Source organism: Sporolactobacillus caesalpiniae, assembly GCF_040513385.1.
GTDB lineage: Bacteria > Bacillota > Bacilli > Bacillales > Sporolactobacillaceae > Sporolactobacillus.
Map to the genome: position 1 here is coordinate 1 of NZ_JBEVCB010000009.1, position 56,480 is coordinate 56,480.

The window sequence follows — 56,480 nt, forward strand, 5'->3', positions numbered from 1 at the left end:
TGCAACTTAGGCTTCGCCTTCGCCAGAGGCTTGGCGAAGCCAAGTTTTCTAATTTTGTTAAAAAATGAAGCTGATCGATTTCTACTAGACAGTCTCATCCGTCATTCTCGATTCATAGGATTGCGGCACATACACGCAATAGGGTTCAGATGCCAGATAATCCCCCGTAACCGCATAGGCACGCGCCCGTGAACCTCCGCACATCAATCGAAATTCGCAGATGCCGCATTTTCCTTTATAACCGTCCGGGTTGCGCAAGGCCTGTAATAATGGAGATGTTCGATAGATCTGTGCGAGCGACTCTTCTTTGACATTGCCGCACACAATGGGAAGGAAGCCCGATGGCTCCACATTGCCGGTGTGACTGACAAAAATAAAACCATTGCCATCATTTGTTCCACGCGGCGCCCGCGCCAAATCATCGTGAAAGTTTCCGATCGGCTCCAGCCCATCATTGATTCTTTTCACATTTCCTTGATACATCACGCGGCGATAGAACTGTCCTTCTGTTGTTGTAATCCTATAAGGAACACGCTCCTGAAGCTGAAAAGCCCAGCGCATAACCGAATCGTGCTGCTCCGGACTAATCGGTCTGAGCCAATCGCCGCGTCCGGTCGGAACAAGAAAAAACAAGGTCCAAACAACCGCACCCAGCTTCGCCATTAGTGCCGCAATTTCCGGAAGCTTGTTCACATTGTACTGAGTAACAGTTGTGTTTATTTGAAAGGGCATGTTCAGCTCATTGAGCGTGTCAATCGCCTTAATCGTTCGGTCAAATGTGCCGCGGAATCCTCGGAAATAGTCATGTGTCGCTGCGTCCGGCCCATCCAGAGACAGTGCCCAGCGCACAATCCCCGCCTCTTTCGTACGACATATCGCTTTGCGCGTGAGACGCGGCGTTGCCGATGGCGTAATCGAGACGCGCATTCCTTTTTGAGACGCATAACCGATCAGCTCATAGATGTCCGCTCTCATCAACGGATCACCACCCGTAAACACCAGCAGCGGGTTGTCCATCTCGTAGATTTCATTGATCAGCCTTTTTCCTTCTTCAGTCGTCAGCTCACCCGGATACGGATGCAATTGCGCCTCTGCTCGGCAATGCAGGCAGTGAAGTGGGCACATGCGTGTCACTTCCCAGATAACGATGAACGGATTTTGGTTATAATCGCGCATTTCAGCCACAATAAAGCGCCTTCTTTTAATCATTTGTTACCATTCTACTCTACTGTGACCGTCTCACCAGTGAGGTTTATCATACCTTTGGGGATTGGTCACGATGCTGGATTGGTCTATTCACCCAGCTTAAGAATACGTAGTTTTTCTAGATTTCCATCCAGGCAAAATGAGGCTATTTCAATTTACTTTCTATAATAATTATGCTACATTCATTGCTAAACACGAAAAGCGATGACGAGAAAAGTAAGCCATGATTGTTCTGTTTAGAGAGGTCCGGTTGGTGAAAAGGATCACGAGCAGCATGCTGAAACAAGCCTCTGAGCTGCGCATGGGATTCAACTAGATGATTGTGCGACAGTGCTCCTGTTATCGAGCGCAGGTAATTGATACCTGACAAGGCAAGCAGGGAGACCCGTTTGCGAACTGGGGTGGCACCACGAAGCTGATCTCGTCCCCAAGACTTGATTTGTCTTGGAGGTGAGTTTTTTATGATGAAACGATGTTTCCTGCCCTCGATTAACCACATGATCAATCAAAAGGTTAAACGGAGGTAGTCGTTATGAAAATCAGCAAAAGGTTGACACTATGGAAAAATTCACTGCTCCTATTACTGGGCATCGGCATTTCTAATATCGGAGACTGGATCTACCTGATAGCCCTCAACTTAATTGTTCTTGATATGACCCACTCACCGCTGGCTGTCACTGTCCTGTATATACTGAAGCCGGCAGCAACTTTGTTGACTAATTTCTGGTCGGGAAGCCTCATTGATCGGCTGAATAAACGTAAGCTGATGATTGTGCTCGATTTGGCGCGCGCAGCATTGATTGTCCTTTTGCCCAGCATACCGTCACTTTTCTTTATCTTCCTCATTGTTTTTTTGACTAACATGGCAAGTTCAATGTTTAGCCCGGCTGCAATGACCTACATTACAAAAATTACACCACCGGATCAAAGAAAACAATTTAATTCGCTAAGAGGTTTAGTTGAATCCGGAGGCTTTTTAGTCGGACCGGCTATTGCTGGATTATTGTTCCTGATTGGCTCCCCCATGTTCGCGATTTATATGAATGGGCTATCCTTTGTTCTGTCCGCACTGGTTATCCTGTCCCTGCCCGACGTAGAAAAGCATACCCGCTTTGCCATCGCAGAGAAAATGTCTCTTCAGGTCATTAAAATGGATTGGCAGATTGTCATTCAATTCAGCCTGAAAAATTCACTAGTCATGACCGTCGCTTTTTTATTCAGCTGCATGATGGTCATGGCGGCATCTGTTGATTCACTTGAGGCAGCCTTTGCAAAAAGCGTTTTAGGCCTGTCCAATACACGGTATGGTTTTCTTGTCAGTATCGCCGGAGCCGGTATCGCTTTCGGCGCATTTGTCACGTCACTTTTCGCCCGAAAACTTTCGATCGCGTTTTTCATTCAAATAGGCGCGCTATTCTTTTCACTAGGTTACATCCTTTATGCTGTTTCTCACTCATTCTCTGTTGCTGCAGCAGGCTTCTTTGTTCTTTCCTTTTTCATGGCCCTCGCCAATGCCGGGTTCTTAACCTTCTACCAACAGAGCATACCAACACAAATCATGGGACGGGTCGGCAGCTTATATGACCTAATTGAAGCCGTACTCATCATTGTGACAACGATCATTTTTGGGCTGGCGACGGAATATTTTTCAATAAGAGCGGTCGTACTAACCGGAACAATCATCTTGTTAGTCGTCGCTCTGCTACTTTCCTTGTCCACTCATTTTTGGGCGAAAAGGAAAATCCTTTGATCAGAAAGCGTTATATATTCACCTAGAAAATAATGTCTGACAAGGTAGCTCTTTAGAGTAAACTAGAAGTTTATGATATAATTACGATCGACACAAAGAGCGTTTTATACGAAATCAAAAAGCCCTCCGCAGACCAGTTCGGGGGGCTTTTGGCGTTTCCTTACAACATGGTATGAAACCACGAGTCTTCAGTTAAAGAGCAACAGTATTTATTTATTTTTAGTAAATGCCAAATTTAACGCCAGCAGTCCTAAAACAGTTGCCATAAAGTATTTTTGAATCTTTTTCCATACCGGTCTCTCCCTTAACAGTTGGAAAACTTGACCCGCAAATAACACAATTAATAAGTTCACAGAAAAACTGATGATAATCTGTGTGGCCCCGAGTACCCCTATTTGCATGGCTAGCGGACCATTTTGAGGATGCTCAAATTGCGGTAGCAGTGATATGTAAAGAACCGCTATCTTTGGATTTAATAAATTCGTCATTAGTCCGTTCAAGTAGATTTTTTTCAGAGAATGATGAGAAACATTATGCGGTTCAAATACCGACTGACCGCCTGGTTTTACGGCGTTCCATGCCATCCACAGCAAGTAGAGGATTCCTGCTATTTTAATAGCTGAGTAAAGCAGAGGAACCGTTTTAAAGATGAAATCAAGTCCCAAGATTGTCGCAATCACATAGACAATAAACCCTGTGACGACACCCAATAAAGAAATGAAACCAGCTTTCTTGCCCTGAGTCAGAGAACAGGATACGAGATACATCATATTTGGCCCAGGTGCACAGACAATTCCCAAAGCTACCAGTGAAAAGCTGATTAAAGTAATCGAGTCAACCACAGTCTCATTCTCCTTTTAAACTATTTTCTGTCAAGCTTACCACCTGAATGACAGAAAATAAAGTTATCTATTCAATCGGACTTGAAAAGTCGAATAATCAACATTTTGCCTTAGGATGAGACCTATGGTAAGCAAGAGGTAGAGTAGCTGGGATTTTTTACCATCAATGTACTCGTATCTGTTCACTTTTCCTTGCCATACTTTAAACGTTCATGTATCCTTAGCAAGAACACACATTCTATTTTTTAGGAGGAATATTATGCTGCAAAATCCGGCATTGATTATTATTGATGTACAAAATGGAATGTTTGAAAGTGAAAACCCCGTATACAATGGAGATCATCTAATCAGTAATTTGAAAACACTCATTCATAAAGCACGTGTTGCTGATGTACCTATCTTTTATATCCAGCACAACACCCCTGTCGGAAAACCCTTGGAATATAAAACGAAAGGATGGGAACTACATCCCGGGCTTTCACCAATGGATACGGACACGTTCGTCCAAAAAAAAACCCCTGACGCCTTCTTTAATACGTGTTTAGAAGAAAAACTAAAAGCGAAAGAGATTGATCACCTGATTCTTACAGGGATACAAACCGAAGTATGCGTTGATACAACATGCAGAAGAGCATTCAGCATGGGTTATACGGTTACCTTGGTAAAAGATACGCATAGTACGTGGAACAGCGAATTGCTGACCGCGCAACAAATCATTAATCATCATAATCAAGTTTTACGTTGGTTCGCGGATACAAAAAATGCTAATGAAATAGAGTTTCAAAAAAAGTAGTCAAGCGAGGGGAAATCAGATGCATACTAAAGAAAAGCTGCTTGCCGGCAAGGTAGCCGTCATTACCGGGGCAGGCCGGGGAATTGGCCGAGCGATTGCATTGGCCTACGCAAAAAACGGGGCTTCCGTCGTTTGCGCTGCACGAACACAAAAAGACATTGATGAAGTGGTTAATGAAATACGGACGGGTGACGGCACTGCATTAGCCATCCAAACTGATGTTACTGATTTGAATGCCGTTACGCACCTTTTCCATAAAACAGGTGAACGCTTTGGCAGCGTAGATATTCTCGTCATCAATGCGGGTGTCAACAAGGACAGAAATTTAGTTGAGGAAAGCCATCCGCAAAATTGGTTTGAAACGGTTAATGTAAACCTCATGGGTGCGTACAATTGTGCTTATTCAGCAATTCCCTATATGAAACAGCGCGGAGGGAAAATCATAACAATTGGCTCCGGTGTCGGGCATAAAGGGCGACAGGGCAGCTCTGCATATGCTTGCTCTAAAGCAGGATTATGGATGCTGACCCGCGTTCTCGCTCAGGAATTAGGCACGTATAAAATCAGTGTTAATGAACTGATTCCCGGCCCGGTCAACACGTCAATGGATAATAACGCTAAGGATAGTGTCTTTCAAATAGATGGAGAGTGGATAAAAGAGCCTGAAGATGTGACCCCCTTAGCTCTATTTTTAGCATCACAGCCGGAGATCGGTCCAACCGCGCAAAGCTTCAGTCTAATGAGGAGAGACAATTAACCATTAGGGCAACAGCTCACCATTAGAAATAACCGATACAGTAATCTGCCGATAATGTCCTCTCTTTTTTATGCGCCTCTGATCAGTAATCAGTAACTTGTTATTCAAAATTTCCTTTTTATTGTTTTGGCTTAATTGACGACACTTTACCTTTTTTCGCAAGTTGTCATCCCTATTTAGCAACGTCATTCAGCATATAAAAAAAATTTCTCTGCAGAGGTGCAGAGAAGATGGTGACTCTAATTTTTCACAGAGGGATCTTTATTCATACTATACAACTACGTTTAATTATATATCAAGTGTTTTGTATTTTTTTCTATACGACAATAAGAGACGGCTTCATTTTTGCTGAACCTGAATCAACCTCTCTCCATTAAACTCAAGAATTCAGACATGCAAATGTATAAATCTTCACCTTAATTCTCTTTTCCTGTCGATTCTATGAGATAATAATTTTTCATATTGGAAATTGCCTACAACATTTGCTTCACTCCACTTTCTTGGTGCTGCTGCTCAATGTTGTCGCTTTTAAAAAATCGTGCAAAGGATGGTTGCGATGAAACGTCGTGTGTTCTTTCTGACAGCTTTAGCTCTTATTTTCATTACCTTTTTAATCTACTTATTTACAGCCGTTCAGCATCAGGAAACCTCTGTACCCCGCTTCACAAAGCATCATTACAGCGGCGAACGCTTGCTGCTGTACCCTCAAGTTCAAGGGATCAATAAAAAAGCTGCCGCAAGAATTAATGAGACGCTGGAAAAAGCCGGCCAAAATTCCTACAAAAATGCACTAAATCTAAAAAGAACCGGAACCTTTACTAAGGATTCCCGTTATTCCTACAACTCCGCTTACAATGTCATTAATAATAAGAACGGCAAGTTGAGCATTTTATATCGTGACTACATGTATACCGGCGGCTCAAACGGCAGCCTCTACGTGACCCTATACAATTTCGATTTGTCTACCGGGCAGCAGTATGAGATTAAGGACATTCTCAAAACCTCTGCCCAGTATGAAAAAGTGAAAAAATATGCCTTTAACTATCTGAGTACGCACGAGCCTTATGCCCAGTCCGTATCGAAATTAAGTGATTTTACGGTGAACAAAGATACGCAAATCTCGTTGTACGATCATGGCATTTATCTCGTCTTTCAAGACGGTGAAATCAAATCCTACCCTGATGGTTATCTTTTCATAAAGATTCCTGAATCCGTTTATAGATGAATTTTTTATCCTTGCAGAACCATTTTCACCAAATTCAATCGGTGATTTAGTCAGTTATCGTTAAAAATAAAGATATATCTATGTTTAGTGTTAAATGAACAAAGGCGAATTTATATTTACGGAAACACCTTAACTTACAAATAATAATATGAGAGTGGGAAAATAACTGTAAACTTGTCAGGGGTTGATTTTTCTGTTATTAGAAATTGGATTTATCGCAATGCACGCCCCCTGGATTTAGCTAGATGGGAATATCATTTTGAAGGTGGCTCTCAAGAAAATGTTCTAAATGCTTTATCCGTGTATCAAAATCAAGACGGTGGATTTGGTCATGCGTTAGAGGCTGATTCATGGAATCCTAATTCAACACCAATGCAAACATCAACAGCCATGGAAATTCTTAGAGAGATTCATTTTGATGGCAAAAATCACCCACTAATTCATGGAATACTAATGTATCTAGAAAGCGGGGTTGATTTTAGGAGTGGTAAATGGGAAAATACGGTTTCATCGAATAACGACTATCCTCAAGCCCCGTGGTGGCATACCGACTCAGATAGTGCAAGCCGCAGGGAATACAATCCAACAGCTATTATAATAGGATTCATTTTAGAACATGCTGACAAGAACAGTGAAATTTATTTAAAAGGATTAGCCATTGCTCAGGAACTTTCAAAAGCATTTTTGGAAAATTCACATCTAGAAATGCACCCGCTTTTATGCGTGAACCATATGCTCATGTCCATTGATAAAGCAAATTTACATGACGAGTTTGAATATGGTCGTTTAAGTGAACGATTACGTCAGCAGGTAAACGATCTGATAAAAAAAGGCTTAGCTAGTTGGAACGACTATGGGTGCAAACCATCTGCGTTTATTCAATCGCCCGACAGTCCATTTTATAAGGAAAACAAAGAATTTCTTATTAAAGAGCTTGACTATATCTTAGAAACAAGAAATGCGGAAGGCGTTTGGAATATAACATGGAGCTGGAATAACTTTATTAAAGAATTTGCAATTAGTGAAAATTGGTGGAAAGCTAACATAGTTATTAAGAACATACAACTGCTTCAGTCTTTTGGTAGATTTGAAAGTTAATTATTCATTGATCGCTATAAAATCCTTCACAGCAAATAAATGAGCATACAAAAAAAACCACCTCTCACAGCTTTTATGTTCACTGTGGGAAGTGGTCTTGCTTTTAAGCTTCCAACTGGACTTGAACCAGCGACCCCTTCCTTACCATGGAAGTGCTCTACCGAACTGAGCTATGGAAGCATGGCTCCACAGGTAGGATTCGAACCTACGACCGATCGGTTAACAGCCGATTGCTCTACCACTGAGCTACTGTGGAATACATAAGTAAAGCTATGTATATTATAATGTACTCTCCATTACCATGGAAGGGTTCACATAATAAAATATAATAAGAAACAGGTTGCCATCATCGATGACTTCCTGCCTCTTTCAATTGCCTGGCAGTGACCTACTCTCACAGGGGGACAGCCCCCAATTACCATCGGCACAAAAGAGCTTAACGACCGTGTTCGGGATGGGAACGGGTGTGACCTCTTCGCTATAACCGCCAGACGAACCGGCTCACATGAGCCTTCAAAACCGGTAACGAACGTATACGCATTGTCAAGTCATCCAAAGTTCTGGGTTAAGCCCTCGACCGATTAGTATCTGTCCGCTTCACACGTCACCGTGCTTCCACTCCAGACCTATCAACCTCATCATCTCTAAGGGGTCTTACTGATTTAAAATCATGGGAAATCTCATCTTGAAGGGGGCTTCATGCTTAGATGCTTTCAGCACTTATCCCGTCCACACATAGCTACCCAGCGTATGCTCCTGGCGGAACAACTGGTACACCAGCGGTGTGTCCATCCCGGTCCTCTCGTACTAAGGACAGCTCTTCTCAAATTTCCTACGCCCGCGACGGATAGGGACCGAACTGTCTCACGACGTTCTGAACCCAGCTCGCGTACCGCTTTAATGGGCGAACAGCCCAACCCTTGGGACCTACTTCAGCCCCAGGATGCGATGAGCCGACATCGAGGTGCCAAACCTCCCCGTCGATGTGAACTCTTGGGGGAGATAAGCCTGTTATCCCCAGGGTAGCTTTTATCCGTTGAGCGATGGCCCTTCCATGCGGTGCCACCGGATCACTAAGCCCGACTTTCGTCCCTGCTCGACTTGTAGGTCTCGCAGTCAAGCTCCCTTGTGCCTTTACACTCTGCGAATGATTTCCAACCATTCTGAGGGAACCTTTGGGCGCCTCCGTTACCTTTTAGGAGGCGACCGCCCCAGTCAAACTGCCCACCTGACACTGTCTCCGAACCGGATCACGGTTCAGGGTTAGAATGTCGATATCGTCAGGGCAGTATCCCACCGATGCCTCCACCGAACCTAGCGGTCCGGTTTCAAAGGCTCCTGCCTATCCTGTACAAACGATACCCACATCCAATATCAAGCTGCAGTAAAGCTCCATGGGGTCTTTCCGTCCTGTCGCGGGTAACCTGCATCTTCACAGGTACTATAATTTCACCGGGTCTCTCGTTGAGACAGTATCCAAATCGTTACACCTTTCGTGCGGGTCGGAACTTACCCGACAAGGAATTTCGCTACCTTAGGACCGTTATAGTTACGGCCGCCGTTTACTGGGGCTTCAATTCAAAGCTTCTCCCGAAGGATAACCTCTCCTTTTAACCTTCCAGCACCGGGCAGGTGTCAGCCCCTATACATCACCTTACGGTTTAGCAGAAACCTGTGTTTTTGGTAAACAGTCGCTTGGATCTTTTCACTGCGGCTCATCGGACCCGTAGGTCCGACGAGCACCCCTTCTCCCGAAGTTACGGGGTGATTTTGCCGAGTTCCTTAACGAGAGTTCTCCCGAGCGTCTTAGAATTCTCTTCTTGCCCACCTGTGTCGGTTTTGGTACGGGCACCGTTTCACTCGCTAGAGGCTTTTCTTGGCAGTGTAGGATCAGGCGCTTCGGTACTTAAGTTCCCTCCTCATCACCGTTTGGCCGATAGCAGCGGGATTTGCCTCGCTGCAAGCCTCGCGGCTTGAACGCACACTTCCATCCGTGCGCTCGCCTTACCTTCCTGCGTCCCCCCATCACTCAAACGTGAAACGCTGGTACAGGACTATCAACCTGTTATCCATCGCCTACGCCTTTCGGCCTCGGCTTAGGCCCCGACTAACCCTGAGCGGACGAACCTTCCTCAGGAACCCTTAGGCTTTCGACGGAGAAGATTCTCACTTCTCTTTTCGTTACTCATACCGGCATTCTCACTTCCAAACGCTCCAACATGCCTCACGGCACATCTTCAATGCCCTTGGAACGCTCCCCTACCATGACCTTACGGTCATCCGCGACTTCGGTGCTGTGCTTAGCCCCGTTACATTTTCGGCGCGACGCCACTCGACCAGTGAGCTATTACGCACTCTTTAAATGGTGGCTGCTTCTGAGCCAACATCCTGGTTGTCTGGGCAACGTCACATCCTTTCCCACTTAGCACAAACTTAGGGACCTTAGTCGGCGGTCTGGGCTGTTTCCCTTTCGACGACGGATCTTATCACTCGCCGTCTGACTCCCGGACGTAAGGGCTTGGCATTCGGAGTTTGACTGAACTCGGTAATCCTGTGGGGACCCCTTATTCAATCAGTGCTCTACCTCCAAGTCTCACTCATCCGAGGCTAGCCCTAAAGCTATTTCGGGGAGAACCAGCTATCTCCGTGTTCGATTGGCATTTCACCCCTACCCACACCTCATCCCCGCATTTTTCAACATGCGTGGGTTCGGGCCTCCATTCAGTGTTACCTGAACTTCACCCTGGACATGGGTAGATCACACGGTTTCGGGTCGACAACCCTAAACTCATTCGCCCTATTCAGACTCGCTTTCGCTGCGGCTCCGCCTCTTCAGCTTAACCTTGCTTAGAATCGTCACTCGCCGGTCCATTCTACAAAAGGTACGCTGTCACCCCCGAAGGGGGCTCCAACTACTTGTAAGCACACGGTTTCAGGATCTGTTTCACTCCCCTTCCGGGGTGCTTTTCACCTTTCCCTCACGGTACTGGTTCACTATCGGTCACTGGGGAGTATTTAGCCTTGGGAGACGGTCCTCCCGGATTCCGACGGGGTTTCTCGTGTCCCGCCGTACTCAGGATCCACTCCGGAGTGCACGTTCCGTCGGCTACAGGGCGTTTGCCTTCTTTGGCCGACCCTTCCAGGTCGTTCGCCTGAAACGTGCATTTCTGACTCCATGTGGAGTGTCCTACAACCCCAAAGTGCAAGCACTTTGGTTTGGGCTGTTTCCCTTTCGCTCGCCACTACTCAGGAAATCGCATTTGCTTTCTCTTCCTCCGGGTACTGAGATGTTTCAGTTCCCCGGGTCTGCCTTACTCTGCCTATGGATTCAGCAGAGCATCCTATCCGTTCAGGATAGGGGGTTCCCCCATTCGGAAATCTCCGGATCAATGCTTACTTACAGCTCCCCGGAGCTTATCGGAGTTCGTTCCGTCCTTCATCGGCTCCCAGTGCCAAGGCATCCACCGTGCGCTCTTTAAAACTTAACCACACTGAACGCTGACGCGTTCGCTTACTATCGATTTACAAGCCATGAATTCATCATGATCTATAAACCGCTTGGATGTTTCTTGACTTTGCTTACTTTCGTTATCCAGTTTTCAAGGTTCATGGCTGCCTTTCGGCATACCGGTGAAGGAATGTGTCCTTCAAAACCAAACAAAAGCTCAAGCGTTTCGCTATCGATCGTTTCCTTAGAAAGGAGGTGATCCAGCCGCACCTTCCGATACGGCTACCTTGTTACGACTTCACCCCAATCATCTGTCCCACCTTCGGCGGCTGAGTCCATAAAGGTTCTCGCACCGACTTCGGGTGTTACAAACTCTCGTGGTGTGACGGGCGGTGTGTACAAGGCCCGGGAACGGATTCACCGCGGCATGCTGATCCGCGATTACTAGCAATTCCGGCTTCATGCAGGCGAGTTGCAGCCTGCAATCCGAACTGGGGGTGGCTTTATGGGATTCGCTTGACCTCGCGGTTTCGCTGCCCTTTGTACCACCCATTGTAGCACGTGTGTAGCCCAGATCATAAGGGGCATGATGATTTGACGTCATCCCCACCTTCCTCCGGTTTGTCACCGGCAGTCACCTTAGAGTGCCCAACTGAATGCTGGCAACTAAGATCAAGGGTTGCGCTCGTTGCGGGACTTAACCCAACATCTCACGACACGAGCTGACGACAACCATGCACCACCTGTCACTCTGTCCCCCGAAGGGGAACGGCCTATCTCTAGGCTTGTCAGAGGATGTCAAGACCTGGTAAGGTTCTTCGCGTTGCTTCGAATTAAACCACATGCTCCACTGCTTGTGCGGGCCCCCGTCAATTCCTTTGAGTTTCAACCTTGCGGTCGTACTCCCCAGGCGGAATGCTTAATGTGTTAACTTCAGCACTAAGGGTTGGACCCCCTAACACCTAGCATTCATCGTTTACGGCGTGGACTACCAGGGTATCTAATCCTGTTTGCTCCCCACGCTTTCGCGCCTCAGCGTCAGTTACAGACCAGAGAGCCGCCTTCGCCACTGGTATTCCTCCACATATCTACGCATTTCACCGCTACACGTGGAATTCTACTCTCCTCTTCTGCACTCAAGCTTCCCAGTTTCCAATGACCATTTGCGGTTGAGCCGCAAGATTTCACATCAGACTTAAGAAGCCGCCTGCGCGCGCTTTACGCCCAATAATTCCGGACAACGCTTGCCACCTACGTATTACCGCGGCTGCTGGCACGTAGTTAGCCGTGGCTTTCTGGCCGGATACCGTCACAGTACAAGCATTTCCTCTCATACTCATTCTTCTCCGGCAACAGAGCTTTACGATCCGAAAACCTTCTTCGCTCACGCGGCGTTGCTCCATCAGACTTTCGTCCATTGTGGAAGATTCCCTACTGCTGCCTCCCGTAGGAGTTTGGGCCGTGTCTCAGTCCCAATGTGGCCGATCACCCTCTCAGGTCGGCTATGCATCGCGGTCTTGGTGGGCCGTTACCCCGCCAACTAACTAATGCACCGCGGGCCCATCTGTCAGTGATGGCCGAAACCATCTTTCAACCCTGCACCATGTGGTGCAGGGGATCATTCGGTATTAGCTGCGGTTTCCCACAGTTATCCCAATCTGACAGGCAGGTTACCCACGTGTTACTCACCCATCCGCCGCTCACATCCGGGAGCAAGCTCCCTTCAATGCGCTCGACTTGCATGTATTAGGCACGCCGCCAGCGTTCGTCCTGAGCCAGGATCAAACTCTCCAAAAAGTGTCTTGCTTTATAACACAGTTTTGTTTCAGTTCCAAAGGAGCGGATCTTCCGCTAAAGTCACGCACGTCCTGTGCATAACGCGGAAGTCACCACATCCTGTGGAAGCTCGTTCATAAGATCCATAGCAATTTGAATTTATCAGGGGTTAAACCCTTTTTAAATCACGCTTGGCTTTTGTTTAGTTTTCAAGGAACATTCTCGGTCATCTCTATCAGACGACTTAAATTATTATACCTTCTCGTTCTTTCATTGTCAACATCTTTTTTTGATTTTAATTTCGATCATCAGATCAATCAAAATCAATTTTCGGAAAGACAACAAAATTTATTTTACCAGGTATCAAGAAAATGTCAACAGTTTTTTTGATTTTTCTTTTCTCCTTTACGCCCGCCGCATATTCACTAGTGCTTGCCCATACAATGGTACAAACATTCAAATGAGGTGGTCCGCTCATGCTTTGGATTATCAATGGAAAAAAGTTAAAAAACATCATGCTGATTGTTATCGCCGCCTTCTTTGCAGCGCTGATTTTATTTGTTCAAAGACAAGAGACTGATGTGTTCACGCCGATCCAATCCTCCGGAGCGCTTTCCAAAGTCACAACAAACCAAAAGCAACTAGCGCTGACTTTCGATATTAATTGGGGCGACCAGCAGATTCCGCTAATTTTAAAAACGCTTAATGAAGAACACGTCAAGGCGACTTTTTTTGTTTCCGGCGAATGGGCTGAGCGCCATCCGAATATTGTCCGCAGCATGCAAAAATCAGGGCATGAAGTCGAATCCCACGGGATGCGTCATGAAGACTACACACAATTAACCGCGCAACGTGTGCGTTCAGATATCCTATTTGGACGCGAAGCAATTTATAAGACAACGGGTGAGCGACCAGACATGATTCGACCGCCCTTCGGTAAAGTAACTAAAGATACGCTGAATATTGCAAAAGGATTGAATCAACAGGTGGTCCTTTGGAGTGTCAACCCTCAAGATGAGACAAACCCTGGATACAAGGTTATCGTTCAACGCGTTTTGCAACATACCGGTAAGGGGGATATCATCAAGCTCCATGCATCCGACTCGGCTAAAGGGACCGATCGTGCGTTGCCTCTTATTATTAGAGAACTTGAAAATAGGGGGTTTCATTTTGTCACGCTGAAAAGTTTGATCTCCGACACACAATCAAAGAGCAAATTAATGGACTAATCATCCGCACTCTCCGATTTTTCCTGTTCTTTTTTTAGTGTATCGACAATCGTGTCGGCAAGTTTCTTCTTAAATAGAGGTGTTGCCATTAGTTCGGCAATGCTTTTGTCAATTTGCGCACGGAATGGCTTGGTTTTCATGAGGTTCAAGTATTGCTGCTGCATTTCAGGCGTTTTGAGAATATCCATCATCATGCCTTGATACCCAGGATCTTTCATCATCGTTCTCAGCAATTTTTCGTTCTCGCTTTCCATTGTTTTCGCAAGCTGTTCAGAAAAATCGGGATTGCTGAGCAGCTGTCGCCATAGTTTTTGCCCCTGCTCCGTCGTGAGCGTCTGAACAATAGTTTTGCGGACAATAGGTTCATCAAGTATAATGGCCTGCCTCATATCGCTGTCCTTCAAGAGATCTCGAATAACCTCTTTGCCATCATCGGTTTTCAGAAGATCAATGACCATCTTTTTATTTTCCTGATATGACGGCTGCTTCTGCTGACCGCCGCAACCCGCCACACCGATAATTATCGCCGTACACATGATTAATGATAGTAGCCTAGACATAACACCATCCTCCCGCACTTAATATGTGTGGCTCGTACATTTTTATGCAGATGGTTGGGCTAATTTATAGCATGAGAGATGGTGATCGATCCGATTTGATCAGAGTAATTTAGGTGTAGCGTTTAGACGAACTGCGCGATAAGAAAATTCATACATAAACTCGGTTCGGGCTCTTATTTATGCATTGAAATTGGGCGTTCGTGCATTGGACCTTGGTTTTCGTGCATTGATCCCTACTTTTCGTGCATTGAATTTCAGTTTTCGTGCATGAACTCGGCTTGGGCTCTTATTTATGCCTTGGGCCTTGAGTTTCGTGCGTTGAACCTTGGTTTTCGTGCATTGAATCCTACTTTTCGTTTATTGAATTTCACTTTTCGTGCATAGACTCGGCTTGGGCTCTTATTTATGCGTTGATCTCTGGTTTTCGTGCATTGAACTTCAATCTTCATGCATTGAACTTCAATCTTCATGCATAGACTCGACTCGGGCTCTCATTTATGCATTGAAATTGGGCGTTCGTGCATTGGGCCTTGGTTTTCGTGTATTGACTCCTACTTTTTAGTGCGTTGAACTTCGAAAAACTCGTAACCAAAAAATCCCGAATCTCGGACGTCGACATCCAAAATTCGGGGTGAAATCAATTTCTTAAGTTAACTTGTTAATCACTTTATGCGCAATCTCATCGTAGACCGGGGCAATCGGATCATCTTCAAAATAGACACCCGGAGCGAGCACACCTTGTTTAGGTACCGGTTGCGTGAGCGGCACTCTGCCTAAGAGTTCAGTCTTCAGCAAGTCGCTGAGCTTGTCGCCGCCACCTTTGCCGAAGACGTACTCGATTTCACCGGTTTTCTTGCTTTGGTAGTAGGCCATGTTCTCAACAATGCCGAGAATCTCATGATCCGTATGTGTCGCCATTGCGCCTGCGCGCGCTGCCACGAATGCGGCGGTTGGATGCGGCGTGGTCACAATGATCTCTTTCGAATGTGGGAGCTTGCTGTGAATGTCCATCGCCACGTCCCCGGTTCCCGGCGGCAAATCAAGCACTAAATAGTCCAAGTCGCCCCAATACACATCGTTAAAGAAGTTGTTCAGCATCTTGCCAAGCATCGGTCCGCGCCAAATAACCGGCGAATTATTTTCAACAAAGAAGCCCATTGAAATCACCTTGATGCCGAACCGTTCGACGGGAATAATCCGGTTGTCTTTAATCGCCGGGCGATTCTCAATCCCCATCATATCCGGCACGCTGAATCCGTAGATGTCGGCATCCAATAGACCGACTTTTTTTCCCTGCCTTGCCAGCGCCAATGCGAGATTGACGGATACCGTCGACTTACCGACGCCGCCCTTACCGCTCGCAACGGCGATAAACTCCGTCTTGACTCCAGGTGACAGCAGTGTTGGAAGAGTGGCTGGGAACCCGCCCAATTGACGAATTTCTTCATCACTGAGTACCGTAAAGCGTACAACCACTGCTGCGGCCCCTTGCTCCTTGAGCTTAGACGAGATCTCGACTTGAATCTGCATTTGCTTGACCTGATCTTGCTTCGAAAGCGCGACTTCCAGACGGATGCGTCCGTCTTCAATTACTACATCTTTCAACGCCTTCGTTTCCACCAGACTTTTATGTAAAAAGGGGTCCTGAACGGTTTTTAGCACGTCCAAAACCTGCTGTTGATCCATCATTTCTCTCACCAGTCCTTCCCAATTGACGCATCTTCAGTATACCAACCCGGCAATTAAAAACCCAGTAATTGAACATGCATCTTTAATCAGAAGGTACCTTTTCGTTTGTAAAATAGCGCATCACGCCTTGGCCTATGGAAGCTGCTGCCTGCTTCTGATAATCGCGTTGAATAAGCAAGGCGCGTTCCTGATCATTCGATAGAAAACCTACCTCCACAAGTGCTGACGGCGACTCTGCCTTTTTCAAAAGATATACATGACTAATCGGCTTTGCATAACGCGTTGTGTTCCCAAGATTGCGTTTCAAGGAATCCTGAATGAATAGAGCGAGCTTGCGGTTTTCACTCGACTTCGGATGATAAAAAGTCTGCGCGCCGTGCAGGCTCGGCATCGGTATCGCGTTGAGATGCACGCTGATAAAAGCGTCCGGATGCGTTTTGTTGATCAGGTCAGCGCGGCGGACAAGATCCTGTCTTTTATGTCGGCCTTCATAATTATCATCGGCTAAATCTGTGTCCCGCTCACGCGTCATGACTACAATCGCTCCCATTTCCTGTAGATAATTACGCACATCCTTCGCAATTTTGAGCGTAATATCTTTTTCCTCGGTACTTCCGCCTACGGCTCCTCCATCAGGTCCGCCGTGTCCGGCATCAACAACAATTACGCGCCCCGCCAGCGGCGTATGCCAATTCTGGCTCGCATGCCAGCTGACAAGCCATTTGACACTGGTGAGTGCAACAAACCCGATCACCACAATCAAGCATCCCCAAAACAGCCATCTCCGTCTCAATCCGATCCCCCCAGCTCACAAGCCTGTCTCTATCTCATATATATGGACAAAGCCTGCAATTATGCGGGATTAATGAAGCTTGAGCCGCCACCTTTTCAGTGATGCTTCAAAGCCTTCCGACCACCAATAATACAAATATTTTCGGCATGCATCTTGCAATTCGTCGCGCGACTCCTGATCAATGTTCCAGAAGAGCCAGAAATCATAAAGATCATCGTAAAGGCTGTAAAATTCGATTTTGCTGCGCTTAAACGCTTCAATTTTTTCTTCTCCATAAAAACCGAATTTGCCCATTGAGGAGCCAAGTAAAAAGCTCTCAAGCGCGTACTCGGCACACATTTCTTTTCCCGTCGCCCCCGCTGCCGGCACAAGTGCTAAATAACGATCAAAATAATTGTTTACCGCCTCTTCAATCTTTGTAAATGATAAATCCTGAAGCGCCCGGCGCTCCGAATCCAATTGCTTGTGACGATGCTTCTCTTTAAAATCCATGACAACACCCATTGTCGCTCCCCCTTTCCTTCTTTATCATCCGGCAAGAGGTGCGCGATCAACCCTAACAGCTTTTTCCATGCCCGTTCTAATCACAAGGAAAGTGGTGGCAGGATGAACTACTGAAAAGGATTTGCACCATTGGCATTGACGAAGCGCTCAGAAAAAATGATACTTAAAGAAAGTAAAAAATTGCATAGAAAACAATCCGGAGGTGATTGTCTTTGTCTGATCGAACCCATTCATTTTTTGTGGAGGTTGAGGGCATGCTTCGGGGCGGCTATCTTACCAAAGCCGAAGCCTCGCGACTCCGCACTGCTTATACAAAGTACATCGCAAACGTGAACGCGATGCCTCAAGACCAACATACATCACAAGCCATCCCGCCAAAAACGATCACCGAAAAAACAAATCAATTGAAAATTCACCAAAAAAATGCAGTATCGGTTCAAAAGCCTCTCAAACGAAAGCTCACAAAAGAACAGCTTCGTGAAAAGAATCTGACACTCGTGTTAATTCTAGGCGTTTCGTTTCTGCTTCTAGGCGGATTCATTCTGGCGACAACCAATTGGGGTGCAATGAACGCGTTCATAAAAATGCTCGCCATTCTATCCGTTTCTATTGTCTTTTCACTGATGAGCTATGTGGCACGAAAGCTTCAGATTCGCCAAACTGCCTTCGCCTTCACCACTCTATCGGCGCTGTTTCTTCCTATTATCATTGTCTGCGCCTCTTATTATCAACTGCTTGGCAGTTACTTCGCTCTTCATGGCTATGGTGCCACGCTGCTGGGCTGCCTCTCTTCGCTGCTTTTTGTCCTGCTTTATCGTTGGATTGCTCGGCGCTATTCATCCCGCCTATTTGATGGGCTGTCCCTTTTGTTCGGCTATACCGCTCTATGTTTCGGAGCTTACTTTCTCACCCATCAAACAACCGCTTGGCAAGTCACAATCAATCTGTTCAGTCTCGTTTGGCTCGCCGCACCTCACTTTTGGACCCGCGCGCGCCGCTCTCGTTTGTTTAGCTGTACGTTAAAATACGAACGCATTTTCACGCAAGCACTGGTTGCCGTAAACGCTTTGCTGGCTTTACTTTTCTGGCAGCCGGTGATTACGTATAGCATCGTTTCCGTGCTCATCTCATGCGCTTTTCTTTGGTGCGTATATAAAGGCATGTCCAAAGGCTATCATGCCGTTTATCTCTTCTTTTGCGCGCAGGCTTTTTACCAAGTAACGCTTTATGCCCATGATTATTCATTGAGCATTGTATCATGGACCGTTCTGCTCGCATTTTATATCGCCATTTCGGAATACGGCATCCAGCGTTTCGCGGATCCCGTTTGGGCACGTGTCTACCGGCGTTTGAGCGCAGGCTCTGCCTTCACGTTCAGCATTGGAATTCCGCTCTATACGTATTCAGAAGTCATTGCAACACCTAATAGAGCCGCTTATCTATGGTCATTACCCGCACTCGTTGGCATTATCGGTATGTTGGTCATGCTCACCAAACGTCATCAAGAAAAGTGGTTCCCATACGTCACCTTCTTCGCAGTCTACGCTCTTGTTTTTGATGTTTGTATCCTTTTACAGAGCTCGCTTGCGACCGAGCTGCGCTCTCTAATGCTCCTTAGCTTCCTTCTTTTCATCAGTCTTTTTCTTTATAAACATGCCGCTCGGTTGATGAAACGGTATCAGACAGCGTTGCCAATAGTCACCGGATGTGTTTTATTTATCAGCCTTGGCGCTGGATATTTAATCTTTGATAAGTGGGAGTGGCTTATCTGGGCGGCAGCCGCATGGATGCTTTTGCTGGTGGCAAGTCTAGTGCACTCCGGAACGGTTGCGACATTCACCGGACACGCAAACGCTACCTGGCTCGGCATTGTATTGATCGTACTCTTTCCCAACACTTGGCCGGAAAGCGTGCAGTTGGCGGCAGCCAGCGCGGTTCTTCTTGGTTATCATTTAATCGCACGCGCATACGCGCCGGCAGTTCGGAGGACAGTTCTTTACACAAGCGGCGGTTACTACGTGATTGGTCTTCTCTTCATAGTTAATGAACGAGCGCTTGCTCCTACCCTGCCCGATTTAGCCGTGCTTATCTTCGGGGCTTTGCTTTCCGCCGTGTTTCTCAAGCGTGGTCCAAGCAAATTGTGGGCGTTGCCGCATGGCTTGCTTACCGGAGCGGCATTACTGTATCCTACTTGGCTGCTCGCAAGTCATGGTGCCGCATTGACATGGGGTGTGCTCTATCTAGAAGCGGTTGCTTTTGGAGTTGCTGCCGCAAGCTTCCTGCTTATGAAGAAAAAGGATCCGATCCCCGGTACGATTTACTATTGGGTGACGCACCTATTCATGCTTATGAGTGTGGCGCTCATATGGAACAGTTTTTTCGATATGCCGGTGCTCCCCTTGTATCCGTGCTTCCCGCCGCATCCTACATGTATTACAGTTACAAGACGCGAGACAAAACCGCGCGACTGGTTTCCTTTTGTGCTTCTGCCCTACTTGTTCTCGGTCTGCTCGAGAACATCCGCCGCTCTTTTTTTAGTTCGGGAATCAGCTTCTGGCAATGCGTCTCCGTAACTGCTGTGCTCCTGTTCCTTTTTTATCTGAAGGCCAACATCGCTTGGAGGAAAACAGCCTTCTATCCGACACTTATTTTTCTCGGACTTGCTGCGCCAACCGCCTTTCTCGATCCCTTTTATTGGATGATCATTCCGCTTGCCGGATTCGCATGGTTCACTTGGACTGCAGTTAAACTGCTGCATCAATATATGTTCAGCACAATCGTTTTTGCGTTAATTTTTCTCTGGGGACTGCGCATTCAGGAAGTGTTGCATATGACCGAGACATCAGTATACGCTTTCGCATTGACCGCACTTGCCGCAATCCTTTGCTGGCTATTCAGTAAGGAACCGTGGCGAAAAGTGCTGCATCCGGCCGTATTCATTCTCCTGTCGCTCACCGCGTTGACCGCTGTCTCTGCCGCATGGGATCCGTTAGGGATCTTTGTTACGCTGATCGGAATCGGCGCTTCCTTAGTTCTGCTCGTCTTCTTCTATGTGTATCAGTATAGGGATTTGACCTTCCTGCCCATGCTGTTCCTGTCTGTGCTTCTTTGGATCAATCTTGGCGAAGCTCCATTCATGATTAAAACAGCCAGCCTTTTGACTTCATCTCTAGCCTTACTCGCCCTTTCCTTAAACGTGCGCACGCCGTTATTTGAGCGTGATAAAAAAAGGCGTTCATTCTCATTTAATTACGAACTCATCACTGCTTTTATCTATGTGTTCGCTTTTTATGGATACATGAACGCGCACGCCATCTATTTTGGCAAGCTCGGTGCCGCGTGCTTGGTCGCTGTTTATTGCGACCTTGCCGCGTATCGAAGTTTTCACTCTCTAGAGAGAAAACTGTGGATGAACAGCACGCTCGTCACATTCCTCTGGCCAATCGCTCTGGCGCTGCAGGAAAGTCCATTGCTTCCATTTATCAATCACGTTTTGTTCTCTGCGGCGTTGCTCACGGTTATCTCCATATCCTGCCGTAAACTCTGGACCATTAACCGAAACACTAGGATGCTCGAATGGATTGCCGTAGATCTCATCTACCTGCGTCTGATGCTGCTCGCGTTAATGATTGGCGAGACCGGGACATTGCTCACGTTCGCAATCGTGGCATTGATCGGCACCATCGCCGGATTCCTTTTAAAGTATAAATCGTACTTCTTCTCGAGTATCGCCGCTTTGATCATCAGCCTGCTCTACAATCGCCGGCATATGTGGATTGAGTTGCCATGGTGGTTCTATCTAGTAATCGGCGGATTCACCTTGATCGCGATTGCCAGCATCGCCGAATGGACGCGTCAAGATAAGCTGCGCCGTGCAAAGCTTAGCCTTCCACCGCGAAAATCCCTCGTGCAAAAAATCAAACACTATCTCAGTTTATGGCGATAGATTAGAGCTCCCGAATGGAATCCATCGGGAGCTTTTTTCACATCTTAAACCGCTTGTCCAATCATTTCCTGCAGCTTGCGCACATGCTCGCGATCCTGATCGAGCACCCGCCTGACAATCTGCTCACTTTCTGCTGAAAGATCCCCGCGTACTGTCTTCTCTGTCATCCCAATACCAAGTTGTTCCCCTTCAATCGCTTTCTGAATAATTTGCTCATCCTCATCTGGAATCCTTAATTTGACGATATAACTTTGAATGGCGCCGATGATGCCCTCACTTTCAATCGGTGTCCCGCCAATAGTCTGAATTCGTTCGATGATGCGCAGCGCCTGTTCCCTGATTTCGTGCTGAATCGTTTGGAATTTTTGTTTCAGTTCAATCCCCTTAGCTTTTTCAATAAAGTGATCATAGGCATGGACACCCATATACAAACCCTTCAGCAGCTCATTCAACGTGCTCAATTCTTCATTTTGCATCACTTCACACCCCTTCACTCCTAGTATTTCCTATAAAATGAATTCATTATGCTGCCTGGTTCATTGCAAATTGAAAATAGTGATGAGTTATCTATGGAAAAATTTTTCACAAATTGAATAGAACATACATTCATAAATAAAGTATAATAAGAATAAACGTTCGCAAATAATTTAATAAAGGAATGATGCTCATGCTCTCTGATTTCGAGCGGAAACTGCGGCAAATCATGACGAATGATCGAATTGCCGGTCGCAAGCTTGATTTAGATCTTTTAGCACAGCGCACCGGACATGGCAAGCAGGAAATTAAAAACACGATCGAGAAACTGAACGGTATACCCTATTCACAAGGTGGTCTAGGCAGATGAACAAATTAACAGAAGGATCGAATATGCGCTGGGAATCAAGCAGAATGATGTTGCCGGAGCATGTGGCAGCGATTAGAGAAGGATATAAGAATTTAAATAAGATTGACCGGCCCATTCTCGCTGAAGACAAACTCGAGGCGATCAACCTCATATTGAATGAAGCAACGCGGAACCATAGGGTCGTTGATCTATCCTATTATAAAGACGGATTTATTAAGCAAAAGATCTGCTACATCAGCCGGATTGATTTAGTATATAGAAGGCTGACGGTAAGCGACATGTATGGACTTAAATGGCATTATGATTTTGAAGATGTTATGGACGTGAGATAGGTCCTTTTATTAAAATTCCACAAAAAAATTGTTACTTTTATACGATACGCTATATGGGGAAGGGGCACATGAAATGGAAACACTCAAAACTATGCATTTGACTATCTGTAAACACGAACCAAATCTGTAACTAAATTAAGTGATGCACCAGTTAACAAAGACACTCAATTCGTGTAAATAGCCATTAAAACGTAACATTGGCAAGACTTTCTAACGCTCAAAAAAAATCAAAATCTCTTAGGGTAGGTTAAAAAGCTCTATTCCACTACAAGTTGACGACAAATAGAAACAGCCAAAAACCGTATAATCTTATGGGTTCACGGCTGTTTTTTACTCCATTCAGCTGCAAAAGCTGATGTTAAAACCGCTCAAAAAATTCTTGGTCATCGACGAATGGAAACAACAATGAACATCTACACGCATGTAGCCGAAAAAGTGAAAATTGAGGAAGCCGGAAAGTACGAGGACTACATGAAAAATGCAAAATCAAAATAAATATCGTCAAAATATCGTCACAAATCGATTTTGAGCATCAAAAAAGGCTCCCAACTGATGAGGTTGAGAGCCTTTGAACGCCCGAAAATCAGCGTTTTGAGAACTGTGGTGCGCGACGTGCGCCTTTGAGTCCGTATTTCTTACGTTCTTTCATTCTTGGGTCACGTGTCAGGAATCCGGCTTTCTTCAGAACAGCGCGGTATTCAGGATCAGCTTCCAGCAATGCGCGGGCAACGCCGTGACGGATTGCTCCGGCTTGGCCTGTGAAGCCGCCGCCTTCTACAGTAACAAGAACATCGTATCTGCCTTCGGTTTCTGTAGCAACGAGCGGTTGTTTCAGAATCGTGCGCAGTGTTTCAAGATTAAAGAATTCATCGGCGTTGCGGCCGTTGATGACAACTTTGCCTTCGCCCGGTACGAGCCTTACGCGAGCGACAGAGCTTTTACGGCGTCCGGTGCCGTAGTATTGAACTTGTGCCATTATCTATTTTCCCTCCCTGATCAACCGCGAAGCGTATAAGCTTCCGGTTGTTGTGCGGCATGCGGATGTTCCGCGCCTTCATAGACATGAAGTTTCAAGAAACTTTTTCTTCCGAGACTGTTGTGCGGCAGCATGCCTTTGATCGTTCTTTCAAGCATGTCGCGCGCGCGTGTTGCACGCATATCTTGTGCGGAGCGTGCTTTGATACCACCTGGGAAACCGGAGTGGTGAATGTATTTTTTCGTCAGCAATTTCTTGCCGGTTAATTCGATTTTGTTTGCATTGATAATGATGACATTGTCGCCACAATCAACATGTGGTGTAAAAGTCGGTTTTGTTTTCCCGCGCAGAATGGCTGCCACTTCACTTGCCAAGCGACCAAGCGTTTGGCCTTCGGCGTCGACAACGAGCCATTTGCGCTCAACATTAGCCGCGTTGGCCATAAAAGTTGTACGCACGTTTATTTCCTCCTCTAAGCAAATCAAACATTGATATTCTTGTCTCATGCGCGACCCACAACCGCACCTGAGATGAGAGTCAAAATTGTCGTGACTCTCTCACCGTTTCAGTCATCTAATTGAGCCAATATCTTTGGGGCTAATAGTGGTCAAATTAGAAATGCCGAAGTATATCTTATAATACTCTTGGCCTAATGTCAAGCTGTCCAAGCAATTTGTTGATCATTCCATTATTTTTCAATAAGTCACTTGCCACAGTGTCAACCCTTGAGGCGGAGCAGTCGCCGACGCCGCCTGCCGGTCACGTCCGGCAATGATCACCGCTACTTGATTTTGCTCTAATTTATGCGTGCCGACATCCAGCAAAGTACCTGTTATAATGCGTACCATCTGATATAAAAATCCGCTGCCGACAACACGAATCACCGTCTCATCATCCTTCTCCTGCTGAACGGATAAATGATAGATCGTTCGCACCTTATCATTCACCTCGGTGTTCGCAGCGCAAAAACAACTAAAATCATGGGTACCAATGATCGCTTCTGCCGCTTGATTCATCGCATCCAGGTCAAGCGGCTGTTTTATATGGGTGGTAAACGCCCTGCGGAACAGATCCGGTTCCGCCCGCACGAGCAAACGGTAACGGTACTCCTTCTTTTTCACATCATATCGGGCGTGAAACTGATCCGGCACTGCTTCTGCCTGACGGATGTAGATGTCGTCCGGAAGGAGACTATTTAAGGCAACAGCCCAACGATCTTCGGGAACACGTAGCGGCGTCTCAAAGTGAAAAACTTGCCCGCGCGCGTGGACACCGGCATCTGTCCGCCCCGACGCGACAATTTTCACGAGTTGACCATGATGCATTCGAGCAAGAGCCGCCTGTATCTCACTCTGTACCGTTCGCTTTCCCGGCTGCACTTGATAGCCATGAAACCGCGAACCGTCATAAGCGACTGTACATTTTATCTTTGTCATGATTCCACCCGCATTATCTTAGTTTCGAACCAGCAGCAACAGAAGCGCGAGCAGAACGATCATTGCGAGAAGTAACGTGTCGCGCCAGGTCCAGCTTAGTTGATGCAGCTTGGTACGCCCCACGTCACCATGATAGCCTCTCGCTTCCATGGCCATCGCCAGATCCTCCGCCCGTTTAAATGCGCCAACGAACAGCGGCACCAGCAACGGAACAATGGCCTTGATCCGACTTTTCAGCGATCCGCTTGTAAAATCCGAACCTCTTGCCGCCTGCGCTTTAATTATTTTTTCAGTTTCTTCAAGCAAGGTCGGTATAAAGCGCAGGGATATTGACATCATCAACGCGAATTCGTGAACCGGCATTTTTAGTTTCTTCAATGGTTTGAGCAGGCTTTCCATGCCATCAGTGATTTCGATTGGCGATGTGGTCAATGTGAGCAGTGTCGTAACAACAATGATCACCAGAATACGAATGGCGATAAAGATTGACTGAAACAAACCATCGGTGGTCACATGCAACCAGCCCCAGCTAAAGAGAACAGTTCCCCCGGACGCAAGAAACAGGTTCAATAGAAAAGTAATCAATACAATGAGAAATACAGAACGCAAACCTCTGTAAATAAATGAAAAGTGCATTTTTGAAAGCATGATGCCCATGAGACAAAACAAAACCATAAGCGCGTTTGTCACCCAGTTATTTGCGAGAAAGACAATGATGACAAAAAGGAACACACTGATTAGCTTCGAACGTGGATCAAGACGATGTACGTAAGAGTCGAGCGGCACATACTGGCCGATGACAAGATTAAACATGGTCCTTCACCCCACCCAAAATTTTGATAATCGCATCCGCAGCCTCATTAATCGTAAAGGCAGGAATCGTCTCCTTTTTTCCCGCTCGATCAAGCACCCTATTGAGAAATTCCATCGTTTCGGGAATATCGAGACCGACTTTTCGCAGCTGATCGACCTGTGAAAATATTCTCTCCGGCGCCCCTGCCATGAGCGGCTTTCCGCCATCCATGACGATGACTTGATCCGAATAGTTTGCCGCATCACTCATGTTATGTGTCACCATGACAATCGTCAGATTTAAACGTTCATGAAGATCTTTAAACAGTGAGAGGATCTCTTCTCTCCCCATTGGATCGAGCCCCGCGGTCGGTTCATCCAGTATAACCACCTGCGGACGAACAGCAAGCACACCGGCGATGGCGACGCGGCGCATCTGTCCGCCGCTAAGATCAAAAGGTGAACGATGCCAAAGCTGCGAAGGGAGTCCAACGAGCTGCAGGCACTCTTCCGCACGTTTTGTCGCTTCCGCTTCGGAAACGCCGAAATTCATCGGTCCGAAACATACATCTTTAATAATTGTCTCTTCAAACAATTGGTGTTCCGGGTATTGGAAAACAAAACCTACTTTTTCCCGCAACGCTTTAAGATTTTGCTTCTTTTCATTCGCGCGAATGACAAAATCGCCTACTGTAATTCTCCCTGCAGAAGGCTTTAGAATTCCATTTATATGTTGTACAAGCGTGGACTTGCCCGATCCTGTGTGACCAATAATTGATGTAAACGAACCAGATGGAATGTGAATGCTGACATTATCAAGGGCTCGTTTCTCAAATGGGGTCTTTCGGCCATACACATGAGTTACTTGCTCGAATGTAATGTCCATAGTTCATCCACCAACTCTTCTTGGAATAATGCGGTGTCCGATAATGGAACACCTTTTGCACGCAGTTCGTTACGCATTTTCACCGTGAAAGGCAAATCCAACCCTACTTTTCTAAGTAAGTCAGCCGATTTGAATAGATCACGCGGCTTTCCTTCACGGATCATTTGCCCTTCGTTCATGACAAGCAGACGATCGGAATGAATGGCCTCTTCAAGGTCGTGAGTGATCGAAATTACGGTCAGATGATGCTTTTTATTCAACGCACGCACCGTCTGGATAATTTCCTTACGCCCCTCGGGATCGAGCATTGACGTTGCCTCATCCATGATAATAATTAATGGCTGAAGCGCCACAATTCCTGCGATCGCGACACGCTGTTTCTGTCCGCCGGAAAGACGGTAAGGCTCGCTCTTTGCGAAATCATCCATTTTGACAAGACGCAGTGCTTCAGACAAGCGCTCCTTCATGACTTCGCGCGATACGCCGTGGTTCTCCATACCAAATGCGACATCATCCTGTACGGTTGCACCGACAAATTGGTTGTCCGGATTTTGAAAAACCATCCCGACTAATCGCCGCACTTCCCATATGGCCTCTTCATCCGAAGTCGTGTAACCTCCGACCTTCACAGTCCCTTTTTGCGGCAGGATCAGTCCGTTTAGACATTTTGCCAGGGTTGATTTCCCCGAACCGTTATGCCCGACTATTGACAACCATTCACCTTTATTTACCGTAAAATTGATATCTTTTAACACGAATGGATGCTCGTCAGAATAGCGATAAGATAAATCGCTCACTTCAATGATTTTCTCCATTTAATGCCTCCACTCCTCTCGAACGCGCATGCCGACTATTCTTCTATGTACAAACGAATAGACTGGCTATCCGCCTCTCTTCTCTTCTCAAATTACTCGCCTAACGCATTATAGACGACCTCAAAAACAAGTATAACGGACAACTGTACTTTTAAAAGCTTTCGCAGGATGCGATGGCTTTCGCGTTACATACAGGACGTACTTTCGCAGAACGTGTGCATCTTTAGCGAAAGTTTCCTTATTGTCGGGCCGCTTATACTATAATCCACTGACTTTTAAACTTTCTTATAGTATAAAAAAAGGCAGAAATCCAAGCTCATGCGAACCCGGCTCCTGCCTCTCGTAAAACACTGATTATTTAACCAGCTCAATGATTGCCATTTCGGCGCCGTCGCCTTTGCGGGGGCCAACTTTAAGAATACGTGTGTATCCGCCCTGACGCTCTGCATAACGCTTTGCAACATCATCAAACAGTTTCTGAACCGCATCCTGACGCTCTTCCTTAGCCGCTTCCAGATCCACAATTTCATTGCGGACAAAAGCTGCAACCTGACGGCGAGCGTGCAGATCACCACGTTTTGCCAACGTAATCATCTTTTCAACGATCGGCCGAAGCGCTTTTGCTTTGGAATGCGTTGTCTGAATGCGTTCGTTAATAATCAAGTCGGTCGCTAGATCGCGGAACAGCGCCTTCCTCGCAGCTGAATCCCGGCCCAATTTTGCATATGCCATTTACTTGTACCTCCTTTATTCCTGCCTTGAATCTTTCTTTTTTGCGCAAAAAAGAAAAATAATCCCTTGTCTACTAACTGGTTACTCTTCGATTCTCAGCCCAAGGCCAAGGTCATGCAGCTTTTCTTCAACTTCTTCAAGAGACTTGCGTCCAAGATTCCGAACCTTCATCATGTCTTCTTCACTCTTCTGGGTCAGTTCTTGAACTGTATTGATTCCGGCGCGTTTCAAACAATTGTAAGACCTTACAGAAAGATCAAGCTCTTCAATCGTCATTTCAAGCACTTTTTCTTTCTTGTCTTCTTCTTTCTCGATCATGATCTCAGCTTTTTGCGCTTGATCAGTCAAACCGACAAAGATATTAAGATGTTCAGTCAGAATTTTGGCACCCAAAGCAATTGCCTCTTCCGGACGGATGCTTCCATCTGTCCAGACATCAAGCGTCAGCTTATCGTAGTTAGCCACCTGACCGACTCTGGTCTTCTCCACTTGATAGTTCACACGTGTGATCGGTGTGTAAATTGAATCAATCGGAATGACGGCAATCGGCAGGTCTTCGGATTTGTTCCCTTCGGCAGGTACATAGCCGCGACCTTTCTTAGCAATCATTCTCACATGGAAGTGAGCGCCTTCGTCAAGCGTCGCAATTTCCAACTCAGGATTCAGAATTTCCACATCACTGTCGTGAACAATATCGGCAGCTGTTACTTTTCCGGATCTCTGAACGTCAATTTCCAATGTCTTCTCTTCATCCGAATAAAGCTTCAAGCAAAGCTTTTTGATATTCAGGATGATTGCCGTTACATCTTCCACAACGCCTTCAATGGTAGAAAATTCATGAAGCACAGTGTCAAACTGTACCGTTGTTACAGCCGCGCCTGGGAGGGATGAAAGTAAAATTCGACGTAAAGAATTACCCAGAGTCGTGCCGTATCCACGTTCGAGCGGTTCAACAACAAACTTCCCGTAACTTCCGTCGTCTGCTATTTCAACCGTGTCGATCTTTGGCTTTTCGATCTCAATCATCAAATATAAACCCTCCTTCAAAACGTCGATACTTTGGTCAGCGCGCGTTGGCCAAAGTGTTTAATTACCCACTTCATAGGGCTTACGGCGTGCTTCTCAGATCGGTGTACACGTTTAGTCATAGTTGCATTATTAACAGATTAATAGCGAGCTATACAATCAAACGCGACGACGTTTCGGAGGACGGCAACCGTTGTGAGGAACCGGAGTAACGTCGCGGATTGTGGTCACTTCAAGTCCAACTGCCTGAAGCGCACGAATTGCGGCTTCACGACCGGCACCTGGTCCTTTGACGGATACTTCAACACTCTTCATACCGCTGTCCATTGCGTTTTTACCTGCCGCTTCCGCTGCAGTTTGAGCCGCGAAAGGAGTAGATTTCCTAGAGCCTTTGAAACCAAGGCCGCCTGCACTTGCCCAAGAAATCGCATTTCCGTGCGGATCAGTAATGGTCACAATTGTGTTATTGAATGTCGAACGGATATGTGCCACCCCGTTTTCGACATTTCTTTTAACCCGGCGTTTACGCGTACGTTGTTGTGCTTTTGCCATAAATGTTTAACCCTCCTTTACTTATTTCTTTTTGCCAGCCATCGTACGCTTTGGACCTTTACGCGTACGTGAGTTGTTTTTTGTGTTTTGTCCGCGAACCGGCAGACCTCTGCGGTGGCGGATGCCTCTATATGAACCAATTTCAATAAGCCTCTTGATATTCAGAGAAACTTCGCGGCGAAGATCGCCTTCAACGCGATAGTGGTCAACCACTTCACGAATGCGTGTCTGTTCTTCTTCAGTCAGGTCACGCACACGTGTGTCTTCGGAAACGTTAGCCTCAGCCAAAATTTTCTTAGCTGTTGCCGGGCCAATTCCGAAGATGTAAGTTAGAGAAATAACCACGCGTTTTTCTCTTGGAATGTCGATACCTGCAATACGAGCCATACGTCAGAGCACCTCCTTTTTAACCTTGTCTTTGTTTATGTTTTGGATTTTCACAAATCACCATGACAACACCTTTACGGCGGACAATCTTACATTTTTCACAAATTTTCTTTACTGATGGTCTTACTTTCATTATTGAACCCTCCTTATACACCGCAGAGCAATTATTTATGCCTGAACGTAATGCGGCCGCGTGACACATCATATGGCGACAACTCGACCGTTACTTTATCTCCCGGTAAGATACGAATAAAGTGCATACGAATCTTCCCGGATACATGAGCTAAAATCTTATGGCCATTCTCCAATTCCACACGAAACATTGCATTCGGCAGTGGTTCGATAACGGTGCCTTCAACTTCAATGACATCTTCCTTAGCCATCGGCTGACTCACCCTTCCTCTTGTTACTGATTTCTCCATCCAAATAATGTGCGATAGCGAAACGCAGCTTTCCGTTTGTTACGCGTCCAATGTCGCGCAGACTTTTCTGTACTTCGACAGATATATGTGATTGAAGTTCAAGATGGCTGATGTTCTTCTTCTTCGCATTGTCAAACTTTCTCTTGTCACCATCCGCAATTTCAACAAAACGATGATCGATAAGCCGCACAATGACAAAATAAGAACCCGATTCTTTTCCCTTCAGCACGCGGACGAGCTGACCGGGAACAGGTAAAGGGGCTTGATCACTACCCATCAATCATCACCTTCACTTATTGCTTTGTCAAGATTTCATTTCCATTTTCCGTAATCACGATCGTGTGTTCATAATGAGCACAATTTCTTCCATCCTGAGTCATCAGAGTCCAATCATCGTCTCCAACCATCCAGATATCACGACTGCCTTCGTTAACCAAAGGTTCAATCGCCAGCACCATTCCAGGTTTCAATATCGGACCCCGACCGGGCCGACCGTAATTTGGCACATCCGGCGCTTCATGAAGATCATGTCCAACACCATGACCGGTCAATTCACGTACGACAGAAAATCCATTTGACTCGGCATATCTTTGAACCGCATGAGAGATATTGGATAGCCGCGTTCCAGGCTTTGCTTCATCAATTCCCTTGTAAAGCGATTCTTCCGTCGTTTCCAAAAGCCTTCGGGTCGTTTCAGAAATCGTGCCCACAGGGAAAGTCCAGGCGGAGTCTGCATGAAAGTCTTCATACTTGGCACCAATATCGATACTGATAATGTCTCCGTCCTGCAAAACATAGGAACCAGGAATACCATGGGCCAACTGATCGTTGACGGATGTACAGATACTGTTTGTAAAACCATCATATCCTTTGAACGATGGTTCAGCTCCAGCACTCCTTATCAAGCGCTCTGCCAGCGTATCGAGTTCAATCGTCGATATACCGGGACGAATAGCCTGGCTCAAGCTTTTCAATGTTTGAGCCACTATTTTCCCCGCTATGCGGATTCTGCTCAATTCCTCAATCGTCTTCCGCGTGATCACTTTGTGAGAACGCCCAAGATCTCTGAAACTTCCTGGAAAACATCATCGATCTGCTGATCTCCATTAATTGTTTTCAAAGATCCCTTCGCTTCATAAAAGTCGAGCAGTGGTTGCTGTTGGCTCATATTTACTTGCAGTCGTTCGTGTACCGTTGCTTCGTTGTCATCCGCGCGTTGTTTCAAAGCGCCGCCACATTTGTCGCAAACGCCCTCTTTCGCAGGAGGATTAAACGTCAAATGGTATGTCGCTCCGCACTCGGAACAGATTCTGCGACCCGTAAGCCGAGTAAGCAGTTTCTCAGGATCAACACGAATATAAAGAACTGCATCAATCTTCTTTCCTTTTTCCGACATCATCTGATCAAGCGCTTCTGCCTGCTCAACCGTCCGCGGGAAACCGTCCAGAAGAAAGCCTTTATCCGTATCGCTCTCGGACAAGCGTTCATTAACAATACCGATCGTCACTTCATCAGGAACAAGTGCGCCTTGATCAATAAAAGACTTCGCTTTTTTTCCTAATGGTGTGCCGCCCTTAATTGCCGCACGAAACATGTCACCTGTTGAAATATGAGGATAACCGAACTTATCAACAATTTGCTCCGCCTGTGTACCCTTACCAGCACCAGGCAGTCCCATTAAAATAAGGTTCATTGTATTCCTCCTGACTCGTTCACTGCAAGCAGCCTTACCTTTTTCTAATAAAGCCTTGATAGTTTTTCTTAATCAATTGGCTTTCAATACGTTTCATTGTATCAAGCGCAACCCCGACAACAATCAGCAAACTCGTTCCGCCTATTCTGGCGCTTGTCGGCAAATCGCCTAACTCGCCAAACACGATCGGAAGCAATGATATAACTGAAAGGAAAATGGCGCCGAGGAAAGTCAGACGATAGAGAATTTTAGTAATGTAATTCTCCGTACTCTTTCCAGGACGAATTCCTGGAATATAACCGCCCTGCTCACCAAGATTTTTCGCCATTTTCTCAGGATTAACCTGAACAAACGTGTAGAAATAGGTAAAGGCAATGATCAATGCCGCGTAAATGATCATTCCGTAAACCGTTGAATAGTCGAACACGCGAATAATCCACGCGGTCACATTATTCTGCGGAAAGAAGCGAGCAATCGTTGGCGGTGTAATCATCAGTGAAATTGCGAAGATTACTGGAATGACACCGGCAGCATTCACCTTAATCGGCAAATGTGTTGGTTCCACACTGTATGTCTTCGTTCCAATTGTCCGTTTCGCATATTGAATCGGAATCTTTCGCATCCCTTGCTGTACAAAGATGGTTCCAACAACAATAAGCAAAACAATAAAGACAATGGCAAGCAATCCAAGTACTTCCATAAATGTGTTGGTTGACGAAGCAAACCGCTGAGCGTAAATTTGGCTGACAGCAGTAGGGATACGGGCAACAATTCCAGCAAAGATAATAATGGAAATGCCGTTGCCTACGCCATAAGCGGTAATCTGATCACCCAGCCATACGAGAAAAGCCGTACCAGTTGTCAGTACCAATGCAATGATCAGAAAGGTCCAGATGGTTGGATTGCTAACCAACCCTTGGTAATTGTTACTGAACGTGTAGGAAAGTCCGAGTGCTTCGATAAATCCTAAACCAATCGTCCCATACCTAGTCAGCTGATTCAGCTTGCGCCTTCCCATTTCCCCTTGTTTTGACCATTCTGTCAGCTTTGGCACAACATCCATTTGCAGCAGCTGCACAATAATCGATGCCGTGATGTATGGCATAATGCCCATGGAGAAAATAGAGAAATTCTCCAATGCGCCGCCGCCAAAGGTGTTAAACAAGCCGAAGGCACTTGAATCGCTGAAATTGATCAGCTCTGTATTAATATCCGGAACGGGAATGAATGTCCCGATCCGAAATATAATGAGCATAAGCAGTGTGAATACTATTTTTCGGCGAATTTCGGCTTCTCGCCACATACTGGAAAGCACTTGAAACATCAGATCACCTCAATGTTTCCGCCGGCAGCTTCAATTGCTTCTTTGGCAGAAGCAGAGAATTTATGCGCCTTAACTGTCAATTTCGTTTCAAGCTTACCTTCACCCAAAACTTTAACGCCATCATTTAATTTCCGGATTACTCGAGTTTCAAGCAACAGTTCCGGAGTAATTTCCGTTCCGTCTTCGAAACGATTCAGCTTGTCAACGTTAATCACTGCATAGATTTTGCGAGTCGGGTTTTTAAAGCCCTTCTTTGGCAATCTCTGAAGCAATGGATTCTGTCCGCCTTCAAAACCGAGACGTACCCTGCCGCCTGAACGGGATTTCTGTCCTTTTTGTCCTCGACCAGATGTTTTGCCAAGTCCTGAACCGTAGCCGCGTCCTACTCTCTTGCGGGTAAATCGAGAACCTTCAGCTGGTTTCAATTCATGGAGTTTCATCTTGGCACCTCCTTATTCTCAATTTCGTTCACAATCAATCATTAAGTTCGCGTACTGCCAAAAGGTGGGATACCTTATTGATCATGCCGCGAATTGCCGGATTATCATCTTGCACAACTGTTTGATAAGTTTTTCTAAGGCCAAGCGTTCTTACCGTCACGCGTTGTGATTCAGGACGTCCGATCACACTATGTTTGAGGGTAATTTCCAATTTTTTAGCCAATCCTGTTCCCTCCTTATCCGAGCAGTTCTTCTACTGATTTGCCACGCAGCTTTGCCACTTGTTCAACGCGTTTCAGGCTTTGCAAGCCTTCAACGGTTGCGCGAACCATGTTAATCGGATTGTTAGATCCGAGAGACTTAGAAAGAATGTCACCCAGTCCTGACAATTCGAGTACGGCGCGGACAGGGCCGCCGGCAATGATTCCGGTACCTTCGGAAGCGGGTTTAAGCAATACGCTGCCGGCTCCTGAATGACCTGTTATTTGATGAGGAATGGTTGTGTTCACGATCGGAACATTGAATACATTCTTCTTTGCGTCCTCAATCGCTTTGCGAATGGCTTCAGGCACTTCGTGAGCTTTTCCCTGACCATAACCTACATTACCTTTTTTGTCGCCAACAACAACCAGCGCTGAAAAACGGAACCTGCGTCCGCCTTTAACTACTTTCGCTACGCGGTTAATCGTTACGACGCGTTCTTCAAATTCTGATTTATTGCGATCATTATTAGCCATGGATTCCCCTCCTTAATTTTAAAATTTAAGTCCTGCTTCTCGGGCGCCTTCGGCTACAGCCTTGACACGTCCGTGATAGATATAACCACTGCGGTCAAATACTACCGCACTAATTCCCTTTTCAATGGCACGTTCGCCGATCATTGCGCCAACTTTCTTAGCCGCTGCAACATCGCTGCCTTTTTCAAGATCAAATGCTTTGTCAATCGATGAAGAGGAAGCAATGGTTACACCCTTCGCATCATCAATCAACTGCGCATAAATATTCTTAGAAGAACGAAAAACGTTCAAACGCGGACGTTCTGCAGTACCCACGATGCGGTGACGTACATGAAGATGTCTCTTCTGACGAAGCGCGTTTTTGTCTCTTTTGGTAATCATACAGTCTGTCGCTCCTTTCTAGTAAAAGTTGAATGAAATTACTTACCTGTTTTACCTTCCTTGCGACGCACTTTTTCGCCTTCATAGCGAATTCCTTTACCTTTATAAGGCTCAGGAGCGCGAACGGAACGAATATTTGCGGCAACTTCACCGACACGCTGTTTGTCGATTCCAATAACGGAAATTTTGTTGTTGCCTTCAACAGCGAGTTCAATTCCTTCTTCAGGAACGATTTCTACCGGATGAGAATAGCCGACATTCAGAACCAAGTTCTTGCCTTGTTTGTTAGCACGGTAACCGACGCCGACCAGTTCCAAATTCTTAGTGAAACCCTTTGTCACGCCTTCGACCATATTGCTAATCAAACTGCTTGTCGTACCGTGCAAAGCGCGGTGCTGGTTTGAATCGTCAGGTCGTTCAACTTTCACTTCACTGTTTTCCTGTTTGATGATCATATCCGGATGGAATTTCCGGGATAGTTCACCCTTAGGACCCTTGACCGTTACAGTCTGGGCTTCAATTGTAACCGTCACACCATCAGGAATGGCTGTCGGTCTTAATCCTATACGAGACATTAAGACACCTCCAATCTTGTTTACTGATTACCAAATGTATGCAAGCACTTCTCCGCCAACTTTTTGTTGACGTGCTTCTTTGTCCGTAATAATACCTTTTGATGTTGACACAAGCGCAATACCGAGACCGCCAAGAACTTTCGGCACCTCGTCTGCCTTCGCATAAACGCGAAGACCCGGCTTGCTAATTCTTTTCAATCCGGAAATAACGCGTTCTTTATTGCCGCTGTATTTCAGAATCAGTCGAAGCACACCTTGTTTGTTATCTTCAATATACTCAACTTCTTTAATGAATCCTTCGCGTTTCAGGATCTCAGCGATTTCCTTCTTGATTCTGGAACCTGGCAACTCAATCTGTTCGTGACGAACAATATTGGCGTTACGAATGCGGGTCAGCATATCTGCAATCGGATCTGTCATGACCATGCAAATCGACCTCCTTCCCTATCACTTAAAATTTTACCAACTAGCTTTTCTAACACCTGGGATTTGTCCTTTATGGGCAAGTTCGCGAAAACAAATTCTGCATAATTTGAATTTCCTAAGAACCGAATGAGGACGTCCGCAGCGTTCACAGCGTGTGTATTCCTGCACTTTGAATTTTTTTGGGCGATGTGACGAAACAAGCATTGATTTTTTTGCCAAAATTCATATCCTCCTTGCGATTATTTTTTAACGAACGGCATGCCTAGCAACGCAAGCAATTCTGCGGCTTCTTCATCAGTGTTGGCAGACGTTACAATAACGATGTCCATACCGCGTACTTTATCGATTTTATCATAGTCAATTTCAGGGAAAATCAATTGTTCGCGGATACCCAGCGTATAGTTGCCGCGGCCGTCAAATGCTTTCTTTGAAACGCCACGGAAATCACGTACACGGGGAAGGGCAACAGTAACCAGCTTATCAAGAAAATCATACATGCGGTCTTTTCTAAGCGTTACCTTTGTACCAATCGCAACACCTTCACGAAGCTTGAATGCGGCGATTGATTTTTTTGCGCGTGTGATCACCGGTTTTTGGCCTGACAATGCGGTCAAATCTTCAACCGCACTATCTAAAGCCTTAGAGTTATGAACAGCTTCACCAACACCCATATTAATGACTACTTTTTGGATTGCTGGTACCTGCATAACAGATGTATAGTTAAACTTTTCAATTAAAGCCGGGACAACTTCCTTGTCGTACTTCTCTTTAAAACGGCTCATGTGTTTACCTCCTTTCACAGACAATCGGCTTACTCAATAATTTCGCCGGATTTTTTAGATACACGAACTTTTTTTCCGTCTACTATCTTGCTACCTACACGTGTAGGTTCATTTGTTTTTGGATCAAGCAGCATAACATTTGATACGTGAATAGGCGCCTCATGTTCGAGGATGCCGCCTTGCGGAGCTGCCTGGCTTGGTTTTGAATGTTTCTTGATGATATTTACACCTTCAACAAGCACTCGTTCCTTTGCCGGATAAGCTGCAAGGATCACACCTTGTTTGCCTTTATCCTTACCGGAAATGACTTGAACCTTGTCGCCTTTTTTCACATGCAATTTTGCCATGTTAAATGCCACCTCCTTTTCCTGACCATTCAGAATTACAATACTTCCGGTGCGAGAGACACGATTTTCATAAATTGTCCGTCACGCAATTCACGGGCAACCGGCCCAAAGATACGCGTGCCGCGAGGACTTTTGTCTTCTTTAATTAATACAACGGCATTTTCATCAAAACGGATGTAAGAACCATCATTACGTCTTACGCCATGTTTTGTGCGAACAACGACAGCTCGAACAACTTCGCCTTTCTTAACAACGCCACCTGGTGTTGCTTGTTTAACCGTAGCAACGATAAGATCACCAATATTAGCGGTCTTGCGGCCGGATCCGCCCAACACTTTGATGGTAAGAACTTCACGGGCACCTGAGTTGTCGGCAACTTTCAAACGGCTTTCCTGCTGAATCATAAAGTACAACCTCCCTTCGATCTTCGAACATGCTCGACAGATCAGATAATAACGGATTCCTCAACGATCTTCACAAGACGAAAACGTTTATCTTTAGAAAGTGGGCGAGTTTCAATGATTTCAACGATATCGCCGACTTTAGCTTGATTATTTTCATCATGCGCTTTGAATCTCTTGGAATACTTCACGTGCTTTCCATAGAGACGGTGGTTTTTGTAAGTCTCAACAAGTACAGTAATGGTTTTTTCCATTTTGTCTGAGACAACACGACCAACCAGAACCTTACGTGCGTTCTTGCGTGTTTCTTCTGCCATTTGCGATAACCTCCTTCTCAGCCGTTTTGAACATTCAATTCACGTTCACGCAAAATCGTCTTTGCGCGAGCAATGGATTTGCGGACTTCACGAATGCGAGCCGGATTTTCCAATTGTCCGGTAGCGAGCTGGAAACGCAGATTAAATAATTCTTCTTTCAAAGACTTAACGTTTTTTTCAACTTCAGCAGTGGTCAAATTACGAATATCCTCAGCCTTCATTTGCGTCACCACCCACTTCTTCGCGTTTCACGATTTTCGTTTTAATAGGCAATTTATGGCTTGCAAGTCTTAAAGCCTCGTTTGCCACTTCTTCACTAATGCCACCGACTTCAAATAATACACGGCCGGGCTTTACAACAGCTACCCATCCTTCAGGAGCACCTTTACCGGAACCCATTCGGACATCAAGAGGTTTCTTTGTATATGATTTTTGCGGGAAAATCTTAATCCATACTTTTCCGCCACGTTTCATAAAACGCGTCATAGCAATACGAGCGGCTTCAATTTGACGGCTGCTGATCCATGCGGATTCAAGTGCCTGCAAACCGTATTCGCCGAACGTTACCGAAGCGCCGCCTTTTGTCTGACCACGCATTCTTCCTCGATGCTGTCTACGATACTTTGTACGTTTAGGCATTAACATAATTATTTGCCTCCTTTCTTATTTGTCGTTCCTTTCGTCGGAAGTACTTCTCCGCGATAAATCCATACTTTTACACCGATTCTACCATAGGTAGTCGCTGCTTCAGCAGTACCGTAATCAATGTCGGCACGCAGCGTATGAAGCGGAACAGTACCTTCACTGTAATCCTCTGTACGTGCCATGTCGGCACCGCCAAGACGGCCTGCGCATTGTGTCTTAATTCCCTTTGCGCCCGCTCTCATTGCTCTTTGCAGTGTCTGCTTTTGCGCGCGTCTCCATGAGATACGGCCTTCCAGCTGGCGAGCAATATTTTCAGCGACAAGCTTTGCATCAAGATCAGCTTGCTTGATTTCAAAAATATTAACGTGGACGCGCTTGCCGGTAAGATCATTTAATGCTTTTCGAAGGTTTTCAACTTCGGAACCGCCTTTACCAATGACCATACCTGGTTTCGCTGTCTTGATCGTTACATTAATCCGGTTCGCAGCACGTTCCAGTTCAATACCGGAAACGGCAGCATCTTTCAGCTTCTTTTCGATATATTGACGGATTTTGATATCTTCATGAAGATATTCCGCATATTCTTTGTCAGCATACCATTTAGATTCCCAGTCGCGAATGACTCCGACTCTGAATCCAATAGGATTAATTTTTTGACCCACGCGTTATCCCTCCTTCTTTTCCGATACAATAATTGTAATGTGGCTGGTCCGTTTGTTAATCTTGCTCGCACGGCCTTGGGCACGCGGGCGGAAGCGTTTCAGTGTTGCTCCCTCATCGACAAACGCCTGCTCAACATACAACGTTTCTGTATCCATATCATAATTGTGTTCCGCATTGGCAATAGCGGATTTTAAAACTTTTTCAATAATTGGTGATGCTGATCTCTGTGTATTCTTCAACACAGCAATAGCATAACCAACGTCCTTGCCCCTGATAAGATCAATAACAAGACGCGCCTTACGAGGAGCAATACGAATTTGTTTAGCGACAGCTTTTGCTTGCATCAAAAGTTCCTCCTTTCGTTAGCGTGCACTTGTTTTCTTATCAGAAGAAATATGTCCGCGATAAGTTCTTGTCGGAGCAAATTCTCCAAGTTTATGTCCTACCATGTCTTCTGTAACGTACACCGGAACATGCTTGCGTCCGTCATAGACAGCAATGGTATGACCGATAAATTCAGGGAAAATGGTCGATCTGCGGGACCAGGTTTTAATAACTCTTTTTTCGTCTTTATCATTTAAACGGACAACTTTTGTCATCAAGTGATCATCGACAAAAGGCCCTTTTTTCAGGCTTCGGCTCATGAGTAGGCCTCCTTCCAAAATAAAATATTTATCCGGCAACTATTATTTCTTTTTACGGTGTCTAACAATGAACTGTTCAGAAGCATTTTTCTTGCTGCGTGTTTTGTAACCCATCGTTGGCTTGCCCCATGGTGACATTGGCGACTTGCGTCCGACTGGAGCTTTACCTTCACCACCACCATGCGGGTGATCGTTCGGGTTCATTACAGAACCGCGGACTGTCGGGCGAATGCCTTTCCAACGTGAGCGTCCTGCTTTACCAACAGAAACAAGTTCGTGTTCCAAATTTCCAACCTGACCAATAGTTGCGCGGCAAGTCTCAAGGACCATACGTACTTCGCCGGAAACAAGACGGATCAGCACGTATTTGCCTTCTTTACCAAGAATTTGAGCAGAAGTTCCTGCAGAACGAACAAGTTGTCCGCCCTTTCCCGGTTTCAATTCAATATTGTGAATCGTGGTACCTACCGGAATGTTCTTCAGAGGAAGCGCATTTCCGACTTTAATGTCAGCGTCGACGCCAGACATAATTTGTGTCCCAACTTTAATACCCTTAGGAGCAAGGATGTAACGTTTTTCTCCATCCGCATAGTGAATGAGTGCGATGTTGGCAGTACGGTTCGGATCATATTCGATCGTTGCGATTTTACCTGGCACGCCATCCTTATTGCGTTTAAAGTCAATAACACGATATTGACGTTTGTGGCCGCCGCCTTGGTGACGAACCGTCAGTCTGCCTTGATTGTTTCGGCCGGCCTTCTTAGGCAGCGACTTCAGCAATGATTTTTCCGGCGTATCTGTTGTGATTTCTGCGAAATCCAAAGATGTCATGTTTCTGCGACCGTTGGATGTCGGTTTATACTTTTTAAGTGGCACGATCAGTAACCTCCTTCTTTATTATTCCTTATTCGCCTTCGTAAAAGTTAAGTTCTTTGCTTTCCGGCGTCAAAGTGACAATCGCTTTTTTGCGGTTATTTGTATAGCCTGAATAGCGGCCGTAACGTTTTGGCTTACCTTTTACGTTCATCGTATTGACCTTAACGACTTTAACATCAAAGATAGCTTCCACCGCGCGTTTGATCTCAGACTTGTTTGCCTTCGTATCAACATCGAAAGTGTATTTCTTGTCTGCCATCTGATCCGTCGTGCGTTCAGTCAGCACGGGGCGCTTTATAATATCGCGAGGATCTTTCATTATCCAAGCACCTCCCCAAGCTTTGCTGCAGCTTCCTGAGTGACAATGAGTTTGTTATGTGCAACAACGTCAAGTACATTGACTTCGTTTGCGGCAAGCACCTTTACACCAGGGATATTACGGGACGACAAAACAGCTGTTTCATTAACATCACTAGTTACAATCAGTGCCTTTTCTGATACGGACAGATTGTTCAACAGGGCAATAATTTCTTTTGTTTTCGGAGCTTCAATCGTCAGTGCATCTAATACAATCAGATCGTTGTCTCCAACTTTGCCGGACAGTACCGACTTAATAGCAAGTCTGCGCACTTTCTTAGGCAATTTGTATGAATAGCTGCGTGGTGTAGGCCCGAATACCGTACCACCGCCAACCCACTGTGGTGAGCGAATCGAGCCCTGACGAGCGCGACCGGTTCCTTTTTGTTTCCACGGCTTGCGGCCACCGCCGCGTACTGCAGAACGATTTTTTACAGCGTGTGTTCCTTGGCGTTGTGAAGCCTGTTGCATGACAACTGCTTGATAAACAACATGTTCGTTTGGTGTGATGCCGAATACAGCGTCTGCCAATTCAACAGCTCCAACTTCAGCGCCTTTCTGATCAAATACAGTTAATTTTGGCATGGAAGCGTCCTCCCTTCTTATTTAGCTTCTTTTGCTTTAAGTGCAGATTTTATAACAATGTAGCTCTTCTTAGCGCCCGGCACATTACCACTGATAAGAATCAGTTTGCGTTCCGGATCAACTTTTGCGATCACGAGGTTTTCAACAGTAACTGTTTCGCCACCCATACGGCCCGCCAGCTTTTTGCCTTTGAACACGTGAGCCGGATCAATAACACCCATGGAACCGGGACGACGGTGGTAACGGGAACCGTGAGTCATCGGTCCGCGTGATTGGTTGTTTCTTTTGATTGGGCCTTGGTAACCTTTACCTTTCGAAGTACCGGTTACGTCAACAACTTCTCCTGCTTTGAACGTGTCAGCTGTTACTTCTTTGCCCAGTTCGTAATCGTCTAAATTTACATTACGGAGTTCTTTAATGAAGCGCTTAGGTTCGGCTTTCGCTTTTTCAGCGTGTCCCTTTGCCGGTTTGGTAATTCGAGAAGCTTTTGCATTATCAAAACCGATCTGTACGGCTTCGTAGCCATCCGTTTCAACTGTCTTCTTTTGAAGAACGACATTGTCGGATACATCGACAACCGTAACAGGAATGACATCACCGTTTTCAGCGAAAATCTGAGTCATGCCGATCTTTTTGCCTAAGATTCCTTTGCTCATCCGTAACACCTCCTATTTGTTCTAGATAAATTATAATTTGATTTCAATGTCGACACCTGAAGGCAGATCCAATCTCATCAGTGAATCTACCGTTTGCGGTGTAGGCTCAACAATATCAACTAAGCGTTTGTGAGTACGCATTTCGAATTGTTCACGTGAATCTTTGTATTTGTGTACCGCACGTAAAATCGTATAAATCGATTTTTCGGTAGGAAGCGGAATCGGTCCGGACACCTTTGCACCTGAACGTTTTGCCGTTTCTACAATTTTTTCAGCGGATTGATCCAAAATACGGTGATCATATGCCTTTAAACGAATGCGAATCTTTTGCTTTGCCATGAAGTATTCCCTCCTTTTTTCGTCCATTTTTCAAAAATAGACTTGCTCCACGAAAATTTCCAGATAGCCCGCCTTGGCAAAGGAGCCGGGTGTATCTGCAACCTTCCGCATCATTGCCAAAAAACCAACTTCACTATTATACCTAAAACATAGGTACAAAGCAAGGCGAACCATCACTTTTTTCAGTGACCTATACATTATAAAGAGTTTTTTACGAAAGAGCAAATTAAAATACTATTTATTTATAGAAAAAAAAAGAGCCCTCAACGAGGAGGGCTCTTTTTTATCAACTATTATTCAACGATTTCAGATACGGAGCCAGCGCCTACCGTACGGCCGCCTTCACGAATAGAGAATTTCGTTCCCTGTTCGATAGCGATCGGAGCGAGCAGATCAACATCCATTTCAACGTTGTCGCCAGGCATTACCATTTCAGTTCCTTCAGGAAGATTAATGGTTCCTGTAACATCCGTTGTCCTGAAATAGAATTGCGGACGATAGTTTGTGAAGAATGGTGTATGACGTCCACCTTCTTCTTTTTTCAGAACGTAAACTTGAGCCTTGAATTTCTTGTGGGCAGTTACGGTACCTGGTTTAATCAAAACCTGGCCACGTTCAACGCCTTCACGGTCAACACCACGGAGCAATGCGCCGATGTTGTCGCCTGCTTCAGCGAAGTCGAGTGTCTTACGGAACATTTCAACGCCCGTTACAATAGACTTCTTAGGAGCATCTGTCAAACCAAGAATTTCAACTTCGTCACCGATTTTAACCGTACCACGTTCAACACGTCCGGTTGCAACCGTACCACGACCTGTGATCGAGAATACGTCTTCGACAGGCATCATGAATGGCTTGTCATTTTCACGAACAGGAGTTGGGATGTATTCATCTACAGCTGCCATCAAGTCGAGAATATGTTGTTCTTCTGTAGCATCGCCTTGCAATGCTTTCAAAGCGGAACCGCTGATTACAGGAACATCGTCACCTGGGTAGTCATATTCGCTAAGAAGATCGCGAACTTCCATTTCAACGAGTTCAAGCAATTCTGGATCATCAACCTGGTCTGTTTTGTTCAGGAAGACAACGATCGCAGGAACACCTACTTGGTTAGCAAGAAGGATGTGTTCACGAGTCTGTGGCATTGGGCCGTCTACTGCGGAAACAACGAGGATCGCTCCGTCCATTTGTGCAGCACCAGTGATCATGTTCTTTACATAGTCGGCGTGTCCTGGGCAGTCAACGTGCGCATAGTGACGTGTATCTGTTTCGTATTCAACGTGTGCGGTCGAAATTGTGATTCCGCGTTCACGTTCTTCAGGAGCACCATCGATGGAATCGTAAGCGCGAGCCTGAGCTTTACCTGATTTAGCCAATACAGTTGTAATAGCAGCTGTCAGAGTTGTTTTACCGTGGTCAACGTGACCAATTGTACCGATGTTAACATGGGGTTTTGTACGTTCATAATGTTCTTTAGCCATGGATTGTATAATCCTCCTTTAATTCATTAGAAAGTTTAATTTATATGCAGTAAGAAAGTCGGCAAGCTTGTGCCATCTTTCCTAGCTTACAATAAAACAATTGGTGTGACAATAAATTCAGCAAGCTGAATAACCGTTAAATCGTTATTCGCCGGTTGCCTTCTTGATAATCTCTTCACTAACGCTCTTCGGCACTGCTTCGTAGTGATCGAATTGCATTGTGAATGTTCCGCGTCCTTGGGTTGCAGAGCGGAGGTTCGTCGCATAGCCGAACATTTCAGCGAGCGGAACATGGGAGCTGACAACTTGAACGCCTTGTCGTGCTTCCATGCCGTCAACGCGTCCACGACGGCTTGTGATATCACCCATAATATCTCCCAAATATTCTTCAGGCATGCTGACTTCGACTTTCATGATCGGTTCAAGAATTACCGGAGCGCAGACACTCTTTGAAGCTTTCAGTGCCATTGAAGCCGCAATCTTGAACGCCATTTCACTGGAATCGACATCGTGATAGGATCCATCAACAAGACTTGCTTTCACGTCAATTAATGGATACCCGGCGAGCAGCCCGTTTTGAAGCGCATCTTTCAGACCCGCTTCAACCGCAGGAATGTATTCGCGAGGAACCACACCACCGACGATTTTGTTTTCAAATACGAATCCTTCGCCCTCTTTTTGAGGTTCGAATTCGATCCAAACATGACCATATTGTCCACGACCACCGGACTGACGAATAAACTTACCTTCAGCTCTTCCGGCCTTGGTCAACGTTTCGCGATAAGCAACTTGCGGGTTGCCGACATTCGCGTCAACCTTGAACTCACGGCGCATACGGTCAACGATAATATCGAGGTGAAGCTCACCCATACCACCGATGATGGTTTGGCCGGTCTCTTCATCCGTATGAGTCTTGAAGGTTGGATCTTCTTCAGCCAGTTTCGCAAGGGCGATGCCCATCTTATCCTGGTCAGCCTTCGATTTTGGTTCGATGGCAACGTGGATAACCGGATCAGGGAATTCCATCGATTCGAGAACAATGAGGTGATCCTCATCGCACAGCGTATCTCCGGTTGTTGTATTTTTCAGGCCGACTGCAGCAGCGATATCGCCAGAGTAAACCTTTTTGATTTCGCTACGGTGGTTGGCATGCATCTGAAGAATACGTCCCAAACGTTCGCGATTATCTTTCGTTGAGTTCTGTACATAAGAACCCGCCTCAATCGATCCTGAGTAAACTCGGAAGAATGTCAGCTTACCAACAAATGGGTCTGTCATTACTTTAAATGCTAATGCTGCGAACGGCGCGTTGTCATCAGCCGGACGTGTCTCTTCTTCACCTGAATCCGGCACCGTACCTTTGATCGCCGGAACGTCAAGTGGTGAAGGGAGATAATCAATGCAGGCATCCAATACGTGCTGCACGCCTTTATTTTTAAAGGCGGTGCCGCACAGTACCGGATAGAATTTAACTGCACATGTCGCTTTACGAATTGCAGCTTTTAATTCTTCTACAGAGATTTCGTCGCCATTCAGATATTTTTCCATGAGATCGTCGTCTACGTCTGCAACAGCTTCAACGAGTTTTTCATGGTATTCTTCGGCTTGTTCCTTGTATTCAGCCGGAATCTCTTCCGCATCGACAATGGAGCCCTGGTCGTCTTCATAAACATACGCTTGCATGTTTACTAAGTCGATTTCGCCTAGATAATTGTCTTCAGCACCCATTGGCAACTGAATCGGGTGAGCATTCGCTTGAAGACGTTCATGCAGTGTGTTGCATGAATAGAGGAAATCAGCGCCAATCTTATCCATTTTATTAACAAACACTATTCTCGGTACACCATAAGTTGTCGCCTGACGCCAAACAGTTTCTGTTTGAGGCTCAACACCTGATTGTGCATCAAGAACGGTTACCGCACCGTCAAGCACGCGAAGCGAACGTTCTACTTCAACGGTAAAATCCACGTGCCCTGGGGTATCGATGATGTTAATTCGATGATTTTTCCACTGAGCGGTTGTCGCCGCGGATGTAATTGTAATTCCGCGTTCCTTTTCCTGATCCATCCAGTCCATCTGTGAAGCACCTTCATGGGTTTCACCAATCTTATGAATACGGCCTGAATAGAAGAGAATACGCTCGGTTGTTGTCGTCTTTCCGGCATCGATGTGCGCCATAATACCGATATTACGTGTCTTTTCCAAGGAGAATTCCCTTGCCATGGTTTTCTCTCCTTCCTTTTGTTGATGTTCAAAGTGTTAGGAAAAAAGAGGTGAGCATTGTCTCGACTCTTTCCAACTTCCAAGTTGAACATCGATTTTTTTCATTACCAGCGATAATGAGCGAAAGCTTTGTTCGCTTCAGCCATTTTATGCATGTCTTCGCGCTTTTTAACCGATGCGCCTGTATTGTTAGATGCGTCGATAATTTCGTTAGCCAACCGTTCAACCATCGTCTTTTCCCCACGAAGTCTTGAATAATTAACTAAGTAGCGAAGTCCTAAAGTTGTCCGGCGTTCCGGGCGAACTTCAACCGGTACCTGGTAGTTAGATCCGCCGACACGGCGAGCTTTAACTTCCAGAACAGGCATAACATTTTTTAATGCCTGCTCAAAAATTTCCATTGGTTCTTGATTCGAACGTTCTTTAATCAGATCAAACGCTTGATACAGAATGGTCTGAGCCTTTCCCTTTTTTCCATCTTCCATAATCCGGTTGATCAAACGTGTGACCAATTTGGAATTATAGAGCGGATCAGGCAGTACATCTCGTCTTTCGACAGGGCCTTTTCTAGGCATGTTAATTCCTCCTTCCAGTTAGTAGTTATTAAGCCTTAGGTTTCTTTGCGCCGTACTTCGAGCGGCTTTGCTTACGATCAACAACGCTTGCCGTATCCAAAGCGCCGCGAATGATATGATAACGCACACCAGGAAGGTCCTTCACACGTCCGCCGCGAATCAGGACAACACTGTGTTCCTGAAGGTTGTGACCGATTCCCGGGATATAAGCGTTGACTTCGATGTTGTTTGACAAACGTACACGCGCATATTTACGAAGCGCAGAGTTTGGTTTCTTCGGTGTCATTGTGCCGACACGAGTACACACGCCCCTCTTTTGTGGAGCAAAATCATCAGTCAACGATTTTTTGAAACTGTTGTAGCCTCTGTTCAACGCAGGCGCCGTAGACTTTCTGATTTTTGACTTGCGTCCTTGACGAATTAATTGATTAATTGTAGGCATTTACCTATTCCTCCTTTCGAATTTCTAAACCCACTGATCCAGGCGGTTCTTTTCTCGCGCAAAAAATTGTTTTTGCAAGAATTGCTCTTGCAAAAACATTATTTTTTTATCGCAACAGCCGATGCTCCGACTTCAATGCCGCAAGCTTGGCCTAACTTCTTCATTGAGGCCACTGTGCTCACAGGCACTTTCAATTCTTCCGCAAGTGTCAGTACTTTATTGGTAACACGTACATCGGCATCTTCAGCTACGACAACCTCTTTAACTCGGTCCTCTTTTAAAGCCTTGATTGCCTGTTTCGTGCCAATAATGACTTCGTTCTTAGATTGTGTCACTTTTTCATAAGACATCTCAAAGAATCCTCCAAAGTAACAAAGTGTAAAAGAACACTAAGACATAATAGCACCGGCCATTAACCATTGTCAATGGCTGAATCAACTTTCTTGATTCAAAAGTGCTCGGGCAGGTTGCGGATTGGCAACCGTTGAATCTGATCCGTCTTCAGTTTCTACAACGACATTGCGATACCTCGGCATGCCTGTTCCTGCAGGAATCAGTTTGCCAATAATAACATTTTCCTTCAAGCCAAGCAGTTCATCGACTTTCCCCTTAATAGCCGCATCAGTTAGTACGCGAGTCGTTTCCTGGAACGAAGCCGCGGACAAGAAGGAATCTGTTTCAAGAGCCGCTTTTGTAATACCAAGCAGTGCCGGATGTCCGGTCGCCGGCATTTTACGATGCAGCAGTACATCGCGGTTATCGTCTTTAAAACGGTGAATGTCGACAAGTGCGCCCGGCAATACAGATGTATCTCCGCTGTCGATGACGCGAACCTTGCGCATCATTTGGCGTACCATAACTTCAACGTGCTTATCGCCGATTTCCACACCTTGCATACGATAAACCTTCTGAACTTCACGAAGCAGATAATTCTGCACACCTTGAAGTCCTACAACATGCAGAAGTTCTTTCGGATCGATAGACCCGCTGATCAGCGGCTGTCCGGCTTTAACTTCATTTCCCTCGGCAACTTTCATTCGTGCACTAAGCGGTACCGTGTAAGTTCGGGTTTCCATGGCACCCTTAACGACAAGCTCGCGTTTATCCTTTAATTCGCTTACTGATGTCACCGTTCCATCAATCTCAGAAATGACCGCTTGCCCTTTTGGATTACGGGCTTCGAACAATTCTTGGATACGAGGGAGACCCTGGGTGATGTCGTCTCCAGCAACACCGCCTGTATGGAACGTACGCATGGTCAGCTGTGTACCCGGTTCGCCGATGGATTGTGCGGCAATAATACCAACCGATTCACCGACTTCAACTTCGGACCCTGTCGCCAAATTACGTCCGTAACACTTCTTGCAGACACCATGTCTGGTTTCACAAGTAAATACTGTGCGAATTTCAACCTCGGTAATGCCCGCTTCAACGATTTTCGTCGCAAGGTCTTCATTGATCAATTCATTCTTCTTAACAAGTACTTCATCAGTATCCGGATGGTAAACGGTCTGATTTGCTGTACGGCCTACCAAACGGTCATACAGGCTTTCAATCTCTTCGTTACCTTCACGGATCGCATGCACGACAATACCGCGATCCGTACCACAATCGTCTTCCCTTACGATTACATCTTGCGCTACGTCGACAAGACGTCGGGTCAGATAGCCTGAGTTCGCGGTTTTAAGCGCGGTGTCGGCAAGTCCCTTACGGGCACCGTGTGTTGAAATAAAGTATTCCAACACGGTCAGCCCTTCACGGAAGCTCGAGATAATTGGAAGTTCAATGATACGACCAGAAGGATCGGCCATCAAACCACGCATACCGGCAAGCTGAGTAAAGTTGGAAGCATTTCCTCGGGCTCCTGAATCACTCATCATGAAGATTGGGTTTGTCTTTGCCAATGAATCCATCAACTTGGACTGAATCGTGTCTTTCGCGCCACTCCAAATACCGACAATACGCTCATAGCGTTCGTCTTCAGTAATAAGGCCTCGGCGGAATTGTTTGGTTACCTTTTGTACATTTTCTTCGGCATTATCCAAGATCTCTTGCTTCTCAGGAAGCACGATAACATCGGATACACCAACCGTAATACCTGCTTTGGTCGAATACTGGAAACCGAGAGCTTTCAAACGGTCAAGGAACTTAGACGTTTCGGTAACTTTATATTTTTTAAATACCTCTGCGATAACGTGCCCAAGATAGCCTTTTTTAAACGGTAAAATCTCTTCGCGCGATGCAATTTCTTTCGGAATATCCGAGCCCATTGGAACAAAGTATTTGTCCGGAGTCGCTACCTGCAAATTGTGGTCTGTCGGCTCATTAATATATGGGAATGTCGGTGGGAGTACATGATTGAAAATCAATTTTCCCGGAGTCGTCAGCAAGTATTCCTTATTTTGTTCTTCCGTAAATGTCGGATTATGTGTCGACGCCGCCGGAATCGCAATACGCGAATGCAGATGAACATAACCGTTGTAATAAGCGATCATAACCTCTTCGCTATTTTTGAAAACTTTTCCTTCGCCTATGGCGCCTTTTCGTTCAAGGGTCAGATAGTAGTTACCCAAAACCATATCTTGAGAAGGCGTAACAATTGGCTTGCCATCCTTAGGATTTAAGATGTTTTGCGCGCCAAGCATCAGCAAACGAGCTTCAGCTTGTGCTTCTGCGGACAGCGGCACGTGAACGGCCATCTGGTCACCGTCAAAGTCCGCGTTGTACGCGGTACATACGAGCGGATGAAGACGGATCGCGCGTCCTTCAACAATCCTCGGTTCAAACGCCTGAATACCAAGACGGTGCAATGTAGGGGCACGGTTGAGCAGAACCGGATGCTCCTTAATCACATCTTCAAGGACACCCCAAACGTCCGGATGAATTTTTTCAACTTTGCGTTTTGCACTTTTGATATTATTGGCAACGCCGCGACTAACCAGTTCTTTCATAACGAACGGTTTAAAAAGTTCCAAAGCCATTTCTTTAGGCAGACCGCATTGATACATTTGCAGCGTTGGTCCCACAGCGATAACAGATCGCCCTGAATAGTCGACACGTTTTCCCAGCAAGTTCTGACGGAAACGTCCGTTTTTACCTTTCAACATATGTGAAAGTGACTTCAAAGGTCTGTTGCCCGGACCGGTAACCGGACGACCGCGACGACCATTGTCAATAAGCGAGTCAACCGCTTCCTGCAACATTCGTTTTTCGTTTTGGACAATAATACTAGGTGCTCCTAGTTCAAGGAGACGTTTGAGACGATTGTTACGGTTTATGACCCTCCGATAAAGATCGTTTAAGTCTGAGGTTGCAAAACGTCCACCGTCAAGTTGAACCATTGGACGCAGTTCCGGCGGAATGACAGGAAGTACATCCAGAATCATCCAAGAAGGTTCATTGCCGGACTCGCGGAAGGCTTCAACGACTTCAAGCCTTTTCACTGCGCGGGTTCTTCTTTGCCCTTGAACACTTTTCAATTCTTCTTGCAAGGTTTCTGATTCTTTGTCTAAATCAACATCCTGCAGAAGCTTTTTAATGGACTCAGCGCCCATGCCTGCTTTAAATGCTTTACCATATTTTTCACGGTAAGCGCGGTACTCTTTTTCAGACAGAAGCTGTTTTTTCTCCAGCGGTGTGTCGCCGGGTTCAGTCACTACGTAAGATGCAAAGTAGATGACTTCTTCCAAAGCTCTTGGAGACATATCCAACAAGAGACCCATTCGGCTTGGAATGCCTTTAAAATACCAGATATGGGACACAGGAGCTGCGAGTTCAATATGGCCCATGCGCTCTCTACGCACTTTCGCCCGAGTAACTTCAACACCGCAGCGATCACAAACGACGCCCTTGTAACGAACGCGTTTGTATTTGCCGCAATGACATTCCCAGTCCTTGGTCGGCCCGAAGATACGTTCACAGAACAGGCCGTCCTTTTCCGGTTTCAATGTTCGATAGTTAATTGTCTCCGGCTTTTTCACTTCGCCATGAGACCAAGACCTGATTTTATCAGGTGAGGCTAAACCAATCTTCATAAATTCAAATTTATTGACATCCAGCAAGGGGGCAACCTCCCTTATATTTTCAGTGTCTGGCATTAAGTGCCATCGCTTTAGTTCACCGAGTTGTTGTATGTTAGAAAACCGTTCGGACACTCAGGAAGAATAGCGGCAAAGTCGTTTTCTTCATGCGTCGCGCTTTCTATAAGAGGTTGATTCATAGAACTCAGACTTGTACATTCAGGCTGTCATCAAGTGTCTCTTCTTCATCCTCAAGCTCTTTAATGACGATCTCTGAGTGGTCGCCATCCAAAACCTTAACATCCATACCAAGGCTTTGCAGTTCCTTGATGAGTACCTTAAACGATTCAGGAACACCCGGTTCAGGAACATTCTCACCTTTGACAATGGATTCATAGGTTTTCACACGTCCAACAACGTCGTCCGATTTAACAGTAAGGATTTCTTGAAGTGTGTGCGCTGCTCCATATGCTTCAAGCGCCCAAACCTCCATTTCACCAAATCGCTGACCGCCGAATTGCGCTTTACCGCCAAGCGGCTGCTGTGTAACGAGCGAGTAAGGTCCGGTTGAACGTGCATGCAGTTTGTCGTCAACCATGTGCGCTAGTTTGATCATATACATAACGCCAACCGACACGCGGTTATCAAACGGTTCACCGGAACGACCATCATAAAGAACGGTCTTGCCGTCTCGGGAAAGTCCGGCTTCTTCAAGAGTGCTCCAGACGTCCTCTTCACGAGCGCCGTCAAATACCGGCGTTGCAATGTGAATGCCCATTTCACGAGCAGCCATACCCAGGTGAAGTTCAAGCACCTGACCAATATTCATACGGGAAGGCACACCCAGCGGGTTAAGCATGATGTCCAAAGGACGACCGCTCGGCAGGAACGGCATATCCTCTTCAGGAAGGATTTTAGAAATGACACCTTTGTTTCCGTGGCGTCCGGCCATTTTATCTCCTTCGTGAATCTTACGCTTTTGAACAATATACACTCGGACAAGCTCATTTACGCCCGGCGGCAGTTCATCTCCTGCTTCCCGTGTAAAGATCTTGACATCGTGCACAATTCCGCCGCCGCCATGCGGCACCTTCAGTGATGTGTCACGTACTTCACGAGCTTTTTCACCAAAAATAGCATGGAGCAGACGCTCTTCGGCAGTAAGTTCCGTAACCCCTTTTGGCGTTACTTTTCCGACAAGAATATCACCATCGCGTACTTCCGCACCGACACGGATGATTCCGCGGTCGTCGAGGTTCTTCAATGCATCTTCGCCGACATTCGGTATATCCCGTGTAATATCTTCAGGTCCGAGCTTCGTATCACGAGCGTCGGATTCGTATTCCTCAATATGGATGGATGTGTACACATCGTCCTTAACCAGACGTTCATTCATGATAACGGCATCTTCATAGTTATAACCGTTCCATGTCATGAATCCGACCAGTACGTTGCGTCCCAATGCAAGTTCGCCCATATCCATGGAAGGACCATCGGCAATAATTTCACCTTTGGAAACAACATTACCAGTCTTAACAATTGGTTTTTGATTGTAGCACATTCCTTGGTTCGAACGTTCAAATTTGGAGAGTTTATAAGACACAACGTCTCCTACAACGTCGTGACCGTCAATGTTTTCCAATGTACGGATCTTGATCACACGTGCGGACACGTATTCGACACGCCCACGGAATTTTGAACGGATCGCAGCACCGGAGTCGCGGGCTGATACATATTCCATACCCGTTCCGACAAGCGGTGCTTCCGGACGAAGAAGCGGCACGGCCTGACGCTGCATGTTCGCTCCCATCAGCGCACGGTTAGAGTCATCGTTCGCAAGGAATGGAATGCATGCCGATGCGACAGACACAACTTGCTTTGGCGATACGTCCATGTAGTCGACACGTTCTTTATGAACAACCAAGTTCTCACTTCTGAAACGTGCAAGAATATGATCATCCATAAATTCACCGTCGTCACTAAGTTCAGCGTTTGCCTGTGCAACAACATAATTATCTTCTTCGTCAGCAGTCAAGTAATCAATGTGTTCGGTTACTTTCCCTGTATCCGGATCAACACGGCGATAAGGCGTTTCAATAAACCCGTACTTATTCACACGCGCATAACTCGATAATGAGTTAATCAAGCCGATGTTCGGACCTTCTGGTGTTTCAATCGGGCACATACGGCCATAGTGAGAATAGTGGACGTCACGCACTTCCATGCCGGCACGTTCACGAGTCAAACCGCCGGGTCCGAGGGCTGACAATCTTCGTTTGTGTGTTAGTTCAGCCAGAGGGTTGGTCTGGTCCATGAATTGCGAAAGCTGAGAGCTCCCAAAAAATTCCTTGATGGACGCAATTACTGGACGAATATTGATCAGTGCTTGCGGTGTGATGCTGTTTGTGTCCTGAATCGACATGCGTTCACGAATCACACGCTCCATGCGCGACAAGCCAATGCGGAACTGGTTCTGCAACAATTCACCGACGGAACGGAGCCGACGGTTGCCCAAGTGGTCAATGTCGTCGGTGTCGCCGATTCCGTGAAGCAAGTCAAAGAAATAGTTGATTGAAGAAAGAATATCAGCCGGTGTAATGTGCTTGATTGATCGGTCAATCACGCAATTGCCCATAACACTGACCACTTTACCCTTGTCTTCATCAAGAGGTGAGTAAACGTCGATTTTCTGAACACGGATCGTTTGTCCCGCAATCACACCTTCCGAAGGTGTATAGTCGACGAAGCCCAGTTTCTTTTCAATCGTCGGAAGAAGACGGTCGAGTGTCCGGCGGTCGAGCAGTGTTCCTTCATCGGCCACAATTTCTCCTGTTTCCGGATCAACAAGTTTCTCCGCGAGTCTCTGATTGAACAGTCTGTTTTTGATATGAAGTTTCTTATTCATTTTATAACGCCCGACATTCGCCAAATCATAGCGTTTCGGATCGAAGAAACGAGCTTCAAGTAAGCTTTTCGCGTTTTCGACAGTCGGCGGTTCACCCGGACGCAGACGTTCGTAGATTTCAACAAGCGCTTTGTCTGTGCTGTCGGTGTTATCTTTTTCCAATGTGTTTCTTAGATATTCATCTTCACCGAGGAGATCAATAATCTCCTGATCCGTGCTGAATCCAAGAGAACGCAAAAGAACCGTTACTGGCACTTTCCTTGTACGGTCGATTCTTACATAGACGACATCTTTTGCATCCGTCTCATATTCAAGCCATGCCCCGCGGTTAGGTATAACCGTAGCGCCGAAGCCTTTTTTACCATTTTTGTCGACTTTATCATTAAAGTAAACGCTCGGTGAACGAACCAGCTGAGAAACAATAACTCGTTCCGCTCCGTTGATAATGAAGGTTCCGGATTCTGTCATCAATGGGAAGTCACCCATAAACACTTCCTGTTCCTTCACTTCGCCTGTTTCTTTATTGATTAACCGAACTTTAACACGAAGCGGCGCGGCATACGTCACATCACGCGATTTTGATTCATCAACTGAATACTTTGGTTCACCCAAACTATAGTCGACAAATTCCAAAATAAGATTTCCCGTAAAATCTTCCACCGGAGAAATATCTTGAAACATTTCTCTGATTCCTTCGTCAAGGAACCACTGATAGGAGGCGGTCTGAATTTCAATAAGATTAGGGAGTTCCAGCACTTCTTTAATCCGAGCGTAGCTCCTGCGTTGGCGGTGGCGTCCGTATTGTACGAGTTGACCTGTCAACTATTTCACCCCTCAAATCAAGCATATTGAAAAAACCGGCAAACCATACTTCTAAGCTTACCGCAGTCCAAAAATTATGTGATTAGTTTTCCCAAAAATAGGGATCCCTATACCGACAAAAAGATCAATGTTAGCATTGAGACATAATATCATACACAATATTCATTGTCAATCTTTTCTTGCACAAAAAATAGAGTAGCCTTTTTTCTTTGCTGCAATATCAACGCGCCCATAGAGTGATTGAAGCATCTTCAAAGCAGATGGTGCGCCTTGTTTTTTTTGTATGACTATCCAGAGTTCGCCTTTTTCTTTTAAATAATGATGGGCATCTCTGAAAATCTGATGAACCACTTGTTTTCCGGCGCGAATCGGCGGATTGGTAACAATCGCGGCGTAGCTGCCCGACACCTGTTCAAATAGTGAACTCTGCAAGACAACCGGTTCAACTTGATTTTCCAAGGCGTTTTTCTTCGCCAGGGCTACGGCACGTTCATTAATATCAACCATCGTCACAGCTCGCTCCGGAAAAGATTTGGACAGGGCAATTCCTATTGGACCATACCCGCACCCCATGTCCAAAAAGCCACCTGAGATTTCAGGTTCACGAAAGGTTTCGATGAGTAATGCAGATCCAAAATCGATTGCGTTCTTTGAAAAAACACCCGCATCCGTCGTAAATAGGAAGTCATGCTGTCGTAGTACCGCTCTTAAGGAATGTGGATGGCTTTCCACATGGGGGTGCTCCGAATAATAGTGTTCAGTCATAAGATTCATCCCCTTCAACAGAAGAAAAATAGGCGGTCATTTGCATGTCACAAGATATATTTTTATTTAAAAAGAAAAGGCCCGCGCAAGCGCGGGCCTTTTCTAGAACTTATTTCAGTTCTACTTTTGCGCCAACTTCTTCAAGTTTGCCTTTAAGTTCTTCGGCTTCTTCCTTAGCAGCGCCTTCTTTTACAGGGCTTGGAGCACCGTCAACCAATGCTTTTGCATCTTTCAGACCAAGACC

The 56,480-nt window shown here is 45.9% G+C and carries 63 protein-coding genes, 2 tRNA genes and 3 rRNA genes (1 of these 68 running past the window's edge); 10 read left to right on the forward strand and 58 right to left on the reverse strand.

Annotated features, from left to right (window positions below):
• Positions 1-84: 84 nt before the first annotated feature.
• Positions 85-1,176, reverse strand: a complete 1,092-nt coding sequence (locus ABWW58_RS16335; protein ID WP_353870194.1) for a TIGR04053 family radical SAM/SPASM domain-containing protein — start codon at positions 1,174-1,176, stop codon at positions 85-87.
• A gap of 568 nt (positions 1,177-1,744) precedes the next feature.
• On the opposite strand from ABWW58_RS16335, the gene ABWW58_RS16340 reads away from it, so the two are divergent.
• A complete protein-coding gene (locus ABWW58_RS16340) occupies positions 1,745-2,956 on the forward strand; it encodes an MFS transporter (RefSeq protein ID WP_445783448.1) in 1,212 nt (403 codons plus the stop codon).
• Positions 2,957-3,165: 209 nt separating this feature from the next.
• Here ABWW58_RS16340 and ABWW58_RS16345 read toward each other — a convergent pair whose 3' ends face one another.
• On the reverse strand, positions 3,166-3,798 hold the full coding sequence (locus ABWW58_RS16345; protein WP_353870146.1) for a LysE family translocator: 633 nt from the start codon (positions 3,796-3,798) through the stop codon (positions 3,166-3,168).
• Between the two features lie 259 nt (positions 3,799-4,057).
• On the opposite strand from ABWW58_RS16345, the gene ABWW58_RS16350 reads away from it, so the two are divergent.
• The 4 genes from ABWW58_RS16350 to ABWW58_RS16365 all read left to right on the forward strand — a co-directional run bounded on the left by ABWW58_RS16350 (position 4,058) and on the right by ABWW58_RS16365 (position 7,671).
• Positions 4,058-4,591, forward strand: coding sequence for a cysteine hydrolase family protein (locus ABWW58_RS16350; protein ID WP_353870147.1), 534 nt, complete (start codon positions 4,058-4,060; stop codon positions 4,589-4,591).
• Positions 4,592-4,610: 19 nt separating this feature from the next.
• On the forward strand, positions 4,611-5,348 hold the full coding sequence (locus tag ABWW58_RS16355; protein WP_353870148.1) for an SDR family NAD(P)-dependent oxidoreductase: 738 nt from the start codon (positions 4,611-4,613) through the stop codon (positions 5,346-5,348).
• A 556-nt stretch (positions 5,349-5,904) separates the two neighbouring features.
• Positions 5,905-6,573, forward strand: coding sequence for a DUF4163 domain-containing protein (locus tag ABWW58_RS16360; protein WP_353870149.1), 669 nt, complete (start codon positions 5,905-5,907; stop codon positions 6,571-6,573).
• Positions 6,574-6,747: 174 nt separating this feature from the next.
• A complete protein-coding gene (locus ABWW58_RS16365) occupies positions 6,748-7,671 on the forward strand; it encodes a hypothetical protein (RefSeq protein WP_353870150.1) in 924 nt (307 codons plus the stop codon).
• Positions 7,672-7,777: 106 nt separating this feature from the next.
• On the opposite strand, the gene ABWW58_RS16370 is transcribed toward ABWW58_RS16365, so the two are convergent.
• From ABWW58_RS16370 to ABWW58_RS16390, 5 genes are all read right to left on the reverse strand, one after another.
• Positions 7,778-7,851 (reverse strand) — tRNA-Thr (locus tag ABWW58_RS16370).
• Position 7,852: 1 nt separating this feature from the next.
• Positions 7,853-7,927 (reverse strand) — tRNA-Asn (locus ABWW58_RS16375).
• A 119-nt stretch (positions 7,928-8,046) separates the two neighbouring features.
• Positions 8,047-8,163: ribosomal RNA gene (gene rrf, locus ABWW58_RS16380) — 5S ribosomal RNA — on the reverse strand.
• Positions 8,164-8,232: 69 nt separating this feature from the next.
• Positions 8,233-11,159: ribosomal RNA gene (locus ABWW58_RS16385) — 23S ribosomal RNA — on the reverse strand.
• A gap of 208 nt (positions 11,160-11,367) precedes the next feature.
• Positions 11,368-12,916, reverse strand: a 16S ribosomal RNA gene (locus tag ABWW58_RS16390).
• Together the 16S, 23S and 5S rRNA genes with 2 tRNA genes alongside form the textbook arrangement of a ribosomal RNA operon.
• 455 nt (positions 12,917-13,371) lie before the next feature.
• Between ABWW58_RS16390 and ABWW58_RS16395 the strand changes: the two genes are divergently transcribed.
• The gene (locus ABWW58_RS16395) at positions 13,372-14,124 is read left to right on the forward strand and encodes a polysaccharide deacetylase family protein (RefSeq protein ID WP_353870151.1); all 753 of its coding nucleotides are present in this window, start codon (positions 13,372-13,374) and stop codon (positions 14,122-14,124) included.
• On the opposite strand, the gene gerD is transcribed toward ABWW58_RS16395, so the two are convergent.
• The 4 genes from gerD to ABWW58_RS16415 form a co-directional block, all read right to left on the reverse strand.
• Entirely contained in the window at positions 14,121-14,684 is a 564-nt protein-coding gene (gerD, locus tag ABWW58_RS16400; protein ID WP_353870152.1) for a spore germination lipoprotein GerD, read from the reverse strand. The two genes, ABWW58_RS16395 and gerD, sit on opposite strands and share 4 nt — an antisense overlap.
• Before the next feature lie 645 nt (positions 14,685-15,329).
• Positions 15,330-16,373, reverse strand: a complete 1,044-nt coding sequence (gene salA, locus ABWW58_RS16405) for an iron-sulfur carrier protein/transcriptional regulator SalA (RefSeq protein WP_353870153.1) — start codon at positions 16,371-16,373, stop codon at positions 15,330-15,332.
• A gap of 82 nt (positions 16,374-16,455) precedes the next feature.
• Positions 16,456-17,166, reverse strand: a complete 711-nt coding sequence (gene cwlD, locus ABWW58_RS16410; RefSeq protein WP_353870154.1) for an N-acetylmuramoyl-L-alanine amidase CwlD — start codon at positions 17,164-17,166, stop codon at positions 16,456-16,458.
• A 69-nt stretch (positions 17,167-17,235) separates the two neighbouring features.
• On the reverse strand, positions 17,236-17,670 hold the full coding sequence (locus ABWW58_RS16415) for a DUF2521 family protein (RefSeq protein WP_093674176.1): 435 nt from the start codon (positions 17,668-17,670) through the stop codon (positions 17,236-17,238).
• Between the two features lie 212 nt (positions 17,671-17,882).
• Here ABWW58_RS16415 and ABWW58_RS16420 point away from each other — a divergent pair, with 212 nt between their 5' ends.
• Positions 17,883-20,243 carry a hypothetical protein gene (locus ABWW58_RS16420; RefSeq protein ID WP_353870156.1) on the forward strand — a complete coding sequence of 787 codons (2,361 nt, stop codon included), beginning with the start codon at positions 17,883-17,885 and terminating at the stop codon, positions 20,241-20,243.
• A 5-nt stretch (positions 20,244-20,248) separates the two neighbouring features.
• The gene (locus ABWW58_RS16425) at positions 20,249-21,616 is read left to right on the forward strand and encodes a hypothetical protein (protein ID WP_353870157.1); all 1,368 of its coding nucleotides are present in this window, start codon (positions 20,249-20,251) and stop codon (positions 21,614-21,616) included.
• A 44-nt stretch (positions 21,617-21,660) separates the two neighbouring features.
• Here the strand turns inward: ABWW58_RS16425 and ABWW58_RS16430 are convergent, their stop codons facing one another.
• Positions 21,661-22,092 (reverse strand): DUF2383 domain-containing protein, encoded by a 432-nt coding sequence (locus tag ABWW58_RS16430; RefSeq protein WP_353870158.1) that lies wholly within the window; start codon positions 22,090-22,092, stop codon positions 21,661-21,663.
• A gap of 191 nt (positions 22,093-22,283) precedes the next feature.
• On the opposite strand from ABWW58_RS16430, the gene ABWW58_RS16435 reads away from it, so the two are divergent.
• A complete protein-coding gene (locus ABWW58_RS16435; protein ID WP_353870159.1) occupies positions 22,284-22,460 on the forward strand; it encodes a hypothetical protein in 177 nt (58 codons plus the stop codon).
• A complete protein-coding gene (locus ABWW58_RS16440; RefSeq protein WP_353870160.1) occupies positions 22,457-22,792 on the forward strand; it encodes a YolD-like family protein in 336 nt (111 codons plus the stop codon). The genes ABWW58_RS16435 and ABWW58_RS16440 overlap by 4 nt, the downstream gene beginning before the upstream one ends.
• A 583-nt stretch (positions 22,793-23,375) precedes the next feature.
• Here ABWW58_RS16440 and rpsI read toward each other — a convergent pair.
• The 46 genes from rpsI to rplL form a co-directional block, all read right to left on the reverse strand.
• Complete coding sequence (rpsI, locus tag ABWW58_RS16445; protein ID WP_353870161.1) at positions 23,376-23,768, reverse strand: 30S ribosomal protein S9; 393 nt, start codon at positions 23,766-23,768, stop codon at positions 23,376-23,378.
• A gap of 20 nt (positions 23,769-23,788) precedes the next feature.
• On the reverse strand, positions 23,789-24,226 hold the full coding sequence (gene rplM, locus ABWW58_RS16450; protein WP_093674167.1) for a 50S ribosomal protein L13: 438 nt from the start codon (positions 24,224-24,226) through the stop codon (positions 23,789-23,791).
• Between the two features lie 237 nt (positions 24,227-24,463).
• Complete coding sequence (gene truA, locus ABWW58_RS16455; RefSeq protein WP_353870162.1) at positions 24,464-25,204, reverse strand: tRNA pseudouridine(38-40) synthase TruA; 741 nt, start codon at positions 25,202-25,204, stop codon at positions 24,464-24,466.
• A gap of 18 nt (positions 25,205-25,222) precedes the next feature.
• Entirely contained in the window at positions 25,223-26,017 is a 795-nt protein-coding gene (locus tag ABWW58_RS16460) for an energy-coupling factor transporter transmembrane component T family protein (protein ID WP_353870163.1), read from the reverse strand.
• Entirely contained in the window at positions 26,010-26,882 is an 873-nt protein-coding gene (locus tag ABWW58_RS16465) for an energy-coupling factor ABC transporter ATP-binding protein (protein WP_353870164.1), read from the reverse strand. The genes ABWW58_RS16460 and ABWW58_RS16465 overlap by 8 nt, the downstream gene beginning before the upstream one ends.
• Positions 26,858-27,697, reverse strand: a complete 840-nt coding sequence (locus tag ABWW58_RS16470) for an energy-coupling factor ABC transporter ATP-binding protein (protein WP_353870165.1) — start codon at positions 27,695-27,697, stop codon at positions 26,858-26,860. Before ABWW58_RS16470 ends, ABWW58_RS16465 begins: the two co-directional genes overlap by 25 nt.
• Positions 27,698-28,051: 354 nt before the next feature.
• Positions 28,052-28,429 (reverse strand): 50S ribosomal protein L17, encoded by a 378-nt coding sequence (rplQ, locus tag ABWW58_RS16475; RefSeq protein WP_093674157.1) that lies wholly within the window; start codon positions 28,427-28,429, stop codon positions 28,052-28,054.
• 81 nt (positions 28,430-28,510) lie between these two features.
• Positions 28,511-29,455 (reverse strand): DNA-directed RNA polymerase subunit alpha, encoded by a 945-nt coding sequence (locus ABWW58_RS16480; protein ID WP_353870166.1) that lies wholly within the window; start codon positions 29,453-29,455, stop codon positions 28,511-28,513.
• Positions 29,456-29,614: 159 nt separating this feature from the next.
• Entirely contained in the window at positions 29,615-30,007 is a 393-nt protein-coding gene (gene rpsK, locus ABWW58_RS16485) for a 30S ribosomal protein S11 (RefSeq protein ID WP_093674153.1), read from the reverse strand.
• A gap of 21 nt (positions 30,008-30,028) precedes the next feature.
• Positions 30,029-30,394, reverse strand: a complete 366-nt coding sequence (gene rpsM, locus ABWW58_RS16490) for a 30S ribosomal protein S13 (protein WP_023511433.1) — start codon at positions 30,392-30,394, stop codon at positions 30,029-30,031.
• A gap of 19 nt (positions 30,395-30,413) precedes the next feature.
• Positions 30,414-30,527, reverse strand: coding sequence for a 50S ribosomal protein L36 (gene rpmJ, locus ABWW58_RS16495; RefSeq protein ID WP_023511434.1), 114 nt, complete (start codon positions 30,525-30,527; stop codon positions 30,414-30,416).
• A gap of 31 nt (positions 30,528-30,558) precedes the next feature.
• Positions 30,559-30,777 carry a translation initiation factor IF-1 gene (infA, locus tag ABWW58_RS16500; protein ID WP_010024579.1) on the reverse strand — a complete coding sequence of 73 codons (219 nt, stop codon included), beginning with the start codon at positions 30,775-30,777 and terminating at the stop codon, positions 30,559-30,561.
• Positions 30,770-31,093, reverse strand: coding sequence for a KOW domain-containing RNA-binding protein (locus ABWW58_RS16505; protein WP_353870167.1), 324 nt, complete (start codon positions 31,091-31,093; stop codon positions 30,770-30,772). The genes infA and ABWW58_RS16505 overlap by 8 nt, the downstream gene beginning before the upstream one ends.
• A gap of 16 nt (positions 31,094-31,109) precedes the next feature.
• Entirely contained in the window at positions 31,110-31,859 is a 750-nt protein-coding gene (map, locus tag ABWW58_RS16510; RefSeq protein WP_353870168.1) for a type I methionyl aminopeptidase, read from the reverse strand.
• The gene (locus ABWW58_RS16515; RefSeq protein WP_353870169.1) at positions 31,856-32,509 is read right to left on the reverse strand and encodes an adenylate kinase; all 654 of its coding nucleotides are present in this window, start codon (positions 32,507-32,509) and stop codon (positions 31,856-31,858) included. The genes map and ABWW58_RS16515 overlap by 4 nt, the downstream gene beginning before the upstream one ends.
• Before the next feature lie 34 nt (positions 32,510-32,543).
• On the reverse strand, positions 32,544-33,833 hold the full coding sequence (secY, locus tag ABWW58_RS16520; RefSeq protein ID WP_353870170.1) for a preprotein translocase subunit SecY: 1,290 nt from the start codon (positions 33,831-33,833) through the stop codon (positions 32,544-32,546).
• Positions 33,833-34,273 (reverse strand): 50S ribosomal protein L15, encoded by a 441-nt coding sequence (gene rplO, locus ABWW58_RS16525; RefSeq protein WP_093674143.1) that lies wholly within the window; start codon positions 34,271-34,273, stop codon positions 33,833-33,835. The genes secY and rplO overlap by 1 nt, the downstream gene beginning before the upstream one ends.
• 34 nt (positions 34,274-34,307) lie before the next feature.
• On the reverse strand, positions 34,308-34,496 hold the full coding sequence (gene rpmD / locus ABWW58_RS16530; RefSeq protein WP_093674141.1) for a 50S ribosomal protein L30: 189 nt from the start codon (positions 34,494-34,496) through the stop codon (positions 34,308-34,310).
• A 13-nt stretch (positions 34,497-34,509) separates the two neighbouring features.
• A complete protein-coding gene (gene rpsE / locus ABWW58_RS16535) occupies positions 34,510-35,010 on the reverse strand; it encodes a 30S ribosomal protein S5 (protein WP_093674139.1) in 501 nt (166 codons plus the stop codon).
• Between the two features lie 18 nt (positions 35,011-35,028).
• Positions 35,029-35,391: a 50S ribosomal protein L18 gene (rplR, locus tag ABWW58_RS16540; RefSeq protein WP_353870171.1), complete on the reverse strand. Its 363-nt coding sequence runs from the start codon at positions 35,389-35,391 to the stop codon at positions 35,029-35,031.
• Between the two features lie 38 nt (positions 35,392-35,429).
• The gene (rplF, locus tag ABWW58_RS16545) at positions 35,430-35,966 is read right to left on the reverse strand and encodes a 50S ribosomal protein L6 (protein ID WP_353870172.1); all 537 of its coding nucleotides are present in this window, start codon (positions 35,964-35,966) and stop codon (positions 35,430-35,432) included.
• Positions 35,967-35,993: 27 nt separating this feature from the next.
• Positions 35,994-36,392, reverse strand: coding sequence for a 30S ribosomal protein S8 (gene rpsH, locus ABWW58_RS16550; protein WP_353870173.1), 399 nt, complete (start codon positions 36,390-36,392; stop codon positions 35,994-35,996).
• 33 nt (positions 36,393-36,425) lie between these two features.
• Entirely contained in the window at positions 36,426-36,611 is a 186-nt protein-coding gene (locus tag ABWW58_RS16555; protein ID WP_093674131.1) for a type Z 30S ribosomal protein S14, read from the reverse strand.
• 20 nt (positions 36,612-36,631) lie between these two features.
• Positions 36,632-37,174 (reverse strand): 50S ribosomal protein L5, encoded by a 543-nt coding sequence (gene rplE / locus ABWW58_RS16560; RefSeq protein WP_353870174.1) that lies wholly within the window; start codon positions 37,172-37,174, stop codon positions 36,632-36,634.
• A gap of 29 nt (positions 37,175-37,203) precedes the next feature.
• Positions 37,204-37,512: a 50S ribosomal protein L24 gene (gene rplX / locus ABWW58_RS16565; RefSeq protein WP_353870195.1), complete on the reverse strand. Its 309-nt coding sequence runs from the start codon at positions 37,510-37,512 to the stop codon at positions 37,204-37,206.
• A 44-nt stretch (positions 37,513-37,556) separates the two neighbouring features.
• Positions 37,557-37,925: a 50S ribosomal protein L14 gene (gene rplN / locus ABWW58_RS16570; RefSeq protein ID WP_093674127.1), complete on the reverse strand. Its 369-nt coding sequence runs from the start codon at positions 37,923-37,925 to the stop codon at positions 37,557-37,559.
• A 41-nt stretch (positions 37,926-37,966) separates the two neighbouring features.
• Positions 37,967-38,239 carry a 30S ribosomal protein S17 gene (gene rpsQ, locus ABWW58_RS16575; RefSeq protein WP_093674125.1) on the reverse strand — a complete coding sequence of 91 codons (273 nt, stop codon included), beginning with the start codon at positions 38,237-38,239 and terminating at the stop codon, positions 37,967-37,969.
• 17 nt (positions 38,240-38,256) lie between these two features.
• A complete protein-coding gene (gene rpmC / locus ABWW58_RS16580) occupies positions 38,257-38,460 on the reverse strand; it encodes a 50S ribosomal protein L29 (RefSeq protein ID WP_093674123.1) in 204 nt (67 codons plus the stop codon).
• On the reverse strand, positions 38,450-38,884 hold the full coding sequence (rplP, locus tag ABWW58_RS16585; RefSeq protein ID WP_353870175.1) for a 50S ribosomal protein L16: 435 nt from the start codon (positions 38,882-38,884) through the stop codon (positions 38,450-38,452). The genes rpmC and rplP overlap by 11 nt, the downstream gene beginning before the upstream one ends.
• A gap of 2 nt (positions 38,885-38,886) precedes the next feature.
• Positions 38,887-39,546 carry a 30S ribosomal protein S3 gene (rpsC, locus tag ABWW58_RS16590; RefSeq protein WP_093674119.1) on the reverse strand — a complete coding sequence of 220 codons (660 nt, stop codon included), beginning with the start codon at positions 39,544-39,546 and terminating at the stop codon, positions 38,887-38,889.
• A 3-nt stretch (positions 39,547-39,549) separates the two neighbouring features.
• Positions 39,550-39,891 carry a 50S ribosomal protein L22 gene (gene rplV, locus ABWW58_RS16595; protein WP_093674117.1) on the reverse strand — a complete coding sequence of 114 codons (342 nt, stop codon included), beginning with the start codon at positions 39,889-39,891 and terminating at the stop codon, positions 39,550-39,552.
• Positions 39,892-39,909: 18 nt separating this feature from the next.
• Positions 39,910-40,191: a 30S ribosomal protein S19 gene (rpsS, locus tag ABWW58_RS16600; protein ID WP_093674115.1), complete on the reverse strand. Its 282-nt coding sequence runs from the start codon at positions 40,189-40,191 to the stop codon at positions 39,910-39,912.
• 42 nt (positions 40,192-40,233) lie between these two features.
• Positions 40,234-41,067 carry a 50S ribosomal protein L2 gene (gene rplB, locus ABWW58_RS16605; protein ID WP_093674113.1) on the reverse strand — a complete coding sequence of 278 codons (834 nt, stop codon included), beginning with the start codon at positions 41,065-41,067 and terminating at the stop codon, positions 40,234-40,236.
• Positions 41,068-41,095: 28 nt separating this feature from the next.
• The gene (rplW, locus tag ABWW58_RS16610; protein WP_093674111.1) at positions 41,096-41,386 is read right to left on the reverse strand and encodes a 50S ribosomal protein L23; all 291 of its coding nucleotides are present in this window, start codon (positions 41,384-41,386) and stop codon (positions 41,096-41,098) included.
• A complete protein-coding gene (gene rplD, locus ABWW58_RS16615) occupies positions 41,386-42,009 on the reverse strand; it encodes a 50S ribosomal protein L4 (protein ID WP_093674109.1) in 624 nt (207 codons plus the stop codon). Before rplD ends, rplW begins: the two co-directional genes overlap by 1 nt.
• Positions 42,010-42,026: 17 nt before the next feature.
• Positions 42,027-42,665, reverse strand: a complete 639-nt coding sequence (rplC, locus tag ABWW58_RS16620) for a 50S ribosomal protein L3 (RefSeq protein ID WP_093674107.1) — start codon at positions 42,663-42,665, stop codon at positions 42,027-42,029.
• Between the two features lie 30 nt (positions 42,666-42,695).
• Positions 42,696-43,004: a 30S ribosomal protein S10 gene (rpsJ, locus tag ABWW58_RS16625; protein ID WP_010024543.1), complete on the reverse strand. Its 309-nt coding sequence runs from the start codon at positions 43,002-43,004 to the stop codon at positions 42,696-42,698.
• A gap of 293 nt (positions 43,005-43,297) precedes the next feature.
• A complete protein-coding gene (gene tuf / locus ABWW58_RS16630; RefSeq protein WP_093674105.1) occupies positions 43,298-44,485 on the reverse strand; it encodes an elongation factor Tu in 1,188 nt (395 codons plus the stop codon).
• Between the two features lie 144 nt (positions 44,486-44,629).
• Positions 44,630-46,708, reverse strand: coding sequence for an elongation factor G (gene fusA / locus ABWW58_RS16635; RefSeq protein WP_353870176.1), 2,079 nt, complete (start codon positions 46,706-46,708; stop codon positions 44,630-44,632).
• A 104-nt stretch (positions 46,709-46,812) separates the two neighbouring features.
• The gene (gene rpsG / locus ABWW58_RS16640; RefSeq protein ID WP_093674101.1) at positions 46,813-47,283 is read right to left on the reverse strand and encodes a 30S ribosomal protein S7; all 471 of its coding nucleotides are present in this window, start codon (positions 47,281-47,283) and stop codon (positions 46,813-46,815) included.
• Between the two features lie 28 nt (positions 47,284-47,311).
• Positions 47,312-47,725: a 30S ribosomal protein S12 gene (gene rpsL, locus ABWW58_RS16645; RefSeq protein ID WP_093674099.1), complete on the reverse strand. Its 414-nt coding sequence runs from the start codon at positions 47,723-47,725 to the stop codon at positions 47,312-47,314.
• A 98-nt stretch (positions 47,726-47,823) separates the two neighbouring features.
• Entirely contained in the window at positions 47,824-48,075 is a 252-nt protein-coding gene (locus ABWW58_RS16650; protein ID WP_093674097.1) for a 50S ribosomal protein L7ae-like protein, read from the reverse strand.
• 84 nt (positions 48,076-48,159) lie between these two features.
• The gene (gene rpoC, locus ABWW58_RS16655; protein ID WP_353870178.1) at positions 48,160-51,786 is read right to left on the reverse strand and encodes a DNA-directed RNA polymerase subunit beta'; all 3,627 of its coding nucleotides are present in this window, start codon (positions 51,784-51,786) and stop codon (positions 48,160-48,162) included.
• A 163-nt stretch (positions 51,787-51,949) separates the two neighbouring features.
• On the reverse strand, positions 51,950-55,471 hold the full coding sequence (gene rpoB / locus ABWW58_RS16660; protein ID WP_353870179.1) for a DNA-directed RNA polymerase subunit beta: 3,522 nt from the start codon (positions 55,469-55,471) through the stop codon (positions 51,950-51,952).
• A 168-nt stretch (positions 55,472-55,639) separates the two neighbouring features.
• Positions 55,640-56,236 carry a class I SAM-dependent methyltransferase gene (locus tag ABWW58_RS16665; RefSeq protein ID WP_353870180.1) on the reverse strand — a complete coding sequence of 199 codons (597 nt, stop codon included), beginning with the start codon at positions 56,234-56,236 and terminating at the stop codon, positions 55,640-55,642.
• 109 nt (positions 56,237-56,345) lie between these two features.
• A protein-coding gene (rplL, locus tag ABWW58_RS16670; RefSeq protein WP_353870181.1) for a 50S ribosomal protein L7/L12 crosses the window boundary here: on the reverse strand, positions 56,346-56,480 show its end. 228 nt of this gene lie beyond the right edge of the window; the window shows 135 of its 363 coding nt (coding positions 229-363); the start codon falls outside the window, past its right edge; the stop codon is at positions 56,346-56,348.

What these genes read in the sequence shown, in the direction of transcription:
- rpmC (WP_093674123.1), bottom strand. Translation starts at nt 38,460, where the DNA reads ATGAAGGCTGAGGATATTCGTAATTTGACCACTGCTGAAGTTGAAAAA.
- rplW (WP_093674111.1), bottom strand. Translation starts at nt 41,386, where the DNA reads ATGAAAGATCCTCGCGATATTATAAAGCGCCCCGTGCTGACTGAACGC.
- ABWW58_RS16360 (WP_353870149.1), top strand. Translation starts at nt 5,905, where the DNA reads ATGAAACGTCGTGTGTTCTTTCTGACAGCTTTAGCTCTTATTTTCATT.
- rpmJ (WP_023511434.1), bottom strand. Translation starts at nt 30,527, where the DNA reads ATGAAAGTAAGACCATCAGTAAAGAAAATTTGTGAAAAATGTAAGATT.
- rpsK (WP_093674153.1), bottom strand. Translation starts at nt 30,007, where the DNA reads ATGGCAAAAGCACAACAACGTACGCGTAAACGCCGGGTTAAAAGAAAT.
- ABWW58_RS16430 (WP_353870158.1), bottom strand. Translation starts at nt 22,092, where the DNA reads ATGCAAAATGAAGAATTGAGCACGTTGAATGAGCTGCTGAAGGGTTTG.
- gerD (WP_353870152.1), bottom strand. Translation starts at nt 14,684, where the DNA reads ATGTCTAGGCTACTATCATTAATCATGTGTACGGCGATAATTATCGGT.
- rplD (WP_093674109.1), bottom strand. Translation starts at nt 42,009, where the DNA reads ATGCCAAAATTAACTGTATTTGATCAGAAAGGCGCTGAAGTTGGAGCT.
- truA (WP_353870162.1), bottom strand. Translation starts at nt 25,204, where the DNA reads ATGACAAAGATAAAATGTACAGTCGCTTATGACGGTTCGCGGTTTCAT.
- ABWW58_RS16435 (WP_353870159.1), top strand. Translation starts at nt 22,284, where the DNA reads ATGCTCTCTGATTTCGAGCGGAAACTGCGGCAAATCATGACGAATGAT.
- rpsJ (WP_010024543.1), bottom strand. Translation starts at nt 43,004, where the DNA reads ATGGCAAAGCAAAAGATTCGCATTCGTTTAAAGGCATATGATCACCGT.
- rplQ (WP_093674157.1), bottom strand. Translation starts at nt 28,429, where the DNA reads ATGGCATATGCAAAATTGGGCCGGGATTCAGCTGCGAGGAAGGCGCTG.
- rplV (WP_093674117.1), bottom strand. Translation starts at nt 39,891, where the DNA reads ATGCAAGCAAAAGCTGTCGCTAAACAAATTCGTATTGCTCCTCGTAAG.
- rplO (WP_093674143.1), bottom strand. Translation starts at nt 34,273, where the DNA reads ATGAAACTCCATGAATTGAAACCAGCTGAAGGTTCTCGATTTACCCGC.
- rpsM (WP_023511433.1), bottom strand. Translation starts at nt 30,394, where the DNA reads ATGGCTCGTATTGCAGGTATCGACATTCCAAGAGAAAAACGCGTGGTT.
- ABWW58_RS16650 (WP_093674097.1), bottom strand. Translation starts at nt 48,075, where the DNA reads ATGTCTTATGAAAAAGTGACACAATCTAAGAACGAAGTCATTATTGGC.
- rpsG (WP_093674101.1), bottom strand. Translation starts at nt 47,283, where the DNA reads ATGCCTAGAAAAGGCCCTGTCGAAAGACGAGATGTACTGCCTGATCCG.
- tuf (WP_093674105.1), bottom strand. Translation starts at nt 44,485, where the DNA reads ATGGCTAAAGAACATTATGAACGTACAAAACCCCATGTTAACATCGGT.
- ABWW58_RS16460 (WP_353870163.1), bottom strand. Translation starts at nt 26,017, where the DNA reads ATGTTTAATCTTGTCATCGGCCAGTATGTGCCGCTCGACTCTTACGTA.
- rpsI (WP_353870161.1), bottom strand. Translation starts at nt 23,768, where the DNA reads ATGGCACAAGTTCAATACTACGGCACCGGACGCCGTAAAAGCTCTGTC.
- ABWW58_RS16335 (WP_353870194.1), bottom strand. Translation starts at nt 1,176, where the DNA reads ATGCGCGATTATAACCAAAATCCGTTCATCGTTATCTGGGAAGTGACA.
- ABWW58_RS16465 (WP_353870164.1), bottom strand. Translation starts at nt 26,882, where the DNA reads ATGGACATTACATTCGAGCAAGTAACTCATGTGTATGGCCGAAAGACC.
- salA (WP_353870153.1), bottom strand. Translation starts at nt 16,373, where the DNA reads ATGATGGATCAACAGCAGGTTTTGGACGTGCTAAAAACCGTTCAGGAC.
- ABWW58_RS16415 (WP_093674176.1), bottom strand. Translation starts at nt 17,670, where the DNA reads ATGGGTGTTGTCATGGATTTTAAAGAGAAGCATCGTCACAAGCAATTG.
- rpsS (WP_093674115.1), bottom strand. Translation starts at nt 40,191, where the DNA reads ATGAGCCGAAGCCTGAAAAAAGGGCCTTTTGTCGATGATCACTTGATG.
- rplN (WP_093674127.1), bottom strand. Translation starts at nt 37,925, where the DNA reads ATGATTCAGCAGGAAAGCCGTTTGAAAGTTGCCGACAACTCAGGTGCC.
- rpsL (WP_093674099.1), bottom strand. Translation starts at nt 47,725, where the DNA reads ATGCCTACAATTAATCAATTAATTCGTCAAGGACGCAAGTCAAAAATC.
- rpsE (WP_093674139.1), bottom strand. Translation starts at nt 35,010, where the DNA reads ATGGCTAATAATGATCGCAATAAATCAGAATTTGAAGAACGCGTCGTA.
- ABWW58_RS16470 (WP_353870165.1), bottom strand. Translation starts at nt 27,697, where the DNA reads ATGGAGAAAATCATTGAAGTGAGCGATTTATCTTATCGCTATTCTGAC.
- ABWW58_RS16665 (WP_353870180.1), bottom strand. Translation starts at nt 56,236, where the DNA reads ATGACTGAACACTATTATTCGGAGCACCCCCATGTGGAAAGCCATCCA.
- rplF (WP_353870172.1), bottom strand. Translation starts at nt 35,966, where the DNA reads ATGTCTCGTATAGGATTAAGACCGACAGCCATTCCTGATGGTGTGACG.
- infA (WP_010024579.1), bottom strand. Translation starts at nt 30,777, where the DNA reads ATGGCTAAGGAAGATGTCATTGAAGTTGAAGGCACCGTTATCGAACCA.
- ABWW58_RS16505 (WP_353870167.1), bottom strand. Translation starts at nt 31,093, where the DNA reads ATGGGTAGTGATCAAGCCCCTTTACCTGTTCCCGGTCAGCTCGTCCGC.
- rplC (WP_093674107.1), bottom strand. Translation starts at nt 42,665, where the DNA reads ATGAGCAAAGGAATCTTAGGCAAAAAGATCGGCATGACTCAGATTTTC.
- ABWW58_RS16350 (WP_353870147.1), top strand. Translation starts at nt 4,058, where the DNA reads ATGCTGCAAAATCCGGCATTGATTATTATTGATGTACAAAATGGAATG.
- ABWW58_RS16480 (WP_353870166.1), bottom strand. Translation starts at nt 29,455, where the DNA reads ATGATTGAGATCGAAAAGCCAAAGATCGACACGGTTGAAATAGCAGAC.
- rplP (WP_353870175.1), bottom strand. Translation starts at nt 38,884, where the DNA reads ATGTTAATGCCTAAACGTACAAAGTATCGTAGACAGCATCGAGGAAGA.
- fusA (WP_353870176.1), bottom strand. Translation starts at nt 46,708, where the DNA reads ATGGCAAGGGAATTCTCCTTGGAAAAGACACGTAATATCGGTATTATG.
- rpsQ (WP_093674125.1), bottom strand. Translation starts at nt 38,239, where the DNA reads ATGGCAGAAGAAACACGCAAGAACGCACGTAAGGTTCTGGTTGGTCGT.
- rplE (WP_353870174.1), bottom strand. Translation starts at nt 37,174, where the DNA reads ATGAGCCGTTTTAAAGAGAAGTACGACAAGGAAGTTGTCCCGGCTTTA.
- rpsH (WP_353870173.1), bottom strand. Translation starts at nt 36,392, where the DNA reads ATGGTCATGACAGATCCGATTGCAGATATGCTGACCCGCATTCGTAAC.
- ABWW58_RS16355 (WP_353870148.1), top strand. Translation starts at nt 4,611, where the DNA reads ATGCATACTAAAGAAAAGCTGCTTGCCGGCAAGGTAGCCGTCATTACC.
- ABWW58_RS16515 (WP_353870169.1), bottom strand. Translation starts at nt 32,509, where the DNA reads ATGAACCTTATTTTAATGGGACTGCCTGGTGCTGGTAAGGGTACACAG.
- ABWW58_RS16395 (WP_353870151.1), top strand. Translation starts at nt 13,372, where the DNA reads ATGCTTTGGATTATCAATGGAAAAAAGTTAAAAAACATCATGCTGATT.
- secY (WP_353870170.1), bottom strand. Translation starts at nt 33,833, where the DNA reads ATGTTTCAAGTGCTTTCCAGTATGTGGCGAGAAGCCGAAATTCGCCGA.
- ABWW58_RS16440 (WP_353870160.1), top strand. Translation starts at nt 22,457, where the DNA reads ATGAACAAATTAACAGAAGGATCGAATATGCGCTGGGAATCAAGCAGA.
- rplR (WP_353870171.1), bottom strand. Translation starts at nt 35,391, where the DNA reads ATGATTACCAAAAGAGACAAAAACGCGCTTCGTCAGAAGAGACATCTT.